Origin of the sequence: Streptomyces sp. NPDC053474 (genome assembly GCF_044544845.1) — a bacterium.
GTDB lineage: Bacteria > Actinomycetota > Actinomycetes > Streptomycetales > Streptomycetaceae > Streptomyces.
Genome location: NZ_JBITXV010000021.1, coordinates 1 through 55599, shown reverse-complemented (window position 1 = coordinate 55599; position 55599 = coordinate 1). Strand labels below are relative to the sequence as shown.

General features: G+C 72.2%; 52 protein-coding genes and 1 pseudogene (1 of these 53 only partly in view). 23 read left to right on the top strand and 30 right to left on the bottom strand.

Features of this window, described 5'->3' with window-relative positions; translation table 11 throughout:
- From ACIG3E_RS36060 to ACIG3E_RS36045, 4 genes are all read right to left on the bottom strand, one after another.
- Window positions 1–92 carry the 5' portion of a TIGR03086 family metal-binding protein gene (locus tag ACIG3E_RS36060; RefSeq protein WP_399624396.1) on the bottom strand. Its footprint begins 535 nt before the window's first position, so only the first 92 of its 627 coding nucleotides appear in the window; it begins with the start codon at window positions 90–92; its stop codon lies beyond the left edge, outside the window.
- Between the two features lie 156 nt (window positions 93–248).
- On the bottom strand, window positions 249–1637 hold the full coding sequence (locus tag ACIG3E_RS36055; protein WP_399624394.1) for a S28 family serine protease: 1389 nt from the start codon (window positions 1635–1637) through the stop codon (window positions 249–251).
- Window positions 1638–1696: 59 nt separating this feature from the next.
- Window positions 1697–2863 carry a hypothetical protein gene (locus ACIG3E_RS36050; protein WP_399624392.1) on the bottom strand — a complete coding sequence of 389 codons (1167 nt, stop codon included), beginning with the start codon at window positions 2861–2863 and terminating at the stop codon, window positions 1697–1699.
- Window positions 2860–3831, bottom strand: coding sequence for a 5-dehydro-4-deoxyglucarate dehydratase (locus ACIG3E_RS36045; protein WP_399624390.1), 972 nt, complete (start codon window positions 3829–3831; stop codon window positions 2860–2862). The genes ACIG3E_RS36050 and ACIG3E_RS36045 overlap by 4 nt, the downstream gene beginning before the upstream one ends.
- A 305-nt stretch (window positions 3832–4136) precedes the next feature.
- Here ACIG3E_RS36045 and ACIG3E_RS36040 point away from each other — a divergent pair, with 305 nt between their 5' ends.
- From ACIG3E_RS36040 to ACIG3E_RS36005, 8 genes are all read left to right on the top strand, one after another.
- Window positions 4137–4946 (top strand): NAD-dependent epimerase/dehydratase family protein, encoded by an 810-nt coding sequence (locus tag ACIG3E_RS36040; RefSeq protein WP_399624388.1) that lies wholly within the window; start codon window positions 4137–4139, stop codon window positions 4944–4946.
- A 101-nt stretch (window positions 4947–5047) separates the two neighbouring features.
- The gene (locus tag ACIG3E_RS36035; RefSeq protein WP_399624386.1) at window positions 5048–6235 is read left to right on the top strand and encodes an alpha/beta hydrolase family protein; all 1188 of its coding nucleotides are present in this window, start codon (window positions 5048–5050) and stop codon (window positions 6233–6235) included.
- 213 nt (window positions 6236–6448) lie between these two features.
- Window positions 6449–7210: a DeoR/GlpR family DNA-binding transcription regulator gene (locus tag ACIG3E_RS36030; protein WP_399624384.1), complete on the top strand. Its 762-nt coding sequence runs from the start codon at window positions 6449–6451 to the stop codon at window positions 7208–7210.
- 87 nt (window positions 7211–7297) lie between these two features.
- Window positions 7298–8668 (top strand): ABC transporter substrate-binding protein, encoded by a 1371-nt coding sequence (locus ACIG3E_RS36025; protein ID WP_399624382.1) that lies wholly within the window; start codon window positions 7298–7300, stop codon window positions 8666–8668.
- Entirely contained in the window at window positions 8665–9615 is a 951-nt protein-coding gene (locus ACIG3E_RS36020; protein WP_399624379.1) for a carbohydrate ABC transporter permease, read from the top strand. The genes ACIG3E_RS36025 and ACIG3E_RS36020 overlap by 4 nt, the downstream gene beginning before the upstream one ends.
- Complete coding sequence (locus tag ACIG3E_RS36015; RefSeq protein ID WP_399624377.1) at window positions 9612–10520, top strand: carbohydrate ABC transporter permease; 909 nt, start codon at window positions 9612–9614, stop codon at window positions 10518–10520. Before ACIG3E_RS36020 ends, ACIG3E_RS36015 begins: the two co-directional genes overlap by 4 nt.
- Complete coding sequence (locus ACIG3E_RS36010) at window positions 10517–11506, top strand: zinc-dependent alcohol dehydrogenase family protein (RefSeq protein ID WP_399624374.1); 990 nt, start codon at window positions 10517–10519, stop codon at window positions 11504–11506. The genes ACIG3E_RS36015 and ACIG3E_RS36010 overlap by 4 nt, the downstream gene beginning before the upstream one ends.
- 334 nt (window positions 11507–11840) lie before the next feature.
- A complete protein-coding gene (locus tag ACIG3E_RS36005) occupies window positions 11841–13064 on the top strand; it encodes a TerD family protein (RefSeq protein WP_399624582.1) in 1224 nt (407 codons plus the stop codon).
- 48 nt (window positions 13065–13112) lie between these two features.
- Here the strand turns inward: ACIG3E_RS36005 and ACIG3E_RS36000 are convergent, their stop codons facing one another.
- Window positions 13113–14693: a TROVE domain-containing protein gene (locus ACIG3E_RS36000; protein WP_399624371.1), complete on the bottom strand. Its 1581-nt coding sequence runs from the start codon at window positions 14691–14693 to the stop codon at window positions 13113–13115.
- A 324-nt stretch (window positions 14694–15017) separates the two neighbouring features.
- Window positions 15018–16472: an alkaline phosphatase PhoX gene (locus ACIG3E_RS35995; protein WP_399624369.1), complete on the bottom strand. Its 1455-nt coding sequence runs from the start codon at window positions 16470–16472 to the stop codon at window positions 15018–15020.
- Between the two features lie 195 nt (window positions 16473–16667).
- Between ACIG3E_RS35995 and ACIG3E_RS35990 the strand changes: the two genes are divergently transcribed.
- Window positions 16668–17435 carry an SDR family NAD(P)-dependent oxidoreductase gene (locus tag ACIG3E_RS35990; RefSeq protein ID WP_399624366.1) on the top strand — a complete coding sequence of 256 codons (768 nt, stop codon included), beginning with the start codon at window positions 16668–16670 and terminating at the stop codon, window positions 17433–17435.
- A 157-nt stretch (window positions 17436–17592) separates the two neighbouring features.
- Here ACIG3E_RS35990 and ACIG3E_RS35985 read toward each other — a convergent pair whose 3' ends face one another.
- Window positions 17593–19071 carry a hypothetical protein gene (locus tag ACIG3E_RS35985; RefSeq protein WP_399624364.1) on the bottom strand — a complete coding sequence of 493 codons (1479 nt, stop codon included), beginning with the start codon at window positions 19069–19071 and terminating at the stop codon, window positions 17593–17595.
- A gap of 607 nt (window positions 19072–19678) precedes the next feature.
- On the opposite strand from ACIG3E_RS35985, the gene ACIG3E_RS35980 reads away from it, so the two are divergent.
- Window positions 19679–21514: an endonuclease/exonuclease/phosphatase family protein gene (locus ACIG3E_RS35980; RefSeq protein WP_399624362.1), complete on the top strand. Its 1836-nt coding sequence runs from the start codon at window positions 19679–19681 to the stop codon at window positions 21512–21514.
- Here the strand turns inward: ACIG3E_RS35980 and ACIG3E_RS35975 are convergent.
- From ACIG3E_RS35975 to ACIG3E_RS35935, 9 genes are all read right to left on the bottom strand, one after another.
- Window positions 21504–22115 carry an antibiotic biosynthesis monooxygenase gene (locus ACIG3E_RS35975; protein ID WP_399624360.1) on the bottom strand — a complete coding sequence of 204 codons (612 nt, stop codon included), beginning with the start codon at window positions 22113–22115 and terminating at the stop codon, window positions 21504–21506. The two genes, ACIG3E_RS35980 and ACIG3E_RS35975, sit on opposite strands and share 11 nt — an antisense overlap.
- An 85-nt stretch (window positions 22116–22200) precedes the next feature.
- Entirely contained in the window at window positions 22201–22992 is a 792-nt protein-coding gene (locus ACIG3E_RS35970) for an SGNH/GDSL hydrolase family protein (protein ID WP_399624358.1), read from the bottom strand.
- Window positions 22993–23079: 87 nt separating this feature from the next.
- Window positions 23080–23775, bottom strand: a complete 696-nt coding sequence (locus ACIG3E_RS35965; protein WP_399624356.1) for a hypothetical protein — start codon at window positions 23773–23775, stop codon at window positions 23080–23082.
- Window positions 23772–23918 (bottom strand): hypothetical protein, encoded by a 147-nt coding sequence (locus ACIG3E_RS35960; RefSeq protein WP_399624355.1) that lies wholly within the window; start codon window positions 23916–23918, stop codon window positions 23772–23774. The genes ACIG3E_RS35965 and ACIG3E_RS35960 overlap by 4 nt, the downstream gene beginning before the upstream one ends.
- A 184-nt stretch (window positions 23919–24102) precedes the next feature.
- On the bottom strand, window positions 24103–25428 hold the full coding sequence (locus tag ACIG3E_RS35955; RefSeq protein ID WP_399624353.1) for a WD40 repeat domain-containing protein: 1326 nt from the start codon (window positions 25426–25428) through the stop codon (window positions 24103–24105).
- Window positions 25425–25979, bottom strand: coding sequence for a SigE family RNA polymerase sigma factor (locus ACIG3E_RS35950; protein ID WP_399624351.1), 555 nt, complete (start codon window positions 25977–25979; stop codon window positions 25425–25427). Before ACIG3E_RS35950 ends, ACIG3E_RS35955 begins: the two co-directional genes overlap by 4 nt.
- Window positions 25980–26095: 116 nt before the next feature.
- Window positions 26096–26665: a hypothetical protein gene (locus ACIG3E_RS35945; RefSeq protein ID WP_399624349.1), complete on the bottom strand. Its 570-nt coding sequence runs from the start codon at window positions 26663–26665 to the stop codon at window positions 26096–26098.
- 123 nt (window positions 26666–26788) lie between these two features.
- The gene (dapD, locus tag ACIG3E_RS35940; RefSeq protein ID WP_138959060.1) at window positions 26789–27778 is read right to left on the bottom strand and encodes a 2,3,4,5-tetrahydropyridine-2,6-dicarboxylate N-succinyltransferase; all 990 of its coding nucleotides are present in this window, start codon (window positions 27776–27778) and stop codon (window positions 26789–26791) included.
- Between the two features lie 34 nt (window positions 27779–27812).
- Complete coding sequence (locus ACIG3E_RS35935; RefSeq protein WP_399624347.1) at window positions 27813–29048, bottom strand: MFS transporter; 1236 nt, start codon at window positions 29046–29048, stop codon at window positions 27813–27815.
- A 122-nt stretch (window positions 29049–29170) separates the two neighbouring features.
- Between ACIG3E_RS35935 and ACIG3E_RS35930 the strand changes: the two genes are divergently transcribed.
- The gene (locus tag ACIG3E_RS35930; protein WP_399624346.1) at window positions 29171–30061 is read left to right on the top strand and encodes a winged helix-turn-helix transcriptional regulator; all 891 of its coding nucleotides are present in this window, start codon (window positions 29171–29173) and stop codon (window positions 30059–30061) included.
- Here the strand turns inward: ACIG3E_RS35930 and ACIG3E_RS35925 are convergent, their stop codons facing one another.
- Both ACIG3E_RS35925 and ACIG3E_RS35920 read right to left on the bottom strand, forming a co-directional pair.
- Window positions 30062–30610 (bottom strand): TetR/AcrR family transcriptional regulator, encoded by a 549-nt coding sequence (locus ACIG3E_RS35925; RefSeq protein ID WP_399624344.1) that lies wholly within the window; start codon window positions 30608–30610, stop codon window positions 30062–30064.
- Window positions 30610–30930, bottom strand: coding sequence for a DMT family transporter (locus ACIG3E_RS35920; RefSeq protein WP_399624342.1), 321 nt, complete (start codon window positions 30928–30930; stop codon window positions 30610–30612). Before ACIG3E_RS35920 ends, ACIG3E_RS35925 begins: the two co-directional genes overlap by 1 nt.
- A 99-nt stretch (window positions 30931–31029) precedes the next feature.
- Here ACIG3E_RS35920 and ACIG3E_RS35915 point away from each other — a divergent pair, with 99 nt between their 5' ends.
- Both ACIG3E_RS35915 and ACIG3E_RS35910 read left to right on the top strand, forming a co-directional pair.
- On the top strand, window positions 31030–33333 hold the full coding sequence (locus ACIG3E_RS35915; RefSeq protein WP_399624340.1) for a tetratricopeptide repeat protein: 2304 nt from the start codon (window positions 31030–31032) through the stop codon (window positions 33331–33333).
- A gap of 150 nt (window positions 33334–33483) precedes the next feature.
- Entirely contained in the window at window positions 33484–33642 is a 159-nt protein-coding gene (locus tag ACIG3E_RS35910; protein ID WP_399624338.1) for a hypothetical protein, read from the top strand.
- Between the two features lie 45 nt (window positions 33643–33687).
- Here the strand turns inward: ACIG3E_RS35910 and ACIG3E_RS35905 are convergent, their stop codons facing one another.
- From ACIG3E_RS35905 to ACIG3E_RS35870, 8 genes are all read right to left on the bottom strand, one after another.
- On the bottom strand, window positions 33688–34026 hold the full coding sequence (locus ACIG3E_RS35905; protein ID WP_030687191.1) for a metal-sulfur cluster assembly factor: 339 nt from the start codon (window positions 34024–34026) through the stop codon (window positions 33688–33690).
- The gene (gene sufU, locus ACIG3E_RS35900; protein ID WP_138959064.1) at window positions 34023–34493 is read right to left on the bottom strand and encodes a Fe-S cluster assembly sulfur transfer protein SufU; all 471 of its coding nucleotides are present in this window, start codon (window positions 34491–34493) and stop codon (window positions 34023–34025) included. Before sufU ends, ACIG3E_RS35905 begins: the two co-directional genes overlap by 4 nt.
- A 14-nt stretch (window positions 34494–34507) precedes the next feature.
- Window positions 34508–35764, bottom strand: a complete 1257-nt coding sequence (locus ACIG3E_RS35895; protein ID WP_399624335.1) for a cysteine desulfurase — start codon at window positions 35762–35764, stop codon at window positions 34508–34510.
- Window positions 35761–36525: a Fe-S cluster assembly ATPase SufC gene (gene sufC, locus ACIG3E_RS35890; protein ID WP_399624333.1), complete on the bottom strand. Its 765-nt coding sequence runs from the start codon at window positions 36523–36525 to the stop codon at window positions 35761–35763. Before sufC ends, ACIG3E_RS35895 begins: the two co-directional genes overlap by 4 nt.
- Before the next feature lie 7 nt (window positions 36526–36532).
- A complete protein-coding gene (locus tag ACIG3E_RS35885) occupies window positions 36533–36850 on the bottom strand; it encodes a bifunctional 3-phenylpropionate/cinnamic acid dioxygenase ferredoxin subunit (RefSeq protein ID WP_030687200.1) in 318 nt (105 codons plus the stop codon).
- Window positions 36847–38031 (bottom strand): Fe-S cluster assembly protein SufD, encoded by a 1185-nt coding sequence (gene sufD / locus ACIG3E_RS35880; protein WP_399624331.1) that lies wholly within the window; start codon window positions 38029–38031, stop codon window positions 36847–36849. The genes ACIG3E_RS35885 and sufD overlap by 4 nt, the downstream gene beginning before the upstream one ends.
- Window positions 38032–38093: 62 nt before the next feature.
- Window positions 38094–39515: a Fe-S cluster assembly protein SufB gene (gene sufB, locus ACIG3E_RS35875; protein ID WP_138959068.1), complete on the bottom strand. Its 1422-nt coding sequence runs from the start codon at window positions 39513–39515 to the stop codon at window positions 38094–38096.
- A complete protein-coding gene (locus ACIG3E_RS35870) occupies window positions 39512–40279 on the bottom strand; it encodes a helix-turn-helix transcriptional regulator (RefSeq protein WP_399624329.1) in 768 nt (255 codons plus the stop codon). The genes sufB and ACIG3E_RS35870 overlap by 4 nt, the downstream gene beginning before the upstream one ends.
- Window positions 40280–40440: 161 nt before the next feature.
- Between ACIG3E_RS35870 and ACIG3E_RS35865 the strand changes: the two genes are divergently transcribed.
- The 4 genes from ACIG3E_RS35865 to ACIG3E_RS35850 all read left to right on the top strand — a co-directional run bounded on the left by ACIG3E_RS35865 (window position 40441) and on the right by ACIG3E_RS35850 (window position 44143).
- Entirely contained in the window at window positions 40441–41244 is an 804-nt protein-coding gene (locus ACIG3E_RS35865) for an aminoglycoside N(3)-acetyltransferase (protein ID WP_399624327.1), read from the top strand.
- Window positions 41245–41313: 69 nt separating this feature from the next.
- Window positions 41314–42240 carry an ABC transporter ATP-binding protein gene (locus ACIG3E_RS35860; RefSeq protein ID WP_399624325.1) on the top strand — a complete coding sequence of 309 codons (927 nt, stop codon included), beginning with the start codon at window positions 41314–41316 and terminating at the stop codon, window positions 42238–42240.
- Window positions 42241–42320: 80 nt separating this feature from the next.
- Entirely contained in the window at window positions 42321–43037 is a 717-nt protein-coding gene (locus ACIG3E_RS35855; RefSeq protein WP_399624581.1) for an ABC transporter permease, read from the top strand.
- Between the two features lie 86 nt (window positions 43038–43123).
- Window positions 43124–44143: a heme A synthase gene (locus tag ACIG3E_RS35850; RefSeq protein WP_399624580.1), complete on the top strand. Its 1020-nt coding sequence runs from the start codon at window positions 43124–43126 to the stop codon at window positions 44141–44143.
- A gap of 46 nt (window positions 44144–44189) precedes the next feature.
- Here the strand turns inward: ACIG3E_RS35850 and ACIG3E_RS35845 are convergent, their stop codons facing one another.
- Together ACIG3E_RS35845 and ACIG3E_RS35840 are read right to left on the bottom strand one after the other, a co-directional pair.
- Entirely contained in the window at window positions 44190–45278 is a 1089-nt protein-coding gene (locus tag ACIG3E_RS35845; RefSeq protein ID WP_399624322.1) for an amidohydrolase family protein, read from the bottom strand.
- Between the two features lie 100 nt (window positions 45279–45378).
- Complete coding sequence (locus ACIG3E_RS35840; protein ID WP_399624320.1) at window positions 45379–45771, bottom strand: hypothetical protein; 393 nt, start codon at window positions 45769–45771, stop codon at window positions 45379–45381.
- 124 nt (window positions 45772–45895) lie between these two features.
- Between ACIG3E_RS35840 and ACIG3E_RS35835 the strand changes: the two genes are divergently transcribed.
- Window positions 45896–47224: an AMP-binding protein gene (locus ACIG3E_RS35835; protein ID WP_399624318.1), complete on the top strand. Its 1329-nt coding sequence runs from the start codon at window positions 45896–45898 to the stop codon at window positions 47222–47224.
- Between the two features lie 72 nt (window positions 47225–47296).
- On the opposite strand, the gene ACIG3E_RS35830 is transcribed toward ACIG3E_RS35835, so the two are convergent.
- Window positions 47297–48250: a heme o synthase gene (locus tag ACIG3E_RS35830; protein ID WP_399624316.1), complete on the bottom strand. Its 954-nt coding sequence runs from the start codon at window positions 48248–48250 to the stop codon at window positions 47297–47299.
- Between the two features lie 380 nt (window positions 48251–48630).
- Here ACIG3E_RS35830 and tkt point away from each other — a divergent pair, with 380 nt between their 5' ends.
- From tkt to pgl, 5 genes are read left to right on the top strand one after another with little or no spacing between them, the layout of a single operon-like run.
- Window positions 48631–50724 (top strand): transketolase, encoded by a 2094-nt coding sequence (gene tkt, locus ACIG3E_RS35825; protein ID WP_399624314.1) that lies wholly within the window; start codon window positions 48631–48633, stop codon window positions 50722–50724.
- A gap of 33 nt (window positions 50725–50757) precedes the next feature.
- Window positions 50758–51876 (top strand): transaldolase, encoded by a 1119-nt coding sequence (gene tal / locus ACIG3E_RS35820; protein ID WP_399624312.1) that lies wholly within the window; start codon window positions 50758–50760, stop codon window positions 51874–51876.
- A gap of 4 nt (window positions 51877–51880) precedes the next feature.
- Window positions 51881–53413 (top strand): glucose-6-phosphate dehydrogenase, encoded by a 1533-nt coding sequence (gene zwf / locus ACIG3E_RS35815; protein ID WP_138959078.1) that lies wholly within the window; start codon window positions 51881–51883, stop codon window positions 53411–53413.
- A complete protein-coding gene (gene opcA, locus ACIG3E_RS35810; protein ID WP_399624309.1) occupies window positions 53410–54486 on the top strand; it encodes a glucose-6-phosphate dehydrogenase assembly protein OpcA in 1077 nt (358 codons plus the stop codon). Before zwf ends, opcA begins: the two co-directional genes overlap by 4 nt.
- Window positions 54483–55283 carry a 6-phosphogluconolactonase gene (gene pgl / locus ACIG3E_RS35805; RefSeq protein ID WP_399624307.1) on the top strand — a complete coding sequence of 267 codons (801 nt, stop codon included), beginning with the start codon at window positions 54483–54485 and terminating at the stop codon, window positions 55281–55283. Before opcA ends, pgl begins: the two co-directional genes overlap by 4 nt.
- A 94-nt stretch (window positions 55284–55377) precedes the next feature.
- On the opposite strand, the pseudogene ACIG3E_RS35800 reads toward pgl, so the two are convergent.
- A pseudogene (locus tag ACIG3E_RS35800) lies at window positions 55378–55599 on the bottom strand (glucose-6-phosphate isomerase); the annotation flags it as partial.

Sequence of the window (55599 nt, the reverse complement as noted above, 5' to 3'; positions counted from 1 at the left end):
GCCAGGCTCGCCACCAGGCGGGCCTGTGGCCTGAGGTCCGGCAGCTCGTGCGGCTCCCCCGCGTCCGGCAGGGGGTTCGTGGTCTCCGGCATGGCCGTCTCCTTCAGGTCGTCGAGCGGGCCCCGGCGGGCCCGCTTTCTGACCTGACTGCCCCGGCCGCCGGGATTCATCGCTGCCGGACCGGGGCCGTCACCCCGACGCGCCCCCCGCGGGGGTGCGGCCGCGCCCGGCCGCACCCACACGAGCGGTCACTTCACGTTCGCCCAGCGCTTGATCACCGCGATGACCTGGGACTGCTGCGGCTCGGGCAGCTTCGCGATGGACGCGCCGTGGTTGGCGCCCGGCACCACGTAGCGGTAGGAGTCGCGGTGGCTCGGGGTGAACTTCTCCGCGCTCCACGGGTCGTTCTCGCCGTAGATGAACATCATCCGCTGGCCCCGGGTCTTCACCCAGCGGTCGACGTCGGCGATGGTCGCGTTGTCGTACGTGCCCCGCATGGCGGCGGGCAGGACGGAGTTCGGCTGGTAGATGTCCGGGTAGTGGCGCACGCCCTTGAGGTGCTTGAACTTCAGGTCGGCCCAGCCGAGCTGGGTGGCGGCCTGGCGGTAGTAGGGACCCGAGCTGTTCACGCCGAGGTCCTCGTCGTAGTAGACGCTCAGGCCGTGCCCCTTGGACCAGGAGTAGAGCTCGTCGTCGGTGGCCTTCTTCGCGTCGGGCACGGTGGCGCAGTTGTCGATGCTGCCGGACTGCCAGAAGTTCCACACCTGGTCGAGGACCGCGAACTCGTAGGCGCGGTCGGTGGTGCCGAGCGTCTCCTCGAAGGTCTGGCCGTTGGCCTTGGCGTCCGCCTCGAACTTGGGCAGGAGCGCGTCGCGGCGGACGAGCATCTCGCGCTGCACGGCGTTCAGGGCCGCGCGGCACTCCTTGGTGCCCACGGTCCTGAAGAAGCGCTCGTAGCCGGAGTCGTCCCGGTTGTTCTTGTCGTTGGGCGCGACGAACGCGACCACGGCGTCCAGGTCCTCGGGGTAGAAGCGCTCGTGGTACGTGGCCGTCATGCCGCCCTTGCTGGCGCCGGTGCCGATCCACTTGCCCTTCTCGATGCCGCGCAGGGCCTGGGTGACGCGGTGCTCGTCGGCCGCCTCCTGCTGGACGGTCATCTTCGTCCAGTCGTCGCCCGCCGCGCCCTGGGGGCGGGACTGGAGGAAGTAGCGGTGTTCGAGGCTGACCTGGTTGGCGTCCAGGAGCTTGGTGACGGCGGTGGTGCCGGACGCGATGCCGTAGCCGGTGGTGTACAGGACGGTCGGCCTGTCCGTCGACTTGTGCCACAGCGTCAGGCGCTGGGTGAAGGCGGCCTTGTCCGGGTGCTCGTGGTCCACCGGCTGACGGTACGTCAGGGTGTAGAAGGGGTAGCCCTCCTTGTCCGTCACGGAGACGACCGTCATCCCCGGTATCTGCTCCAGGCGTTCGCGGACGTCCTCCGCGGTGGCTCTCGCCGGGGCGTCGGCCCGCCCGGACCCGGCCCTGGTCTGCGCCTGCGCGGCCCCGTCCTGCGCGGCCGCCGTGCCCGCGGTGGCGAGCACCGCGGCGCCTGCCGTGAGTCCGGCACAGACCAGCGCGGATATCCCCTTGTTGCGCACGTTGTCTCCCCTGTTCCCCGCCCACGTGAGCGATGTTGGTGCGCGGATCGTAACGGCTGTCAGGGGAGCCGCGACAGGGCCTTCTCGACGTGCGCGAGGTCCTCGTCGGAGGCGAGACCCGCGTGGTAGAGGCGCAGTTCGGTGGCGCCGAGCGCCGCCGCGCGCCGGGCGTCGGCGGCGAGCGTCGCGGGGCTTTTGCCCAGGCCCGCCACCACCGTGAGGTTGGCGGCGACGACGGTGTGCTCGCGCGCGCGGGCGGCGAAGGGCGCGAGCGCCTCGGGCCCCCCGGTGCAGGGCACGACCACGCCGTCGGCCACGGACAGGGCGTGCTCGGGGTCGGCCCCGGCGTTGGCGCCGCAGTGGTACGTCACCGGGTCCGCGTGCAGCAGCACTTGGAAGCCGTCGGGCGCCTCGGCGCGTACGGCCCCGACCGCCGCCTCCTGGAAGGTACGGGCGGCGTGCTCGCGCCACGCGCGCGTGGCGGCCGCCGCTTCGGCGCCGAGCAGCCGCTCCACGCCCGCCCAGCCGGGCCCGGGCGCGGCGCCGCGCCACACCGGCTCGAGGCCCCGGCGCACGGCGGCGGCGAGCCGGTCGGCGTCCTGGCCGTGCTCGCCGTACCCGGCGCGGCAGGTGGCGCAGAAGCACAGGGACATCGCGTACTCGCCCGCCTCGCCGAGCCGCACGCCCGCGACCTTGTCGTGGGCGTGCAGATGCGCGAAGCCGTACCAGCCGCACGACTCCAGTTCGGCCCCGGCCGCGCCCGGCCGGACGGCGGCCTCGGCGGCGAGGTCGACGAGGTAGGCGCGGTTCTCGGGCCGCGCGACGCAGGGCGCCCAGGGGTAGCGGTCGCCGTAGGCGTTGACCACGCTGGTGTCCGGGTGTTCGGCGCCCAGGCGGGAGTTGTGCGCGAGCACCACCCAGGCGTGGACGTCGAGCCCGGCGGCGGCCAGGGCCTCGGCGGCCGCGCCGAAGGCGTCGCCCGGCGCCCAGTCCCCCGCGGGATAGGGCCGCGGCACCCGGCCCCGCCAGCGCCCGCCCGGCGGGTACAGGACGGCGGCGTGCCCGGCGGTGACGACGCGGTGGCGCGGGTGGCGCGGGGTGAGGGCCCGGGTGGAGTGGTAGGCCGCGGCGAGGGTCACCTGGCGCACGCCGAGGGCGGCGACGCGGTCGGCGGCCGCGGGGTCGCCGATGACGTCCCAGGGGTAGAGGAACGCGCCCGCCCTCATGCCCCGGCCTCCGCCGCCAGGGCCCGGCCCCGCTCGACGAGTTCGGCCAGGCGCTTGACGTGGTCGTCGGCCGGCTCGTGCAGCGGCGGGCGCACCCCGCCGACGTCGAGGCCGGTGAGCCGCACCCCCGCCTTGACCAGGGAGACCGCGTAGCCCTTGCCCTGGGCGCGCAGTTCCACGAAGGGCCGGTAGAAGCCGTCGATCAGCCGGGCCGCAGTCCTGTCGTCGCCGCTGTTCAGCGCCCGGTGGAAGGCGAGCGCGAGGTCGGGCAGGAAGCAGAACACGGCCGAGGAGTACAGGCTCACGCCGATGCCCCGGTAGGCGAGGCCGGTCAGCTCGGCGGTGGGCAGGCCGTTGAAGTACAGGAAGTCCCCGGGCCCCTCGGCGCGTACGGCGCTGACGATCCGCTGCATCAGGTCGAGGTCGCCGAGGCCGTCCTTGAGGCCGATGACGCCGTCGGTGCGGGCGAGCCCGAGGACCGTGGCGGGCGTGAACACGGCGTTGTCGCGCTGGTAGACGACGAGGTCCAGGGAGGTCGCCGCGGCCAGTTCGGCGTAGTGCCGCAGCAGGCCCTCCTGGGAGGCGACGACCAGATAGGGCGGCAGGGCGAGCAGTCCGTCGGCGCCCGCCTCCTCGGCGAGGCGCGCGTAGCGCACGGCGAGCGCGGTGCCGTAGCCGGTGCCCGCGACCACCGGGACACGGCCCGCGGTCTCCGCCACGGCGGCGGCGACGCACTCCTGGAACTCCTCGGGCGTCAGCGCGTGGAACTCGCCCGTGCCGCAGCACGCGAAGACCGCCGCCGCGCCCGCCTCCACACCGCGGCGCACATGGGTGCGCAGCGCGTCTACGTCGACGGGCCCGCCGGATCCGCCGGGCCCGAAGGGGGTGACGGGGAAGAACAGCGGTCCGCTGGGAACGCGGAGCCGGGAGGCGAGGGTTCCTGACCGACCTGACCTGCCTGACGTCACGGGCTCTCCCTAAGCGTGCACGTTTCTGATTCACGTCCATGTCCCTGAACGCGCCCACGCTAGGGCGGCTCTCCGTGCGGGTCAAGCGCGCCACCACGCGACGCAGGAGCGGATCCACCGGCTCCGCGCCCCCTTGACTCCACCCGTCACGACTCCCTAGCGTGTCCAAGGATGTGAATTCCGGACACAAGCACGCACAGCACGGCCCGGGTCCCCCGCCGCCGCACCACCCCTGGCCACCCCTGGCCACCCCGCGCCACGTCGCCCCCCGCCGCCCTCTCGCACCACCCCGAGGAGACCGCCGCATGCCCGCTCCCCGCACCGTCCTGCTGACCGGAGCCGCCGGTGGTGTCGGCACCCTGATGCGCGGCCTGCTGCCCGCGTACGGCTACGAGCTGCGCCTGCTCGACCTGCGCCCCGTCGAGGGCGAGCCCGGCGCACTCACCGTGGACCTCGCCGACCGGGCCGCGCTGCGCGAGGCCGTGCGGGGCGTGGACGCGGTGCTCCACCTCGCGGGCATCTCCCTGGAGTCCACCTTCGACAAGATCCTCAAGGCCAACGTCGAAGGCACGTACCACCTCTACGAGGCGGTGCGCGAGGAGGGCGTGCCGCGCGTCGTGTTCGCCTCCTCCAACCACGCGGTGGGCTTCACCCCGCGCCCCGTCGGCACCGACCCGCTGATCCCCGTCGACGCCCCGCGCCGCCCCGACACGTACTACGGCCTGTCGAAGTCCTTCGGCGAGGACCTGGCCCAGTACTACTGGGACAAGCACGGCGTGCAGACGGTGTCCGTGCGGATCGGCTCCTGCTTCGCCGAGCCCGCCGACGTCCGGATGCTGTCGGTGTGGATGTCGCCCGAGGACGGCGCGCGGCTCTTCCACGCGGCGCTCACCGCCCCGGACGTCGGGCACACCGTGGTGTACGGCTCGTCCGCCAACACCCGGCTGTGGTGGGACCTGGAGCCCGCGCGGGCGCTCGGGTACGCGCCCCGGGACGACTCCGAGCGGTTCGCGGCGAAGCTCATCGCCGAGCACGGGGAGCTCGACCCCGCCAACCCCGACCACGCGCACCTCGGCGGCCGCTTCTGCACGAACCCGCCAGTGTGGCCGTATTGAGCCTCATCCCTGGAGGGGACGGCGCCGTCAGACCGGGGTCGGGCCCGGGTCAGACCCCCGGCCGACGTGCCCGAACAGCCTCACCCCTAGCCTGACTTGACATGACAACCACCCGAAGGACCGCGCCCGGCCGTGCCGTCGCGACCGTGCTCGCACTGGCCCTCGCCCTGCCGCTCGCGGCGGCGACGGGCGCGCTCGCCGGGCCGCGCACCGCCGACCGCCCCACCACCGCCGACGCGCCCGCCACCCGGCCCGAACTCCCGCGCCCCACCGGCAAGTACGCCGTGGGCCGCGACACCCTGCACCTCGTCGACAAGAGCCGCAAGGACCTGTGGGCGCCCGAGGAGCCGCGCGAACTGATGGCCTCCCTGTACTACCCGGCGAGAGGGGAGGGCGGCCGCGCCACCGCGTACACGTCCCTCAAGGCCGCCCGCGCCCTGCTCACGTACTACAAACTCGACGCCCCGCCCGCCGCCTACAGCGCGACGCGCACCTACGCCCGCACCGGGGCGCCCGCCGCGCCGGGCCGGTTCCCGCTGGTGCTCCTGTCGCCCGGCTTCACCGCGCCGCGCTCGACCCTGACGCACCTCGCCGAGGACCTGGCGAGCCGCGGCTACGTCGTGGCCACCGTCGACCACGCCCACGAGGCCGCGGGCGGCGAGTTCGAGGGCGGCCGCATGCCGCCGTGCCTGGGCTGCGACCCGGACTCGACCGTTCCGGGGCCGCGCATCACCGCGAACCGGGCCCAGGACCTGTCGTACGTCCTGGACCGCCTGGTCGGCGGGGAGTCCGGCAAGGCGACCTGGCGGCACGCGAAGATGATCGACCGCAAGCGGATCGGCTCCGGCGGCCACTCCATCGGCGGCGCCGCCACCATGGCCCTGATGAACACCGACCGGCGCGTGCGGGCGGGCATGAACATGGACGGCGGCATCCAGATCAAGCCGGACGGCCTGCGCGGCCGCCCCTTCCTGCTGCTCGGCACCAAGCTGACCACGGAGCCCGGCGGGCCCCACCACTGGGACGACGCCTGGCCCCTCATGGACGGCTGGAAGCGCTGGCTCACGGTCGCCGGGTCCGGGCACTTCACGTTCACCGACGCCCCGGTCGTCCTTGAGCAGCTCGGCGTGGACGAGGACCCCGAGGCACCGATCTCCGGCCAGCGCGCCGAGCGGATCACCCGCGCCTATGTCGGCGCCTTCTTCGACCGGCATCTGCGCGGCATCGAGCAGCCGCTCCTGGACGGTCCGACGGCCGACCATCCGGAGGTGACGTTCCACCAGCCCTGATCCGTACGGGCGGTGCGGGCGGCAAACGGGCGCCGTCCGCACCGTGAACGGACCCGCGCGCCGTCGGCGCCGCAGGCCAGGGCCGCCCCGGGCGGGCACATCCGGGCATCATCGAGTCCGCTTTCCGCCTGTTCAGCCCAGTGATCGCCCTGTAGAAACGTCCCCACGGGCCCGAACGGCCACCCGGAACGAGCCAGGGGAAGAGGTGGCACCATGACGGCGGAGGAGCGCCAGCGGCAGATCGTGCGCGCGGCTCGCCGCTCGGGATCCGTCGACGTCAGCGCGCTCGCCGTCGAGCTGGGCGTCGCGAAGGAGACCGTACGCCGCGATCTGCGCGCCCTGGAGGACCACGGACTGGTCCGGCGCACCCACGGCGGCGCCTACCCGGTGGAGAGCTCGGGCTTCGAGACCACCCTCGCGTTCCGTACGACCATGCACGTGCCGGAGAAGCGGCGGGTGGCGGCGGCCGCGGCCGAGCTGCTCGGCGACGCCGAGACCGTGTTCATCGACGAGGGCTTCACCCCGCAGCTGATCGCCGAGGCCCTGCCGAAGAACCGCGAGCTGACCGTGGTCACCGCGTCGCTCGCCACGGCGGGCGCCCTGGCCACGGCCGACCACGTCACCGTGCTGCTGCTCGGCGGCCGGGTCCGCCCGGGCACCCTCGCGACCGTTGACCACTGGACCACCCGCATGCTGGCGGGCTTCGTCATCGACCTGGCCTTCATCGGTGCCAACGGCATCTCCCGCGAGCACGGGCTCACCACCCCCGACCCGGCGGTCAGCGAGGTGAAGGCGCAGGCGCTGCGGGCGTCGCGGCGCGTGGTGTTCACGGGCGTGCACACCAAGTTCGGGGCGGCGAGCTTCTGCCGGTTCGCCTCCGTCGGCGACCTGGAGACCATCGTCACCAGCACCCTCCTGTCCGCGTCCGAAGCCCACCGCTACGCGCTGCTCGGCCCGCAGGTCATCCGCGCCTGAGCGCCCCCGTCCCCACCCTTCCGGGCCCTTGCATGCCCTGCGACACCCCGAATGCCCCCTTTTTTCCCATTATCCCAGGAGCGATTCATGCGAACCCACAGCCGACGGAGGCGCGGGCCCCTGCTCGCCGCTGCCGCCGCAGGGACGCTGCTCGTCCCGTCGCTGTCCGGCTGCTGGGCCGGGGCGGGCGGGTCCGGGTCCGGCGGCGACGCCATCAACGTCCTGATGGTGAACAACCCGCAGATGGTCGAGTTGCAGAAGCTCACCGCCGCGCACTTCACCGAGGAGACGGGGATCGAGGTGAACTTCACCGTGCTGCCCGAGAACGACGTCCGCGACAAGATCAGCCAGGACTTCGCCAACCAGGCCGGTCAGTACGACGTGGCGACGCTCAGCAACTACGAGATACCCATCTACGCCAGGAACGGCTGGCTGCGCGAGCTCGGCACCTACGCGCGCGAGGACCGCGCCTTCGACCAGGACGACATCCTGCCGCCGATGCGCCAGTCCCTCACCGGCGCGGACGGCAAGCTCTATGGAGAGCCCTTCTACGGCGAGTCCTCGTTCCTGATGTACCGCAAGGACGTCTTCGACAAGGCCGGGCTCACCATGCCCGCGCGCCCCACCTGGCGCCAGGTCGCCCGCCTCGCCGCCCGGGTCGACGGCGCCGAGGAGGGCATGAAGGGCATCTGCCTGCGCGGCCTGCCCGGCTGGGGCGAGGTCATGGCGCCCCTGACGACCGTCGTGAACACCTTCGGCGGCACCTGGTTCGACAAGGACTGGAAGGCGCGCCTCGACTCCCCCGCCTTCGCACGCGCCACGCGCTTCTACGTCGACCTCGTACGCGAGCACGGGGAGTCCGGGGCGGCGCAGTCCGGGTACGCGGAGTGCCTCAACAACCTCACCCAGGGCAAGACGGCCATGTGGTACGACGCCACGGCCGCCGCAGGCTCCCTCGAATCCGCCACGTCGCCGGTCAAGGGGAAGATCGGCTACGTGGCCGCGCCCGTGGAGCGCACGCCGAGCTCCGGCTGGCTCTACACCTGGGCCTGGGGCCTGCAGAAGGCCTCCCGGAACCAGGACAAGGCCTGGAAGTTCATCTCCTGGGCATCCGGCAAGGAGTACGAGGAACTCGTCGGCGAGAAGATCGGCTGGTCCAACGTGCCCGCGGGAAAGCGCTCCTCGACCTACGCCGATCCCCGGTACCGCAAGGCGGCGGCCGCCTTCCAGGGCGTGACCCGCGCCGCCATCGCGGGCGCGCGGCCGCGCGACCCGGGCGTGCAGCCGCGGCCCGCGCCCGGCATCCAGTTCGTCGGCATCCCCGAGTTCACCGACCTCGGCACGAAGGTCTCGCAGGAGATCAGCGCGGCCATCGCCGGACGCACCTCCGTCGAGTCGGCCCTCGGCAGGGCCCAGGACCTCGCCGAGAAGATCTCCGAGGAGTACGAGGGCCGATGACCGCCACGCCGACAGCCACCCGCACGCCCCCGCGCGTGCCCGGCTCCGCGCCGCGCCCCTCGCCCCGGCTGCGCGCCTGGGTCACCCGGGCGCCGCTGCTCCCCGCCCTCGTCTTCATGATCGCCGTGACCCAGCTGCCGTTCGTGGCCACCCTGGTGATCTCGTTCTTCGACTGGAACGCGCTCTACCCGGACGCGCGCAGGTTCACCGGCCTCGCCAACTACCACGAGGTCCTCGCGGACGCCGACCTGCGCGAGTCCGTGCTGACGACGATCCTCCTGACCGCGACGGTCGTCCTCGTCAGCCTCGTCGTCGGGCTCGGCCTCGCGCTGCTCCTGGACCGCAGGTTCCGCGGCCGGGGCGTGGTGCGCACCCTGCTCATCGCGCCGTTCCTGCTGGTGCCGGTCGCGGCGGCCCTGCTGTGGAAGCACGTCCTCTACAACCCGGAGTACGGCCTGTTCAACGGCGTCCTGCACTGGGTGGGCGGGGACGGCGCGGCCCAGCCCGACTGGATCTCCGACACCCCGCTCATCGCCGTCGAGCTGGCCCTGATCTGGCAGTGGACGCCCTTCATGATGCTGATCCTGCTCGCCGGGCTGCAGAGCCGCGACCCCGAACTCATCGAGGCGGCCCGCATGGACGGCGCGGGCGCCTGGCAGGTGTTCCGCCATCTGACGCTGCCCCATCTGCGCCGCTACCTCGAACTGGGCGCCCTGCTCGGCTCGATCTACATCGTGCAGAACTTCGACGCCGTCTTCACCATCACCTCCGGCGGCCTGGGCACCGCGAACCTGCCCTACACCGTCTACCAGAGCTTCTACCAGGCCCACGAGAACGGCCTGGCGTCCGCCGCCGGGGTCCTCGTCGTCATCGGCTCGATCATCATCGCGACCTTCGCACTGCGCGTGGTGTCGTCGCTGTTCCGCGAGGAGGTGTTCCGCGCATGACCGGTACTCCGGGGTCGAGGGGTGGTCCGGGGTCGAGCGGTGGCCCGCGCACCACCACCCGACGCGCACGCGCCCCCCGCGGGGCCCGCGCCAGGCGGCTCGGGCTCGGTCTGGCCGCGTGGCTGGCCGGGATCGTGTTCTTCCTGCCGATCGCCTGGATGGCCCTGACGTCCTTCCACTCCGAGGAGGACGCGGCGACCAACCCGCCCGCGCTCGCCGCCTCGCTCACCCTGGACGGCTACCGCGAGTTCTTCGGCGCGGGCGGCGGCGCGAGCCCCTGGCCCTCGCTGATCAACTCCCTGGTGGCGTCGACGGCGTCCACCCTCCTCGTCCTGCTGCTCGCGCTGCCCGCGGCGTACGCGCTGTCCGTGCGCCGGGTCCGCAAGTGGACCGACGTCCTCTTCTTCTTCCTCTCCACGAAGATGCTGCCGGTGGTGGCGGGCCTGCTCCCCCTCTACCTCTTCGCCAAGAACACCGGCTTCCTCGACAACATCTGGCTCCTGGTCCTCCTCTACACCTCGATGAACCTGCCGATCGCCGTCTGGATGATGCAGTCGTTCCTGTCCGAGGTACCGGTGGCCGTCATCGAGGCCGCCCATGTCGACGGCGCGCGACTGCCCACCGTCCTGACCCGGATCGTCGCGCCCATCGCCCTGCCGGGCATCGCTGCGACCTCCCTGATCTGCTTCATCTTCAGCTGGAACGAACTGCTCTTCGCCCGGGTGCTCACCGGCGTCGTCGCCCAGACCGCACCCGTGTTCCTGACCGGCTTCATCACCAGCCAGGGCCTGTTCCTGGCGAAGGTGTGCGCCGCGTCGCTCGTCATCTCCCTGCCGGTGCTCGCCGCGGGGTTCGCCGCCCAGGACAAGCTGGTCCAGGGCCTGTCGTTGGGAGCCGTCAAGTGAAGGCCGCCATCATCGAGTCCGTCGGCACCGCGGTCGTCGGCGAGGTGCCCGACCCCACGCCGGGGCCGCGCGACGTCGTCGTCGAAGTCGCCGCGTGCGGCCTGTGCGGGACCGATCTGCACATCCTCCAGGGCGAGTTCGCCCCGACGCTGCCCGTCGTGCCGGGGCACGAGTTCGCCGGATCGGTGGTGGGCGTCGGCAGCGGCGTCACGGAGCTGCGGGTGGGCGACCGCGTCGCCGTCGACCCCTCCCTGTACTGCTACGAGTGCCGCTACTGCCGCACCGGCCACAACAACCTCTGCGAGCGGTGGGCGGCCATCGGCGTCACCCGGGCCGGGGGCGCCGCCCAGTACGCGGTGGCTCCCGTCGCCAACTGCGTACGCCTCCCCGACCACGTGCGCACCCAGGACGCGGCCCTCATCGAGCCCCTGTCCTGCGCGGTGCGCGGCTACGACGTGCTGCGCGCCCGGCTCGGGGCGCACGTGCTGATCTACGGCTCCGGGACCATGGGCCTGATGATGCTGGAGCTGGCCAAGCGGACGGGGGCGGCCAGCGTGGACGTCGTCGACGTCAACCCCGACCGGCTCGCCACGGCCAAGCAGCTCGGCGTCACGGGGGCGGCCACGTGCGCCGACGAGCTCGACCGGCCGCACAGGTGGGACGTCGTCGTCGACGCGACGGGCAACGCGGCGGCGATCCAGGACGGCCTGGGGCGGGTGGCCAAGGCGGGCACGTTCCTGCAGTTCGGCGTGGCGGACTACGACACCCGCGTGGCGATCGACCCCTACCGCATCTACAACCAGGAGATCACCATCACCGGCTCCATGGCGGTCCTGCACAGCTACGAGCGCGCCGCGGAACTCTTCGCGAACGGCGTGCTCGACCCCGACGTCTTCATCAGCGACCGCCTGCCGCTGACCGACTACCCGGAGGCGTTGGCGAGGTTCGCGGCGGGCGAGGGCCGCAAGATCGTGGTGCTTCCCTGAGCAGGGTCATCGGCGCTCCGCGCCTCGTCCTCAAACTCCCCCAAGCTCTTAAGGAGCAGGGGGTACCCCCTCGACGGGCTGAAAGTCTCCGGTGCGCGCCGGATGCATTCCGCGGGTCCGCAGACGAGATACGGTCCGCACCGGCACATCTAGCCCGTCCGGCGTTTGAGGACGAGGCGCGAAGCGCCGAAAGACGGGGGCACGGGGGCGGAGCCCCCGGATCGGGAAGGGGCGGGTCTGGGGCGCACCGCGGGGGTCAGCCAGGCGGGCGGAAGAAGCAACGAGGTAAGGGAACGGCAAAGTGCCTCCGCTCGTTACCTCAGGCATGACAGCTATGACCCCCGGCTCGAACATCCCGCTCGCCGCGACCCGCGTCGCCGTGGACGTCTCCGCCCCCGTGCGGCTCGACGTATCGGGCCTGCTGCTCACCGCCGACGGCAAGGTGCGCTCCGACGACGACTTCATCTTCTACAACCAGCCCACGGGCCCCGGCGTGACGTACCGCTCCGGCGGCGGCAGCGCGCCGGACGCGATCACGGTGGACACCGGCGCCGTCCCGCCCGGCATCGAGAAGATCGTCGTCACGGCGAGCCCGGACGCCGCGGGCCAGTCCTTCCAGGGCATCGAGCCCACCGCCACGATTCGCAACGCGGACGACGGCTCGGTCCTCGCCACCTTCACCCCGCCCCAGCTCGGCGCGGAGACGGCCCTGGTCATCGTGGAGATCTATCTGCGCAACGGCGCCTGGAAGGCCCGCGCGGTAGGCCAGGGCTATGCGAACGGCCTCGCGGGCATCGCCACGGACTTCGGCGTCTCGGTCGAGGAGCCCGCCCCGGCCGCCGCGCCCCCGGCGCCCGCCGCCCCCGCCATGGCGCCCCCGTCCGGCCCGCCGGTCCAGGGCCCGCCGCCGCCCGCCGCGGCCCCGCAGCACGCGGCCCCGCAGGCCCCCGCGGCCCCGGCCGCCCCCGCGCCCGGCGCCGGGAAGATCAATCTGGACAAGGGGCGCGTCAGCCTCCAGAAGAACCAGACGGTGTCCCTGGTGAAGGGCGGCCGCCCGCTGCTCTCCCAGGTCAAGATGGGCCTGGGCTGGGAGCCCGCGTTCCGCGGCAAGGACATCGACCTGGACGCCTCGGTCATCGCGTACGGCCCCCAGCGCAACCACATCGACAGCTGCTACTTCGGCAAGCTGTCGATCCTGCACGGCTCCATCAAGCACTCCGGTGACAATCTCACCGGCGAGGGCGGCGGTGACGACGAGGTGATCGTCGTGGACCTCGGCCGTCTCCCCCAGGAGGTCAGCGGCCTGGTCTTCACGGTGAACTCGTTCTCGGGCCAGAAGTTCACGGAGGTCGCCAAGGCGTACTGCCGCCTCATCGACGCGGCCACCGGCGAGGAGCTGGTCCGCTTCGACCTGACGAACGCGGAGGCGCAGACCGGCGTGATGATGGCGAAATTGATCAAGCAGTTCTCCGGCGAGTGGGAGATGACCGCCATGGGCGACTTCGTCAAGTCCCGCACGGTCCGCGGCATGGTAAAGCCCGCCGCCCAGGCGCTGTAGCCGCAGGCGGGGCGGGGGCCGAGTCACGTCTCGGCGCCCGCCCCCCTGTCAGTGCGCCCAGGGCCAGTCCGCCGAGCGGCCCGCCTCCAGGAGGTGCACCGTGCGGAAGGCGGCGTCGGTGAGGCCGCCGAAGACGTGGCGGCCCGCCGTGCCGGAGGCGCCGTGGCCCTCGCGGTAGCCCGCCAGGTTCCAGGTGTAGACCGGGACGTGCGCCGGGACCTGGTCGGTCGGGTCGCCGTGGTGGCTGTACGCGGCCTGCTCGTCGGTGACGATCAGGACGCGGTCGTGCCCGCGGTAGTGACGGCGCACGGCACCCGTGGTGTCGGTGCCGCCGAGGCTGTCGAAGCGCTCCAGGACCTTCAGGACGGACTCGCCCCGCCGGTACGCCACCGGCGCGCTGCGCGTGCCGAACTGCACGAGGTCGGCGTCGGCCGCCCGCAGCGCGAGGGCCGTACCGAACACGGCGGCGGCGTCCGCCCGGTTGAGCTGCGAGCGCTCCGACAGCGGCGACCACATCGACCCCGAGCGGTCCACCAGGATCAGCGAACGGCCCGGCAGCCCGGGCACGTTGGCCAGCGAGTGGCCGAGCGCCCGCTCCAGCGCGTACCCCCAGCGCAGCGACGGCGCGTGCTGGTACGCGGCGAGGTAGCGCAGCGGGAACTGCCGCGAGCGCGCCACCTCGTCGGGGTCGGCGAGCTTCGCCGCGGCCCGCGCCGCGACCTCGTCGCCGACACCAGCCTCGTCGAAGTTCCGCAGATTGCGCACCAGGGCCATCGTGCCCATGGACGGGATCACGGCCTCCCAGGCCGCCCGGTCCATCGGCCCCTGGAGCCAGCCCGCGAGCGCCTCCCAGGTCATGCCCGCGGCGGCGAGCCGCTCCGCGCCGCCCGCGCCCGTGACGACGCGGCGCCGCTTGGCGACGCGCAGCGCCATCAGGTCGCGGTGGGCCGCGAGCGTGCTGAGGGACCCGGGGACGACGGCGTCCTCCGGGTGGTGCCGCCGGTCGAGCGCGTACTGGAACAGGTCGCCCTGCCACGGCTTGGCCGGGTCGGGCGTGGGGTGCGTGAGGTTCAGGACGTCGCCGAAGCGGTAGCCCTTGGACGGCGTGTCGTACTTCAGGAGCGAGCGCTGCGAGTAGAGGCGGCGCACGGCGTCGGCGATGCCGCGCTTCACGGGCTTGGGCACGTTGCGCCCGTAACGGGACGTCCAGTAGCCGAGCAGCTCGCCGGGCTCGTCCGGGCGGCGCAGCACGGAGGCGACGACCTGGCGGTTGGCGGGGCCTTCGACGGCGCCCGCCGCGAGCCGTGCGTGGACGTACTCGGCCGCGCCGACCAGGGACGCCGTCCTCATGTTGCCGTCGCCGCGCAGCCAGCCGAGCAGGCCCGCGGTCCACTCCGGGTCCGCGACGGCCAGCTCGCGCACCAGGGCGGCGAACCGGTCGTCGCGGGCCTCGCCGCTCTCGTAGTACGTATCCTGCGTCACGAAGTTCGCGACCGCGAGCAGGAAGAGTTCGGAGCGTGCGTCCCGGACGTGGCCCCGGCCGCCCTCGTGGGTGCGGGTGACCACGCCGGTCGAGCGGACGGGCGAGGCGGGCGGCGCCTTGGCCGCCTTGGCGTTGAAACGCGCCATGGTGAATTCCCCCGAATTCGAAGCCTCCCGAGATCACCTCGGCGGCGGCGTCGTTTCGGAAGAGGAAGGAGCCGCAGCCATCGCACCGGGAGGCGCGAGCGTCTGTGCGTGTCCAGAGATCGAGGTCGGCGGAACTGACGTGTGGTGCTCTGGCCCCTGAGCTACACCGGCGTGCAGTGCCGGTGGCGGGACTCGAACCCGCGACCTCCCCGTTAGCAGCGGAAGTAAGTCCTGCCTGCGCACCTGGACATGACTCACTCTAGGAGCGCGGGCTCACCCGGCGCCAAGGGTTTTCCCGAGGACACGGCCCTGCCCCGGCCGGGGTCAGGGGCGCTGGCGGCGCCAGGGGCCGGTGATCGCGAACATGATGCCGGGGGTCTGGATGTTCGCGTACAGGGTCCTGCCGTCCGGCGAGAAGGTGACGCCGGTGAACTCGCTGTAGGCGGGCTTCTCGGGCGTGCCCTCGTTGAGTTCGTTGCGGGCGATCGGGTACGTGCGGCCGCGCTCGGTCGCGCCGAACAGGTGCTGGATCCCGTCGCCGTCCTCGGCGAGGACGAGCCCGCCGTAGGGCGAGACGGTGATGTTGTCCGGCCCGTCGAAGGCGCCGTCCTTGCCGGGGTCCTGGTTCACGCCGAGCAGCACCTTCAGGGTGAGGGTGCGACGGCCCGGGTGGTAGAACCACACCTGCCCGTCGTGCTGCGCGCCGGGGCTCTCGGCACGGGCGTACGAGGAGACGATGTACGCGCCGCCGTCGCCCCACCACATGCCTTCGAGCTTGCGGGCGCGCGTGACGGCACCGGTGGTGAACTGCTTGCGGACCGAGACGGTGCGGGCGTCGCGGTCGGGGACCTCCACCCAGTCGACGCCGTACACGGTGCCGATCTTCGTGGCCCGGGACAGGTCGTCGACGAACCGGCCGCCGGAGTCGAAGCACTTGGGCGCCTTCAGGACGCCCGCGTCGTCGGCGAGGGAGCGCAGCTTGCCGCGGCCGTGCTTGTAGCCGTGCGGCGGAGTCCAGCGGTAGAACAGGCCGTTGGGGCCCGCGGCGTCCTCGGTCAGATACAGGTGGCCGCGCTTGGGGTCGACGACGACGGCCTCGTGGGCGTAGCGGCCGAGGGCCTTGACGGGCCGGGGGTCGCGGTTGGCGCGCCGGTCGTAGGGGTCGACCTCGAAGACATAGCCGTGGTCCTTGGTCATGCCGTTCTGACCGGCCTTGTCCTCGGTCTCCTCGCAGGTCAGCCAGGTGCCCCAGGGGGTGGAGCCGCCCGCGCAGTTGGTGCTGGTGCCCGCGATGCCCACCCACTCGGCGACCTGACCCCCGCGCCGGTGCTCGACGACGGTGCAGCCGCCGGAGGCCGCCGGGTCGTAGACGAGTCCTTCGGTGAGCGGGACGGGGTACTTCCACTTGGCGCGGGCGCCGCTCAGTTCGTGGTTGTTGACGAGCAGCGTCACCCCGCGCGGCCCGTCGAAGGTGGCGGTGCCGTCGTGGTGGGAGGGCGTGAACTCGCCCGTCTCCAGCTTGGTCCTGCCGCTGTACGTGAGGACGCGGTACGAGAATCCGGCGGGCAGGGCGAGCAGGCCCGCGGGGTCGGGCACGAGCGGGCCGTAGCCGGGCCCGCCGTGGCCGCCGTGGCCGTGGCCGTCCGCGTCGCCCACGTCGAGGTCCTGGGCGGCGAGCGCGCCGGGCGCGGTGGCGAGCGCGCCGACGCTGCCGGCGAGCGCGACGCCCGCCCCGGTGAGCGCGGATCGTCTGGCGAAGTCCCTGCGGGTGAGCGACATGGTTTCTCCTCGGGCCTGAGGGAGCGGATGCGGGCGTTCGGCCTGTCCCACGGAGTGTGCGTACCGCCGGGCCGCTGCCGGCGCCAGATTCCCGCTCACGTATAAACGGCGGTTGAACACGGTCCGACTTCGGCGGTCGACTTCCGGAGTACGGCGTTCCAGCAGTGCCACCCCTTGGCGAACCAGGAGATCCGTATGACTGTGCAGAGCACCGGCCGCCGCGTTCTGGTCAGCGGCGCCTCACGAGGGCTCGGCCGGGCCCTCGCCCGGGCGTTCGCGGACAACGGCGACCGCGTGGCGGTGCACTTCGGGGCGCGCGAGGAGGAGGCGCGCGCGACGCTCGACTCGCTCACGGGCGCCGGGCACGCGCTGGTCGGCGGCGATCTGTCGGACCCGGCGGGGGCGAAGGACGTCGCGGACCGCGCGGCCGCGGCGCTCGGCGGCATCGACGTGCTCGTCAACAACGCCGCCGTGAACCTGCCGCACCCGCCCGCCACCACCTCGTACGAGGACTGGGCGGACCTGTGGCAGCGGCACACCGCCGTCAACCTGCTGGCCACGGCGAACCTCAGCCACCTCGCCGCGCACCGGATGATCGGCCAGGGCACGGGCGGGCGGATCGTCAACATCGGCTCGCGCGGCGCCTTCCGTGGCGAGCCCGAGCACCCGGCGTACGGCGCGACGAAGGCGGCCGTGCACGCGCTCGGCCAGTCCCTCGCGGTGGCCCTCGCGCCGCACGGCATCGCGGTGGCGTCGGTGGCGCCCGGCTTCTTCGCCACCGAGCGGGTCGCGCACCGCCTCGGCGGCGCGGAGGGCGAGGCCATCCGGGCGCAGAGCCCGTTCGGGCGCGCGGGCACCGCGGAGGAGATCGCGGCGGCGGTACTCTGGCTGGCCTCGCCCGCGGCGGAGTGGGCCTCAGGCACGGTCATGGACCTCAACGGCGCCTCGTACTTGCGGACTTGAGCGCGCCGATCAGAGGCCCGCACGCCGTCGCCCGGTGACGGACGGCGGCGTGTGACCGGCGGATTCAGCCCGTCCGGCGTTTGAGGACGAGCGCGCCAGCGCGATCAAGGGCGGGCGGGAGAGACCCAGGTGGGGGCGGGCCCCTGCCCGGGTGGGGCTAGGCCTGTTGCGACCTGGCCTTGAAGGCCGCCTTGCGGGCCTCCTTGGCCACCTGCTTGTCCGAGTGCAGCCGCCCCATCGCCTCCAGGACCTCCGCCGTGGCGGGGTGGTCGACCCGCCACGCCGCGGCGAAGAACCCGCTGTGCTGGGCGGCGAGCCCCTCGACGAGCGCGCGCAGCTCGTCGGAGTTCCCCTCGGCCGCCAGCTGTGCCGCGACCGTGTCGATGGTCAGCCAGAACACCATGCCCTCGGAGGGGGCGGGCACGTCAGCGGCCCCGTGCTCGGCGAGCCACACCCGGGCGAGCCCGCCGAGTTCGGCGTCGTCGAGGACCTCGCGCAGGGCGGGCTCGGCCGTGCCCCCGACGAGGGAGAGCGCCTGCTGGCAGTGGAGGCGCCGCAGCGGCGCGCCCTCGTCCGCCCCGCGCGCGGCGGCCAGCAGCTCCCGGGCCGCGGCCAGCGGCTCGCGCCCGGCGAGCCACCGCTCGATCTCGGCCTGCGCGGCGGCCCGCGGGAACGCGGCGGTGGCGTCGAGCAGCGAGTCGGCGCCCTTGTCCGCGAGGTCGCCGACGGCGGGCGCGTCGACCCCGGCCTCCAGCATCCGCGCCCGCACCCCGTACAGGCCGAGCGGCGTCAGCCTGACCATGCCGTAGCGCGTGACGTCCTCGTCGTCGACGGGCGGCAGCGGCTCCCCCGCGGACCCGGCGGCCTCGTCGACGTCAGCCATGAGGGCCTCGTCCACGGGCTGGTACTCGACGAGCCCGACGGGTTCGAACATCCGGAACTGGTCGTCGAGGCGCATCATCGCGTCGGAGACCTGCTCCAGGATGTCGTCGGTGGGCTCGCCCATGTCGTCCGGCACGATCATGGAGGCGGCGAGGGCGGGCAGCGGCACCGCGCCGTCCTCGGGGGCGCCCTCGCTGACGGTGAGCAGATACAGATTGCCGAGGACGCCCTCCAGGAACTCGGCCTCGGCCTGCGGGTCCCAGCCGAGCTCGGAGAAGTCGATCTCGCCGCCGCCCTGGATGACGTCGACGAGGTCCTCCAGGTCGGGCACCGTCGCGTCGGCGAAGACGGTGTCCAGGGCGCCGAGCCAGATGCCGAGGACGTCCTGCGGGCCGCCCGAGGTGATCAGGGCGAGGTCCTCGCCGGTGGCGACGGTGCCCTCGGCGTCGTCCTCGTCGGCGTCCTCGACCTCGACGAGGCCGGTGTCGACGGCGACCCGCCACGCCTCGCTCGCGTACGCCGCCGCGTCCCCGGCCTCCAGGCCGTCGGCCCCGTCGACGAGCCCGAGCTCGGCCGCCGCCGCGGGCAGCTGCTCGTCGACGAGCTCGCCGCCCGCGCCGACCCGCGTGTCGGGCCCGGCCCAGCGGGCGAGCCGCACGGCGCGGGCGAGCAGGGGGGTCGCGAGCGCGTCCCGCGCGAGCTCCGCTTCTGAGTGCAGCAGCACCGGCGGCAGGGTGGCGGGGCTTTGGGGCATCGGCTGGTTCTCCTGACGGGCCTGACGGGGTACGGGTCTGCTGCGTGAAGCCTAGACGGGTTTGCCCCGTCACCGCCCACCGCGCCGCCCGCGCCCACCTCCCCCGGGGCCACCCCGGGCCCCACTCCCCCGACACCTCCGCGCCCCACGCCCCCAGGCCTCCGCGCACCACGCCACCCGGGCCTCCGCCCGCGTCCCGCCCGGCCTCCGCCCGTCCGTCGCCTGCGGGTCCGTCGTGGCCGATCGCGCAGTTCCCCGCGCCCCTAAAGGGCACCTCCACCCAGGCCTCCGCGCCGCCCGGGCCTCCACCCTCCCGTCCCCTGCGAGTTCGTCGTGGCCGATCGCGCAGTTCCCCGCGCCCCTAAAGGGCGCTCCGCCCAAGCCTCCGCCCACGGCGCCCGCGGCGTCCCCCGCTTGGGGCTCTTTGTGTTGGTTCATGCACCTGTCAGGAAACGTACAGGCGCGGGACACCGGTCCGACCTTGACAACTCCCCTGGTCGCACCGGAGATTGACGCGCGTAGAGCGCCACCTGCCCGGACCGCGTGAGCCTCTGCCCCTCAATCCCGAACCCCGGAGTCCTCGATGTCCCACATATCCCGATCCCGCATGCCCAGATCCGCCGCCGTGAGCGCGGTCGTCGCCACCGCTCTCGCCGCCGGTCTGCTCGCCGCCACCAGCTCGTCGGCCGCCTCCACCGGCTCCTCGGACGCCGACGAGGTGCGCGTGCACGACATCCAGGGCGGCACGCGCCTGTCCCCGCTCGCGGGTCAGCAGGTCGCCGACGTGCCGGGCGTCGTCACCGGAGTGCGGACGTACGGCTCGAAGGGCTTCTGGATCCAGGACGCGCAGGCGGACGGCGACCCCGCCACCAGCGAGGGCGTCTTCGTCTACACCGGCACCGCGCCGACGGTGAAGGCGGGCGACGCGGTCCGCGTATCCGGCACGGTCACCGAGTACGTCCCCGGCGGCGGCGCCTCCGGCAACCAGTCCCTCACGCAGCTCACCAAGCCGACCGTGACCGTCGAGTCCTCGGGCAACGAGCTGCCCGCCCCCGTCACGATCAGCGCCAAGTCGGTGCCGTCCGCGTACGCGCCCGCCGGTGACCCGGCCGACGGCAACAGCGTCAACAAGCTGCCGCTGCGGCCCCGCGCGTACGCCCTGGACCTGTACGAGTCCCTGGAGGGCATGAACGTACGCGTCGGCTCCTCGCGCGTGGTCGGCGCGAGCGACCCGTACAACGAGCTCTGGGTGACCGTGAAGCCGCACGAGAACACCACGCGGCGCGGGGGCGCGCGCTACGGCTCGTACGAGGCGCAGAACACCGGGCGGCTCCAGATCCAGCAGCTGGCCCCGGTCTCCGAGCGGCCGTTCCCGAAGGCGGACGTCGGGGACGCCCTGACCGGGACCACCGAAGGGCCGCTGGACTTCAACCAGTTCGGCGGGTACACGCTCGCCGCGCGCTCCCTCGGCGGGGTCGTGAGCAAGGGCCTGGAGCGGGAGCGGACCCGGCCGCAGCGCGAGCGCGAGCTCGCCGTGGCGACGTACAACGTGGAGAACCTGGACCCGGGCGACCCGCAGGCCAAGTTCGACGCCCTCGCGCAGGCCGTCGTCACGAACCTCGCCTCGCCGGACATCGTGGCCCTGGAGGAGATCCAGGACAACAACGGCGCGAAGAACGACGGCACGGTGGCCGCCGACCAGACCCTGAGGAAGTTCACGGACGCCATCGCCGCGGCGGGCGGCCCGCGCTACGCGTGGCGCTCGGTCGACCCGGAGAACAACAAGGACGGCGGCGAGCCCGGCGGCAACATCCGCCAGGTCTTCCTCTACAACCCCGAGCGGGTGTCCTTCACCGACCGCCCGGGCGGCGGCGCGACCACGCCGACGGACGTCGTGCGCGAGGGCAAGCGCGCCGCGCTCACCCGCTCGCCCGGCCGGATCGACCCGGCGAACGAGGCGTGGACCAACAGCCGCAAGCCGCTCGCGGGCGAGTTCGCCTTCCGCGGCAAGCCCGTCATCGTGATCGCCAACCACTTCGCGTCCAAGGGCGGCGACGAGTCCCTGACCTCCCACCACCAGCCGCCGACCCGCTCCTCCGAGGTCCAGCGCGTCAAGCAGGCCACGGCGGTCAACGCCTTCGTGCGCAAGGTCCGCGCGGCCGAGCGGAACGCGGACGTCGTGGTCGTCGGCGACATCAACGACTTCGAGTTCTCCCCGGCCACCCAGGCCCTGGAGGCGGGCGGCGCGCTGCGCGCGGGCATCAAGTCCCTGCCCCGCGCCGAGCGCTACTCCTACGTCTACCAGGGCAACTCCCAGGTCCTCGACCAGATCCTGGTCAGCCCGGGCGTCGGCCGCTTCGCCTACGACAGCGTCCACGTGAACGCCGAGTTCGCCACCCAGAACAGCGACCACGACCCCCAGATCGTCCGCTTCAAGCCGTAGGTCCCACGCCGAAGGCGAACCGGTACCGCTTGGCGGTGCCGTCCGCCACCGCGCCCCCGGCCTCTCGCGTCCACTGCGCGTACGTGAGGCCCCGCGTCCCGTCCGTGCTCAGATGCGCGTGGGCGGCGACCAGCCCGGGAACCCCGGCGTGCGCGGCCAGCGAGGCGTCCGCCCACTCCCGGCGACGGTCGAGGTCCGCCCCTGCGAGGTCGGCCTCGACCGTCGTGAAGCCCGTGGGCACGCCCGCCCCCGGGCCCACGCTGCGGTAGCGGCTCGTCTTCGTCAGGCCGACCCGCTCGATCCCCGGCACCGCCGCGTCGATCTCCGCGTTCCGCTCGTCGCGCCCCCGCGCGAAGAAGTCCTGGTAGGCCTGCTCGTCGCGCCACTGCGAGTGGTGCATCAGGGTCTGGCCGTCGAGTCCCTCGTACACGCTGTACGACAACAGCCCCTCGTGCGGCCACTCCCGGCTCTCCCAGGCGCGGGCGATCGCGGCGACCGTGGCGCGCTGCCGCTCGGGCGTGCCGAGGCGCCAGGTGCTGAAGAAGGTCAGGCCCGCGTCCCCGGCGAGCGGGGCGGGGGGCGTGGTCAGGCGCTGCGTCATCGGGGTCCTCCGAGGTCAGTAGGGGTGCGGGACCGCCGTTCGGCTGCCCGTACCGCCTACGTTCCAAGGTCAACCAAGGTTGAGGTCAAGCCCGTTCCGGCAGCGTCACCACGGCGAGGCCCGGCCGCTTCGCGGTGTGCCCGTCGTTGCGCGGCACGCGCCACCGCCAGGCCCGCCGCCGCACCCACGGCCCCGCCGCCCCCGCGAGCCACCGCACCTCCTGCGCCGCGCCGCCGAGCGCGGAGACCGGCGCGAGCGGCGGCAGCGGCCGCGCCCAGTCCGCGTACCCGGGGACGCCGAGCGCGTCGGCGACGCCCGCGGCGATCCGGGCGTGGCCGAGCGGGCTCGCGTGCATCCGGTCGCGGCTCCACAGCCGCGGGTCGGCCGTGATCCGCTGCGGGAACAGGTCGAGCACGATGACGCCGTGCCGGTCGGCGGCCGCGCGGATGCGGGCGTTGAGGTCCATCACGCGGGGCTGCGCGCGGCGCGCGAGCGGGGCGATGCGGCCGATGTCGGGGATGGTCACCGTGGCCACGCAGGCGCCCGCCCCGGTGAGCTCGGCGAACATCTCCTCCATGGCGCGGGCCGTGCGCGCCGCGTCGTAGCCAGGGCCGACCAGGTCGTCGACCCCGGCCACCACGGTCGCGAGGTCCGGCTTCAGGGCCAGGGCGGGCCCGAGCTGGTCGTCCTTCACCCGCTCCGTGACGCGGCCGCGCACCGCGAGGTTGGCGTACGAGAAGTCCGGGTGGCCGAGGGCGAGGATCTCCGCGAGCCGGTCCGCCCAGCCACGGTAGCCGCGGTGTTCGTCACCGTCGCCGAGCCCTTCGGTACGGCTGTCTCCGACGGCGACGTACCGCGCGTACGGATGCGAGGTCATGGCCCGAGGGTCCTGCGGAGTCGAGCGCTCCGTCAACGAGGCGTCGGCTCCCCCGGCGCACTCCGGCCACCGCCCGCCCCTCCCCGCTCAGGCGCCCCCCGCGCGGGGCGGCCCCGGCCCCTGGTCCGGCTCGCGCAGCCGCGCCAACTCGCTCTGGAACCAGTCGAGCCGGGCCTGGAGCAGCGCCGCCTCCGCGGTCAGCTCGGGCAGGCCGAGGCCCGTCGGGGCCGCCCCGGGCACCCCGGGCGCCGCGGTCACCCGCAGCCCCTCGCCCGCCGCGGCCGCGAACCCGGCCAGGGACACCGCCGCCCGGCCGCCGCCGCGCCCGCACCGGCCGCACACCCCTTCGAGGGCCCGCCAGCCGGGTCTGCCCCAGCCCGCGTCGGCGAGGCCCGTGGCGGCCGCGCCGCAGTCGCAGGGCCGCACGGTCACCGAGCGGACCCGCTGGCGCGCGGAGCGGAAGCCCCGCTCGAAGCGGATGTACGCGCCGAGCACCGCGACCTCGAGGAGGGCGGCCGTGCGGTGCTCCGCGGTGCACAGCAGCCCCTCGGCCTCGGCGCGGGCGTGCACGCAGTGGAAGCCGCAGTCGCAGCGGCGGTGCGGCGCGCGGTGCCGTCTGCCGTAGGCGCAGCGGGCCTCGTCGAGCACGCCGTAGGGCAGGCTGCCGCCCAGGGAGATGCCGGTGAAGGCGGCCCGGGTGCCGTCGTGGGACAGCATCGGGTGGGCGATCTTGTATCCGGTCGGCGGCTCCTTCGGGCGTTCCTCGGGAAGCCGGAGACTCATCGTCCGACGGTCACCTCACGCGCGGCGGCCGCCTGCCGCTCCTCGGCGTCCAGGACGAGCTCGGGGGTCTCTTCGTCGGCCGCCGCGCTCCCGCGGGGCTCTTCCTCGGCGATTCCGGTGGCGAGTGCCTTGCCCAGCCTCATGCTGCCTCCTGTACGCGCGGTACGCGACGGACGTGTTCGCCTGGCTCCCGCCATGGTGACGCATTCCGGGGCGGATTGGCACCGCGCGTGCCGCCCGTGCGGCCCGCCGACCGGGGCGTGGTCGGCGGGCCGCTCTCCCCTCCCGCGACAGGGCAGGCGCGGGAGGCGTGCGGGACGGGCGGGCTCAGCGCGCGGTGAGCAGCGGCGTCCAGCGCCCGGGGTCGTCGTCCGAGGGCTTGCGGAAGTCGCTGAGCGGCACGACCTTCCCCTTGCCGACGGTGACCATGACGAGCCGGGTGCGGTACTCGTTCTTGCCCGCGCACCGCTCGGTGGCGCAGGCCCAGGCGATGAGGCGCTTGTTGTCGGCCCAGGCGAGCTGCTGCATGCCGGGGACGCTGCCCACCTTCCGGCCGGTCTTCGGGTCGAGGAGCGGCGAGCCCTTGTCGTCGCCGTCGCCGGCGAGGAGCTTGCCGTCGGGCGAGAGGCCCGCCCGCGGCCAGCCCGCGTACTTCTCGCCCGCGGGCGCCTTGGTCTTCTCGCCGTCGAGGGTGTACCAGTGGCGGCTCGGGTTCTCGGGGGCCGAGGCGTCCCGGGTGTCCCCTATGTCGCCCTCCGGGACCTCCTTGCCGTCCGTGAACTCGACGTCATCGCCGTCCGTGATCTCGGCCGGGGACTCCGCGACCTCCTGTGTGTAGAGCTTCGTACCGTCGTGGGACCACTCCAGGTCCTCGCGCGGATTGCCCTCGTAGGTGCCCCACTTGTCCGGCTTCGGCTGCCGCAGCGCGTGGAAGGGGCCGACCTCGCCGGTGCCCGCGTCGATCACGTAGAAGCCGGTGCGGCTGCCGTGGCGGCGCGGCTCGTCGTGGGGGAACTGCTTCGGCGGCGCCAGGAGGCGGTCCGGGTTCTTGCTGTACGAGGTCGCGACGAGCCGCTTGCCGTCGGGCGACCACTCGACGCCCGCGACGGGCCGGTCCGGGGTGATCCAGCGCTCCACCTCGCCGGTTGCGAGGTCGAGCAGGCCGATGCGCCGGGCGGGCAGTTCGCCCTCCAGGACGGCGGCGGTGCGCATGCCGGGGGCGACGTCGGCCCAGGCCCACTTCTCGTCGGCCTTCTCGTACGTCCCGGTCTTCCGGTTCAGCAGCGTGTAGCGGCGCTTGAACAGCTCGTCGCCGTTGGACTGCTTGACCGTGCTGGTCGTGTAGTACCCGGACACCGCGGTGTTCCCCGCGGCGATCAGGTCGCGCGGCGGCGACTGGTCCGGGTGCCCGATGACGTCGCTGTTCAGCGACCCGCTGGCCGGGCCCGCCTCGTCACGCCCGGGGCCGTCGCCGGGCAGGCTCGTCACGGCCACGGCGATCGCGGCCGCCGTCACGGCGGCGGCCCCCACGACGCCGCGCCGGTTGCGCCGCCGCCGGGCGGTCAGGACCCGGTCGGTGAGGTCGCCCCGCGGCGTGCCGCCCGCCGCGGCCTCCTCCTGGAGCGCCTCGCGCACCAGCTGCTCTACGTTCACGGACGTACCTCCACAGGTGAGATGTCACGGGGCGGCGCGGCCGCGGCGGGCGCCGGGCCGAGCGCCGCCAGCTCGGGCGCGAGGGCGCGCAGCCGGGCCAGCGAGCGGTGCGCGGTGCTGCGGACCGTGCCGACGGAACAGCCGAGGATCCGGGCCACCTCGGCCTCCGGCAGGTCCTCGAAGTACCGCAGGACGAGCACGGAGCGCTGGCGCGGGGTGAGCCGAGCGAGCGCGCCGCGCATCACGACGCGCAGTTCGGCGGCGCCCTCCCCGCCGTCGCCCGCCCGTTCGGGGAGCTCGGCGACGGCCACTTCGCGGCGCGGCCACTTCAGCCGCCACCGGCTGACCTGCTGCCGGTAGAGGACCTGGCGGACGTACGCCTCGGGCTCGTCGAGCCTGCTCCACCGGTCGGCGACCTTCACCAGGGCGTTCTGCAGCAGGTCCTCCGCGGCGTGCCGGTCGCCGCCGCTGAGCAGGACGGCGGTCCTCAGCAGGGCGCCGGACCTGCTCTCCACGAACTCGCGGAAGCGTTCCTGGCTTTCGGCATCCATCGTCACCTTCTCTTCTCCGGCGGCCTCACTGCCCCCTCTGCTGTGGATGACGTGCGAGGACCCGCGTCGCTATGCCTGGGGCGCGACGCGGGTCCTGGGAAAGGCGGGGCGTGGGGTCAGTGCTTCGGACCGAAGCCCTTCCCCTTGGTCCATGTGAGCCGGTCCGCGTGGTACTTGAACGTGACCTGCTTGCCGTTCTTGGTGATGTCGGCCCTGGCCCAGCCGTCGAAGCCCTTCGTGATGTGGTGCTCCCACTTCGTCAGGCGCCCGGTGGCGACCGCGGCGAGCGACTCCTGGGGCGGCTCGCCGTCGTAGCAGTAGGTCCCCCAGTCGGCGATCGCCGCGACGGTACCGGCGCGGTGCTTGAGCGTGATGCCCTGGCAGACGTCGGTCTTGGTGCGGTACACGGCCTTGGGCTTGGACCAGCCGCGCGCCTTGGGGCTGTAGTCCTGGACGTACAGCCCCTTCTTCTTCAGGTAGTGCATGGCGACGCGGCGGCCGTCCGGCAGCTTCACCTGGGACTCGTACGGCGTCGGGGAGCCGCTCCAGTGGATGTCGGAGTGCTGGAGCTTGTAGCTGTGCCCGCTGGTCGTCGCACGGGCCTCGGCACCCCCGACCCCGAGCCCCACGACGAGCACGACGGCCGCCCCACCCGAGACCGCCGCTCGCATTGCTGTCCTACGCATGTTGTTCCCCTCCCTTGGAGCGCCCCGAAGGGGCGCGGTGCGGTGACATCTGCGGCTCCGCCGCGTGGGCGCGCCCAGCCACAACCGGCCCGCAGAATCACACCGCACCCCGGGCACCCGAACTCAGTTGTGGCTGTGCAGTACGTCGTTCAGGCCACCCCACACCGCATTATTGGGCCGCGCCTCAACGGCCCCGGTGACGGAGTTCCGTCGGAAGAGGATGTTCGAGGCCCCGGACAGCTCACGGGCCTTGACGATCTGCCCGTCGGGCATGGTCACGCGCGTACCGGCCGTGACGTACAGACCCGCCTCGACGACGCACTCGTCACCGAGGGCGATGCCGACCCCGGCCTCGGCGCCGATGAGGCAGCGCTCGCCGATGACGATGCGGACGTTGCCGCCGCCGGACAGGGTGCCCATGGTGGAGGCGCCGCCGCCGATGTCGGACCCGTCGCCGACGACGACACCGGCGGAGATCCGGCCCTCGACCATCGAGGTGCCCAGCGTGCCCGCGTTGAAGTTCACGAAGCCCTCGTGCATCACGGTGGTGCCCTCGGCGAGGTGCGCGCCGAGCCGGACGCGGTCGGCGTCGCCGATGCGGACGCCCTTGGGGGCGACGTAGTCCGTCATGCGCGGGAACTTGTCGACGCTCGTCACCGCCAGGTGCAGGCCCTCGGCGCGGGCGTTCAGGCGGACCTTCTCCAGGTCGTCGACGGCGACCGGGCCCAGCGAGGTCCAGGCGACGTTGGCGAGGAAGCCGAACATGCCGTCCAGGCTGGCGCCGTGCGGCTTGATCAGGCGGTGGCTGAGCAGGTGCAGCCGCAGATAGACGTCGTGCGCGTCCAGCGGCTTCTCGTCGAGCGAGGCGATGACCGTACGGACGGCGACGACCTCCACGCCGCGGCGGGCGTCCGGGCCGATCGCCTTCGCGGCGCCCTCGCCGAGCAGCTCCACGGCACGCTCGGCGCTCAGCCGCTCGCTCCCGGCGGGGCCCGGCTCGTCGACGAGCTCGGGGGCGGGGAACCAGGTGTCGAGCACGGTGCCGTCGGCGGCGATGGTGGCGAGCCCGGCGCCCACGGCGCCGGTGGTGCGGGAAGCAGTCGTATCGGTCATGGGTGAAAACCTAACCGGGGCGGGGGCGCGGAGGCTAACCGGTGGGGGTGGGCGTCTCGTGGGCCGAGCGCCGGACCGCCGCCCCGGCACCGGGCGCCCCTGGTCGGGACGCCCGCCCCGCCCCCAGGAGCAGCACCCCGGCCGCGCCCGCGAGCACCGCGCACACCGGCCACAGCGCCCCCGGCGCAACGGTGTACAGCGCACCGCCCAGCGGGGCGGACAGCACGACGCCGCTCACCGAGACGCCCGCATACAGGCTCTGGAACCGCCCCTGGGCATGGGCGGGTGCGCTGTCGGCCACGTACGCCGTTGCGGGCGTCTTGTACAGCACCTCCCCGGCGGTGAGCAGCAGCATCATGGCGACGGCGGTGCCGAGGCCCGTCCCGAGGGCGAGCACCCCGTAGCCCGCCCCGACGAGCAGCACGCCCCCGCCGATGATCCGCAGCGGCGTCCGCCCCCGCAGCGCCACGGTCACCGGCAGTTCGAGCAGCAGGATGAGCCCGCCGTTGATCGCGAGCAGCCATCCGTAGACGCCGGTGCCGAGCCCGTGCCGGTCGAGGTCCGCGGGCAGCGTCGAGTACTGCTGCCGGTAGACGAGGTCGGTGACGAGGATCACGGCGAGCAGCAGCACGACGGCGGGCCGCTGCCGCAGGCACGCGAGCACCCCGGGCCCGTCCGGGGCGCCGCCCTCGGTGGTGCGTCCGGCCGCGCGCGCGGGCAGCACGCGCGCGGCGTACGCGGCGAAGACGAGCGTGCCGACCCCGTCGACGACGAACAGGACGCCGTACGAGAAGCGGGCGATGAGCAGCGCGCCCAGGGGCGGGCCCACGGTGAAGCCCGCGTTGGCCGCGAACCGCATCACCGCGAAGCCCTGGCGCCGGGCCCCGTCCGGCACCATCACCGCGACGAGCGCACCGTTGGCGGCGCGCACGCAGCCGCCCGCGTACTGGCTCAGGACCGGCACGACGTACAGCAGCGCGACCGGCAGGAACGGCAGGGCCAGCACCCCGACCCCGCTGATCAGGGAGCCGAGCAGCAGGACGCGCCGGTGTCCGTACCGGTCGCCGAACCAGCCGCCGGTGAAGTTCCCCGCGACCTGCCCGGCGCCGCCGATGCCGCTGATCAGCCCCGCCTGTGCGACGGACAGACCGCGCTCGTCCGTCAGGTACACGAAGAAGTACACGAAGGTGAAGGCCACCACCATGTTGAAGAACTGACCGACGGCGAGCAGCCGCACGGTCCTCGGTACGTCGCGCAGCCCGCGCAGCATGCCACCCCCGCTAGACCCGGTGAGTTTCCGAGTTTCCGAGTGAGTTCCTTTTGGGAACGGACTATGGCAGCATGCGAAGCTCCGGGTCAACGCCCCATCGGCCCGGGGAGAGTGTGAGGGACATGCCACGGCGGACGAGCCTCGGCGACGCCCACTGCGCCATCGCGCAGGCCCTGGACGTCGTCGGCGACTGGTGGACCCTGCTGATCGTGCGCGACACGGCCCGCGGGGTGCACCGCTTCGACGCGCTCCAGAGCGAACTCGGCCTGTCCCGGAAGGTGTTGGCGGAGCGCCTGCGCCTCCTCGTGGACGCGGACGTGCTGGCCAGGGTGCCGTACCAGGACCGCCCGCCGCGCCACGAGTACCGGCTCACGCCGCGCGGCCGCGCCCTGCTGCCGGTCCTGATCGCTCTCCAGGACTGGGGGGACACCTGGGTGTTGGGAGACGGAGAGATGACGGCGACGGCGACGACGGAGTCCTCGCGGGAGGCACGGCGGGTCCATGAGCTCCTGGGCACGCGCGTGCCGGAGCTGCGGCTCCTCGCGGACGACGGCACGCCGAGCGACCCGGTGGCGGACGCGGCGTACACGGTCCTGTACTGCTTCCCGGGCGCGTACGCCCGCAAGGACGCCTATCCGCCCGGCTGGGCGATGATCCCGGGCGCGCGGGGCTGCACGCTTGAGTCGTGCACGTACCGCGACCGGCTCGCCGAGTTCGCGGCGGCGGGCGCGGCCGTGCGCGGCGTGTCCACCCAACGCCCGGACGAGCAAAGGGCGTTCGCCACCAAGGAGGGGCTGCGCTTCCCGCTCCTCTCGGACGCGGACCTGGCCCTGGCGGCGGCCCTTCGCCTGCCGACGTTCCGCGCGGCGGGCGTGAGCCGCCTCAAACGGCTGACGCTGGTCGTGGACGCCGAGCGCATGGTGCGGCACGTGCAGTACCCCGTCACCGACATCACCGCATCCGTCGACGAGGCCCTGGAGGTGGTCGACCGCCTGTCGCGGGAGCGGAGTTGATCAGCCGCGCGGGGCGTCGATGAGCCGCGCGAACATCTCCCGCGCGTAGACCGGGTCGTACGCGTCCCCGTGGAGCAGCACCTGCAGGCAGATGCCGTCCATCAGCGCGCTGATCCCGCGCGCGGTGGCGGCGTCGGTGTGCTGACGGAGCAGCGCCATAAGGCCCTCGCACCACTCGGCCGCGACCGGCCGCAGCGCGGGTCTGCGCAGGGCGGCCAGATACAGCTCGTACTCCAGCTCCACGCTCTGGCGCCGCCCGACGAGCCACTCCCCGAGCAGCGCGGCGAGTTCCTCGGCGAGGTCAGCGTCGGGGTCCCGCAGCAGGCCGCGGTCGTCGGCCGACTTCGCGTACGCCTCGTTGGCCTGCCGCAGGGCGGCGATCATCAGCTCGTCGAGGGTCTTGAAGTGGTACGTCATGGACCCGAGCGGCACATCGGCCTCGGCGGCGACGGACCGGTGGCTGAGCCCCGCGATGCCCTTCGCGCCCACCACTCGGATCGCCGCGGCGATGATCCGCTGCCGCCGCTCGGGGTCGTAGCGCCGCACCATCAGTGGGCCCCGCCCAGATTCAGCACGACGACGCCCGCGATGACGAGCACGATCCCCGAGACCTTGACCAGGTTCGCCGACTCCCCCAGGAACACCATCCCGATGGCGGCCACGGCGGCCGTCCCGATGCCCGCCCAGATCGCGTACGCGGTCCCCACGGACAAGGTCTTGAGCGTCTGCGCGAGCAGCGCGAAGGCCAGCAGATACCCAGTAACGGTGATCAGCGAAGGCCACAGCTTGCTGAACCCGTCGCTGTACTTCATGGCCGTCGTCCCGGCCACCTCCGCCGCGATGGCCGCGGCCAGCAGTCCGTATCCCATGCGTACGAGAGTACATATCGTTGCGTACGGCTGTACACAATGAGCGGCAGCAGAGGTATCACCCGCTCCGCTGTCGGTAGCGTCAGGCATCATCGCGGCATGGAGCACTCCGCACGTGATTCGGACGTCAGGGCAGCATTCACTCGGGCCATTCAGGCAGCCATGACCGAAGCGGCTCGCGAGGGCAGCACAAGGCCCACCTTGAAGAAGATCGCCCACGCCAGTCAGGGGAGTGAGCGCCCGAGCGTCAGCGCGTCGGCGGTCAGCGCATGGAAGACAGGACAACGCATTCCCTCCTCGTGGTCCGTCCTGGAATCTTTTCTCAGCGCCTTGGAGAAGGCGGCTTCGCTGCCAAGAGGAAGGTTCGATCGGCGCTCCTGGGAGCGGCTCTACAAGAGCGCACAGAGAGATCCCGTCGCCGCTGAGCACCCAGGCGTAGCGACGTTTCTCGTGCGGGAGGCCGACCCGCTCGAACTCAAGGTGCACCGAGCACGCACCACAGAGGATGGAAACGCCCCCCCTGCGTACATTCCACGTGATATCGACCCTGCCGTACGCAATGCCTTGTCCCGGTTCGGCGAAGACGGCGGCGTCCTCCTCCTCACCGGCCCCTCTACGGCCGGTAAGACGCGATGCGCCTATGAGGCGATGACCGCAACGCTGCCGGATCACCGACTGATCGTGCCTCACCATGTAACCGACCTTCCGCATGCGGTCAGCGAAGCGGTTCGTGCGGCCAGGTCCGGGACACGCTGCGTCCTCTGGCTCAACGACATGGAGCAGCACCTGGGGCCGGAGGGCCTGGCACTCAACGACATACGCGCGCTGCGCGCGGCGCGAACCGTAGTGCTCGGCACGATGCGTTCTCGCATCCGCGTTGATCTCCCTTCCCACGAACTGGTGCGACTTGCCGAAGAGTTTGAAGTCGAGCGGCTGTGGTCCCCGAAGGAACTCGAACGCGCTCGCGAGAAGCTTCGGTCCCACCGCGACGAGCGGCTGCGGCTGGCCCTCGACCAGGCAGATGACTTCGGCATCGCGGAGACACTGGCCACAGGCCCCCAGCTCTGGCGGGAGCTGCGCAGCGCATCGGTCGTGAACGGCAACCCTAGGGGAGCCGCGCTGGTCTGGACCGCGATCGATCTAGCGCTGGCGGGACTCACCGATCCGTTGTCCGTCGAACTGCTCAAGGAACTACACGAGCGGTATCTGCCAGGGCGTAACAAGCAGCTGATCGCCCCGGAGCCCTTCGGCACCGCGCTGTCCTGGGCGACGAGCCCCCGGGACGCCGTGACAAGGCTGCTGATTCCTGAAGGGGACGGCCTCAGGCCGTTCGACTACCTCCTGGACGCGCATCTGAGAGATCGAGGCCCCTCACCAGAGCTCATCCCTGACGAGATCTGGGAAGTTGCCCTCAAACAGGGTTCCCGCAAGCATCAGCGCTTTGGCATCGCTCTGGCCGCTCACGCCAACGACCGAATGGACATCGGCAGACGCGCCTTGCTGCCCCTCGCTGACGCGGGAGATGTGGACACCCTCCGCACGTTGGGACTCCTCTACGAACGGGGCGACGCGCGGGAAGCAATCGGGTGGCTTCAGCGGGCCATCGACGCCGGAGATGTCCTGTCCCTCCGCCTCATGGGCAATCTCCATTTCCGGAAGCGCGACCGGCAGACCGCGAGCGAGTGGTACAGGCAGGCAGCAGAGGCAGGGGACGAGGTTTCGCAGTCGTACTACAACTATCCGGGCGTGGACCGCAGATCCATACCGGACGAGTTGGCTCCGCCACCGGCGCCCGAGGATGAGGCGGACGGAGAAGAGGACTGGGACGAAGACCAGGAGTACGGTCCGACTGCTCGCACGCTGAAGGTACTGAAAGCCGCTTGCGACATCGTGGCCGATCTTTCGTACGACACACTCGAAGAGATCGGCGACCGCCCGGTCGACCTCGGCGACAACTACGCCTTCACCTTCAGCGACCTCCCGGTCCTGACCTGGCGCCAGGACAGTCATTGGCGTCGACAAATGGTGCGCTGTTTCGACGACTTGGCCAGTGACATCAGGGCCGGAAAGTGGCCGCAGCCCACCTGTACAGGCGAGGAGATGGCCTTGCACATAGCCGTCGATCACGCATCGAGCATGGTGATCGACGACCCCGAGCTGGTCACCTCGTTCGTAGAGGGACTGCCGGCGCACCACGACGACTGGGACTGGGGCCTGTGCCTGGACGTCCTTCTGGAAGACACCGATGTGCTGTTCCTGTACGAGCCCTGGTCCCAGGGCATCGAGGACTCCGACCACCACCTCAACCAGTTCATGGGCATCGCGAACCTTGAAGCGGAGGACTGGTTCAGGCCCTTCTACGAAGAGACCGCACGTGACCCGGAGCGGGGATTCCGCCGCTGAGCCGCCGTCCCGCCGGGAAAACCCGCTCATGCGCCCTGACCTGGGGAATCGTGCGTTGGCCCCGCAAGCGTGGTGGCCGCGTCGGCAGGGGATTCGGTTACGTGGTGCCACGCGATCGCGGCAACCGCCCTACGACGGAAGGCTCTCTTCATGCCCTTCACCTACGAGCTACTGCTCCTCGCAGGCATCCCACTGATCCTGAGCCTCGTACTGCTCATCGGGCATCTCGCGACCCTGCGAGGCTTGCGGGGTGGTCAACGCGTGGCCGCCTTCCAGGTCTTCACCGACGCGGTGAAGCGCCGCCGGTAATGCGAAGGGCCCGGCGCGCACCGCCGGGCCCTTCGTTTAGAACTGTCAGACGTTGAACCCGAGCGCCCGCAGCTGTTCGCGGCCGTCGTCGGTGATCTTGTCCGGGCCCCACGGCGGCATCCAGACCCAGTTGATCCGGAGCTCGTTGACGATGCCGTCCGTGGCGGACTTCGCCTGGTCCTCGATGACGTCGGTCAGCGGGCAGGCCGCCGAGGTGAGCGTCATGTCGATGGTGGCGATGTTGGCGTCGTCGACGTGGATGCCGTAGATCAGGCCCAGGTTGACGACGTCGATGCCCAGCTCGGGGTCGACGACGTCGTAGAGCGCCTCGCGGACCTCTTCCTCCGAGGCGGGCTTCGTCGTCAGGGTCTCGTTCTCGCTCATGCCGTCTTCCTTTCGGCGTCGGCGTCGGCCCCCAGGGCCTGTGCCGTCGCGTCCTTCCACGCCATCCAGCTCAGCAGAGCACACTTGACGCGCGCGGGGTACTTGGAGACCCCGGCGAACGCGACCGCGTCCTCCAGGACCTCCTCCATCGCGTCGTCCGGCTCCAGCTTGCCCTTGGACTGCATCAGCTCCAGGAACACGGCCTGGATCTTCTGCGCCTCGGCGAGCTCCTTGCCGACGAGCAGCTCGTTCAGGACGGACGCGCTGGCCTGGCTGATGGAGCAGCCCTGGCCCTCGTACGACACGTCGCTGATGCGCGAGCCCTCGTACTTGACGCGCAGCGTGATCTCGTCGCCGCACGTCGGGTTGACGTGGTGCACCTCGGCGTCGCCGTCGCGCAGACCACGCCCGTGCGGGTGCTTGTAGTGGTCCAGGATCACGTCCTGGTACATCGAATCCAGCTTCACTCCGAGCCAGCCCCTCAGCCGAAGAAGTTCCGTACGTGCTCCAGGCCGTCGACCAGGGCGTCGATCTCGCCGGGCGTGGAGTACAGATAGAACGACGCTCGCGTGGTCGCGGGAATTCCGTAGCGCAGGCACACGGGGCGGGCGCAGTGGTGGCCGACCCGGACCGCGATGCCCTGCTCGTCGAGGACCTGGCCCACGTCGTGCGGGTGGATGTCGCCGAGCGTGAAGGAGATCGCGGCGCCCCGGTCCTCGGCCGTGGACGGGCCGATGATCTTCAGGTCCGGGACCTCGAGCAGGCGCTTCACCGCGTACTCGGTGATCGCGTGCTCGTGCCGCTCGATCTTGTCCATGCCGATGGCCGTGAGGTAGTCCACGGCCGCGCCGAGGCCGACGGCCTGCGCGATCGGGGGCGTACCCGCCTCGAACTTGTGCGGCGCGGGGGCGTAGGTCGAGGAGTGCATGGACACCGTCTCGATCATCTCGCCGCCGCCGAGGAACGGAGGCAGGTCCTCCAGGAGCTCCTGGCGGCCCCAGAGCACGCCGATGCCCGTCGGACCGCACATCTTGTGGCCGGTGAAGGCCACGAAGTCGGCCTGGAGGGCCTGTACGTCCAGCGGCATGTGCGGCGCGGCCTGGGAGGCGTCGATCAGGACGAGCGCGCCGACCTCCTGGGCGCGGCGCACGATCGCCTCGACCGGGTTGACCGTGCCCAGGATGTTGGAGACCAGGACGAAGGAGACGATCTTCGTCTTCTCCGTGATGACCTCGTCGATGGTGGAGAGGTCAAGACGGCCGTCGTCCGTCAGACCGAACCACTTCAGCTTCGCGCCCGTGCGCTGCGAGAGCAGCTGCCACGGCACGATGTTGGAGTGGTGCTCCATCTCCGTGATGACGATCTCGGTCTCGTGGTCCACGCGGTAGGGCTCGTCGGCCCAGCCGAGCATGTTGGCCACGAGGTTGAGCGATTCCGAGGCGTTCTTGGTGAAGATCACCTCGTCGCGGCTCGGCGCGTTGATGAACGCCGCGACCTTGTCACGGGCGCCCTCGTACAGCGCCGTGGCCTCCTCGGCGAGGACGTGCACGCCACGGTGGACGTTGGCGTTGTGCTGCTCGTAGTACTCGCTGACCGCGTCGATGACCTGGCGCGGGGTCTGGGACGTGGCCGCGTTGTCCAGATAGACGAGCTTCTTGCCGTCGTGGAGAGTGCGGTCCAGGATCGGGAAGTCCTTGCGGAGCGCCTCGGCGTCGAGGAGGCCCGGCAGCTGTGTCACGAAGATGCGCCACCCTTCACGTACGCCTCGTAGCCCTCGTTCTCCAGCTTGTCGGCGAGCTCGGGGCCGCCGGACTCGGCGATGCGCCCGTTCGCGAAGACGTGGACGAAGTCGGGCTTGATGTAGCGCAGGATGCGCGTGTAGTGCGTGATGAGCAGGGTGCCCACCTCGCCCGTGTCACGGACGCGGTTGACGCCCTCGGAGACGACGCGCAGGGCGTCGACGTCCAGGCCGGAGTCGGTCTCGTCGAGGATCGCGATCTTCGGCTTGAGGAGCTCCATCTGGAGGATCTCGTGGCGCTTCTTCTCACCGCCGGAGAAGCCCTCGTTCACGTTGCGCTCGGCGAAGGACGGGTCCATCTGGAGCCCGGCCATCGACTCCTTGACCTCCTTCACCCAGGTGCGCAGCTTGGGGGCCTCGCCGCGGATCGCCGTCGCCGACGTGCGCAGGAAGTTGGAGACGGAGACGCCGGGGACCTCGACGGGGTACTGCATGGCGAGGAACATGCCCGCGCGGGCACGCTCGTCGACCTCCATCGCCAGGACGTCCTCGCCGTCGAGGGTGACGGTGCCCTGCGTGATCGTGTACTTGGGGTGGCCCGCGATGGAGTAGGCGAGGGTCGACTTGCCGGAGCCGTTCGGGCCCATGATGGCGTGCGTCTCGCCCTGCTTCACGGTCAGGTCGACACCCTTGAGGATTTCCTTGGTGCCGTTCTCGACCTCGACGGTCACGTGCAGGTCGCGGATTTCAAGCGTTGCCATGGGTGCCTCAGGACTCCTGGGAGAGGGAGACGAGCACGTCGTCCCCTTCGATCTTTACGGGGTAAACGGGGACGGGGCGCGTCGCGGGAAGGCCGGACGGCTTGCCGGTGCGGAGGTCGAACGCGGAGCCGTGCAGCCAGCACTCGATCTGGCAGTCCTCCACCTCGCCCTCGGAGAGCGAGACGTTCGCGTGCGAGCAGATGTCGTGGATCGCGAACACCTCACCCTCGGTGTGGACGACCGAGACCGGCGTGCCGTCGAGTTCCACCCGCTTCGGGGTGTCCTCCTCCAGCTCGCTCAGTCCACAGGCGCGTACGAACGTCATGCGACGGACGCCTCCAGCTCCTCTTCGATCTTCGCGATGAGCCGCTCCTCGATGTCGGCGACACCGATCTGCTGGACGAGCTCGGCGAAGAAGCCGCGGACGACGAGGCGGCGCGCCTCGTGCTGCGGGATGCCGCGTGCCATCAGGTAGAACAGCTGCTCGTCGTCGAAGCGGCCGGTCGCCGACGCGTGGCCCGCGCCGACGATCTCGCCGGTCTCGATCTCCAGGTTCGGCACCGAGTCGACCCGGGCGCCGTCCGTCAGGACGAGGTTGCGGTTCATCTCGTAGGTGTCGGTGCCCTCGGCCGAGGCCTCGATGAGGACGTCGCCGATCCACACGGCGTGCGCGGCGTCGCCCTGGAGGGCGCCCTTGTAGACGACGTTGGACTTGCAGTGCGGGACGTTGTGGTCGACCAGGAGGCGGTGCTCCTGGTGCTGGCCCGCGTCCGTGAAGTACAGGCCGAACAGCTCGGCCTCGCCGCCCGTGCCCGCGTACGCCACGCGCGGGTGGATGCGGACGACGTCACCGCCGAAGGTGACGACCACGGACTTGAAGGAGGCGTCACGGCCCACGAGCGCGTTGTGCTGCGCGACGTGCACCGCCTTGTCGTCCCAGTCCTGTACGGAGACGACGGTGAGCTTCGCGCCGTCGCCGAGGACGTAGTCCACGTTGGCGGCGAGGACCGCGTCGCCGGAGTGGTCGATCACGACGACGGCCTCGGCGAACGCGCCAAGCTCGATGACCTGGTGGCCGAAGGCGGTGCCGCCCTCGCCGCGCACGGCGATGCGGATCGGCTCGCTGAGCACCGTCTCCTTGGGGACGGTCACGACCGAGGCCTTCTCGAAGGCCGAGTACGCCTGGGCGGCGACGCGGTCCACCGGGGTACCCGCCTTGCCGAGCCGGGCGTCGTCGCGCCCCACGGTCTCCACGGTGACGCCCTCGGGGGCCTCGACCTCGACCTTGACGCCCTCGCCGGTCGCGGCGGCGGTGCCGTCGTGCAGCCCGCGCAGGCGCTCCAGCGGGGTGAACCGCCACTCCTCCTCGCGGCCGTGCGGCACCGGGAAGTCCGCCACGTCGAAGGACGGGGGCGCGCTCATGCGGGTGGCGACGGTGGACTCGGCGGCCACCGCGATGGTGCCGGCGGTCGTGGACCCGACCGGGATGTTCTGAGCCTCAGCCATGGCTGTCGTCGTGCTCTCTCTCTGCGTGTAAGTCAGTCGCTGCTTCGATGGCGGGGCCGGTGCTAGCCGACCGAGCCTTCCATCTGCAGCTCGATCAGCCGGTTGAGCTCCAGGGCGTACTCCATGGGGAGCTCCTTGGCGATCGGCTCGACGAAGCCGCGCACGATCATCGCCATGGCCTCGAACTCGGTGAGGCCGCGGCTCATCAGGTAGAAGAGCTGGTCCTCGGAGACCTTGGAGACGGTCGCCTCGTGGCCCATGGACACGTCGTCCTCGCGGACGTCCACGTAGGGGTAGGTGTCCGAGCGGGAGATCGTGTCGACGAGCAGCGCGTCACAGAGCACGTTCGACTTCGATCCGGCGGCGCCCTCACCGATCTCGACGAGGCCGCGGTACGACGTGCGGCCGCCGCCGCGCGCCACCGACTTGGAGACGATGTTGGACGACGTGTTCGGCGCCATGTGGACCATCTTGGAACCGGCGTCCTGGTGCTGGCCCTCGCCCGCGAAGGCGATGGACAGGGTCTCGCCCTTGGCGTGCTCGCCCATCAGGTAGACGGCCGGGTACTTCATGGTGACCTTGGAGCCGATGTTGCCGTCGATCCACTCCATGGTCGCGCCCTCGTAGGCCACGGCGCGCTTGGTGACCAGGTTGTAGACGTTGTTCGACCAGTTCTGGATCGTCGTGTAGCGGCAGCGGCCGCCCTTCTTCACGATGATCTCGACGACCGCGGAGTGCAGCGAGTCCGACTTGTAGATCGGCGCCGTACAACCCTCGACGTAGTGGACGTAGGCGTCCTCGTCGACGATGATCAGCGTCCGCTCGAACTGGCCCATGTTCTCCGTGTTGATGCGGAAGTAGGCCTGGAGCGGGATCTCGACGTGCACGCCCTTGGGGACGTAGATGAACGATCCGCCGGACCACACGGCCGTGTTCAGCGCGGCGAACTTGTTGTCACCTGCGGGGATGACGGTCCCGAAGTACTCCTTGAAGAGCTCCGGGTGCTCCTTGAGCGCCGTGTCGGTGTCCAGGAAGATGACGCCCTGCTCCTCCAGGTCCTCGCGGATCTGGTGGTAGACGACCTCGGACTCGTACTGCGCGGCGACGCCGGCGACCAGGCGCTGCTTCTCCGCCTCGGGGATGCCGAGCTTGTCGTACGTGTTCTTGATGTCCTCGGGCAGGTCCTCCCAGGACTCCGCCTGCTTCTCCGTGGAGCGCACGAAGTACTTGATGTTGTCGAAGTCGATGCCCGACAGGTCGGAGCCCCAGTTCGGCATGGGCTTCTTCTCGAAGAGCTTCAGGCCCTTGAGGCGCAGCTTCGTCATCCACTCGGGCTCGGACTTCTTGCCCGAGATGTCGCGGACGACGTCCTCGCTCAGACCGCGCTTGGCGGCGGCACCGGCCGCGTCGGAGTCGGCCCAGCCGTACTCGTAATTGCCCAGGCCCTCGAGCTCAGGGTGGGCAGTCTCCGTGGGGAGAGTCATGCGGGGTTCCTCCCGGCCGTGCTTGCTGATGCGTGGTTGGTGGTCTGTGGGGTGCTGTGCGGGACCTCGCCGCGCGGGATGAACGTCGTACAGACGCCGTCGCCGTGGGCGATGGTGGCGAGTCGCTGGACGTGCGTCCCGAGCAGCTGGGAGAAGATCTCCGTCTCCGCCTCGCACAGCTGGGGATACTGCTCGGCGACGTGGGCGACCGGGCAGTGGTGCTGGCAGAGCTGCTCGCCGCTGTGCGGATGGGGTGCGCTACGCGCCGTAGCAGCGTACCCGTCCGAGGTCAATGCCTTCGCCAGGGCCTGGGTGCGGTCGGCCGCGGGGACCGCGTCCATCGCCGCCCGGTACGCCTTCGCCTGCTCGGCGACGCGGGCCCGGGCGAACGCGACGATCGCCGCCTCGCCATGCGTCTCCCCGATCCAGCGCAGGGCGTCGGCGGCCAGCTTGTCGTAGGACTGGTCGAAGGCGTCCCGGCCGCAGTCGGTGAGCGCGAAGACCTTGGCGGGGCGGCCGCGCGTGCGCGCGCCGTAGACCCGCTTCTCGCGGCCCTCGACCACGTTCTCCTGGACGAGGGCGTCGAGGTGGCGGCGGACGGCGGCCTGGGTCAGACCGAGGCGGCCCGCGAGGTCGGCCACGGTGGACGGGCCGTGGTCCAGGATGGAGCGCGCGACGCGGTTGCGCGTGGACCGCTCACCGGTCGCGAGCTCTTCCTGGGGAGCCCCCGGAGGGGTCTCCTGAGCCTCGCCAACGTTTTTCACAACGCCATTGTTGCGTAATTCCTCAGAGCCTGACAACCCATGCTCCGATCACCGAGCGGTGCGGTGCATCACTTAGGTTCACCTAAGCTGACCTGCGGAAACGATCATCGATCGATCAAATCAGTGGCGTCGGCGAAAGCTTTCCACAACACTTCTTGAGCATGTCGACACCCCCTGTGACCGGCCCTTTGTGCACGCGCGCCACGCTCGCCGACGAGCTGCGCGCGCTCGGCGTGCGGCGCGGCGACACGCTCTTCACGCACACCTCGCTCAGCTCGCTCGGCTGGGTCTGCGGGGGCGCCGAAACAGTCGTCCACGCCCTCCTCGACGCCCTCGGCGACGAAGGCACCCTGGTGGTGCCCACCCACTCCTCGGACAACTCCGACCCGGCCGAGTGGCAGCACCCGCCCGTGCCCGAGGAGTGGTGGCCCGTGATCCGCGCCTCCATGCCCGCGTACGACCCGCGCACCGCCCGCGTCCGCGGCGTCGGCATCGTCCCCGAGACCGTGCGCACCTGGCCCGGCGCCGTCCGCAGCGCCCACCCGCAGACCTCCTTCGCGGCCGTCGGGGCCCGCGCGAAGGAGCTGATGGCCGAGCACGCCCTCGACTGCCGCCTCGGCGAGCGCAGCCCGCTGGCCGCCCTGGAGGCGGCGGGCGCGCGCGTCCTGCTCCTGGGCGCGGGCTTCGACACCTGCACGGCCTTCCACCTGGCCGAGTACCGCCTGCCCGCACCCGAGGTGGAGAACTCCTTCGCGGTCATGACGGACGAGGGCCGCCGCTGGCTCACCGTGCGCGAGCCCGCCATCTCCGAAGAGCGCTTCGCCGAGCTGGGCGCCGCCTTCGAGAAGGAGCGCCCGGTGACACGCGGCCTGGTCGGCGCCGCCACGGCCCGCCTCTTCCCGCTGCCCGACGCCGTCGCCTACGCGCAAGGATGGCTGGCCGAGCACCGGCCGTACACCGCCTGACCCGGCCGCGCACGGGGCCGGGTCAGCCCCCTGCCCACGGCCCCCGCGCCCCTCTCTAGACTTCCCGTCATGGGAAATGAGTCCGTCGTCCAGGTCCACGGCCTGGTCAAGCGGTACGGGGCGAAGACCGCGGTGGACGGCCTCGACCTGGACGTCCGCGCAGGCACCGTGACCGCCGTGCTCGGCCCGAACGGCGCCGGGAAGACCACCACCATCGAGACCTGCGAGGGCTACCGCGTCCCCGACGCCGGGACCGTCCGCGTCCTCGGCCTCGACCCGGTCACCGAGGCCGCCCGGCTGCGCCCGCGCATCGGCGTGATGCTCCAGTCCGGCGGCGTCTACTCCGGCGCCCGCGCCGACGAGATGCTGCGGCACGTCGCCGCGCTGCACGCCCACCCGCTCGACGTGGACGCCCTCATCGCCCGCCTCGGCCTGGAGTCCTGCGGCCGCACCGGCTACCGCCGCCTCTCCGGCGGCCAGCAGCAGCGGCTCGCCCTCGCCCTCGCCGTCGTCGGCCGCCCCGAGCTCGTCTTCCTCGACGAGCCCACCGCCGGACTCGACCCGCAGGCCCGCCGCGCCACCTGGGACCTCGTCCGCGACCTGCGCCGCGACGGCGTCTCCGTGATCCTCACGACCCACTACATGGACGAGGCCGAGGAACTCGCCGACGACGTCGCCATCATCGACGCCGGCAAGGTCATCGCCCAGGGCAGCCCTGAGGAGCTGTGCCGCGGCGGCGCCGAGAACACCCTGCGCTTCACCGGCCGCCCCGGCCTCGACGTCGGCTCGCTCCTCAAGGCCCTGCCGCCCGACTCCGCCGCCGCCGAACTCACCCCCGGCGCGTACCGCGTGAGCGGCACCGTCGACCCCCAGCTGCTCGCCACCGTCACCTCCTGGTGCGCGCAGCACGGCGTCATGCCGGACCGGATCTCCGTAGAACGGCACACCCTGGAGGACGTCTTCTTGGAGCTCACGGGTAAGGAGCTGCGGTCGTGACAAGCGCCCCCGACACCACTGCCACCGCCGGTACGCCGGGGACGTACGCCCCCAGGCCGGGCGCGGCCCCCCTGTCCCGGATGATCCGCGCGCAGGCGGTCCTGGAGACGAAGATGCTGCTGCGCAACGGCGAACAGCTGCTGCTCACCATCGTCATCCCCACCCTGCTGCTCGTCCTCTTCAGCGCCGTCGACGTCGTCGACACCGGCGACGGGAAGCCCGTGGACTTCCTCGCCCCGGGCGTCCTCGCGCTCGCCGTCCTGTCCACGGCGTTCACCGGACAGGCCATCGCCACCGGCTTCGAGCGGCGCTACGGCGTGCTCAAGCGGCTCGGCGCCTCGCCGCTGCCGCGCTGGGGCCTGATGACCGCGAAGACCCTGTCGGTCCTGGTCACCGAGGTGCTCCAGATCGCGCTCCTCACCGTCATCGCCTTCGCGCTCGGCTGGTCGCCGCACGGCAACCCGCTGGCCGTCCTGCTGCTCCTCGTTCTCGGTACGGCGGCCTTCTCCGGGCTCGGCCTGCTGATGGCGGGCACGCTCAGGGCCGAGGCGACGCTGGCCGCCGCGAACCTCGTGTTCCTGCTGCTCCTCGTCGGCGGCGGCGTCATCGTGCCGCTCGACCGGTTCCCCGGAGCCGTCGAGTCCGCGCTCGCCCTGCTGCCCATCTCGGCCCTCTCGGACGGCCTGCGCGACGTGCTCCAGGACGGCGCCGCGATGCCGTGGGGCGACCTCGGGATCCTCGCGGTGTGGGCGGTCCTCGGGCTCGGCGCGGCGGCCCGCTTCTTCCGCTGGGAGTAGCCCACGAGCCCCACAGGGCGTAACCGGCATCACAGTTGGAGCGGATACGTCCCCCTCGTGAAGCCGTGCACAAGCGGCCCCCTACGATGGGGGCCGTGCCCAAAGTGACCCGAGCCGAAGCCGCCCAGTTCGCGCGCAACCCGCTCGCCTTCATCGCCGAGCGCTGGACCCCGACCCCACGGACGGTCCAGCGCGCGGCCCTCGCCGCCCTCGTGATGACGGTCGTCATCGTGGTCACCGGCGGCGCCGTACGCCTGACGGGATCGGGCCTCGGCTGCCCGACCTGGCCCAAGTGCACCGACGACTCGCTCACCGCGACCAGCGAGATGGGCTTCCACGGCGTCGTCGAGTTCGGCAACCGCATGCTGACGTACGCCCTGTGCGCGGTCGTCGGGTTCGCGATCATCGCGGCCCGCTCGCAGAAGCCGTGGCGGCGCAGCCTGACCCGGTACGGCTGGGCGCAGTTCTGGATCGTCATGGGCAACGCCGTCCTCGGCGGCATCGTCGTGCTCGTCGGCCTCAACCCGTACACGGTCGCGGCGCACTTCCTGCTCTCCACCGCCCTGATCGCGGTCGCCGCGGCGACCTGGCAGCGCACCCGTGAGGGCGACGCCCCCACGCGCCCGCTGGTCGGCAAGGCCGTCGCGCAGCTCGTCTGGGTCCTGACCGGGGTGACGGTCCTCCTGATCGCGGTCGGCACGGTCGTGACGGGCGCGGGCCCGCACGCGGGCGACTCCAGCGACGTGCCCCGCATGAAGGTGGACGCGATCGGCCTGGACTGGGAGTCCGTCACCAAGCTGCACGCCGTCCTGGCGTGGATCGTGGTCACGCTGGCCTTCGCCCTGTGGTTCGTCCTCAAGGCCGTCGACGCCCCGGCGGGGCCGCTGGCCCGCACCCGCGACCTGTTCCTGGTGCTGCTCGCGCAGGGCGCGATCGGCTACGTCCAGTACTTCACGGACCTGCCGGAGGTCCTGGTCGCGGCCCACATGCTGGGCTCGTGCCTGGTGTGGATCGCGGTGCTGCGGGTGCTGCTCTCGCTGCGCGAGCGGCCCGTGGCGGCGCCCGAGGTCCCGGCGCAGGCCGACGCGGAGCTGTCCGCGGTCTGAGCGCCGCGCCCGCTCCCTGCCGACGCCCCGCCCCTGTGGCGGGGCGTCACTCGTCCGTGAGGCCGTAGACCCGGCGCGCGTTGTCCGCCGCGATCATGGCCGCCACCCGCTGCGCGTCCGCGAGCGACCACGCGCCGTCGGCCACCCAGGTGCCGAGCACCCGGCTGAGCGCCTCGCGGAACAGGGTCGCCCCCACCACGTGCAGCTCGGGCAGGCCGTGGGCGCCGCTGGAGAACAGCAGCTTGCCGAAGGGGGCCAGCTCCAGGATCTCGGCGAGCACGGCCGCCGCGCGGGCCCCGGTGCGCACCAGGGCAGGGCCCAGATCCGCGTACACGTGCGGGAAGACGCCCGCGAGGTGGGCCGCCGCGCGGTGGTGCGGATAGCCGTGCAGCAGCACCAGGTCGGTGCCGAGCCCCGCGGTGGCGCGGGCGAACGCGCCGAAGGACCGCTGGGGGTCGGCGGCGCCGGTGTGCAGCTGGAGCGGCAGGCCGGAGGCCACGGCGATCCACAGCAGGTGCCGCAGCAGCACGGGGTCGGCGAGCTCCCCGCCCACCTGGCGCCCGGCGAGCCAGCGGCCCGCCGCGCCGCGCACCTCGCCGGGGCCCGGCGGCTCGGGCGGCAGCGGCCGGTCCCCGCGCGCCCCCGCGACCGAGGTGAAGGCGACGGCTCCGGCCGCGGCCCCGTGCACGGACTCGGCCAGGTTGGCGAGGAAGGAGTCGACGGTTCCGGAGGTGTCGGCGACCTGCTCGGCGAGCAGTTCGAGGCGCACGATCTCGTGGGCGTCCGCGGCCCCGGTGGTCGCGAGCTCCCCCGGACCTGTGAGGTCCCCGGGCAGGCCGGTGTCGACGAGGTACGTGGTGATGCCGCTGCCGCGCAGCAGGCGCCGCCCGGCCTCCAGGACGCCCAGTTCCCGGCGCCGGGCCAGATAGCGGGCGGGCGGACAGTGCGGTTCGAGCCCGAGGAGCGGCGGGCACCAGCGGCGTACCGCGAAGCCGGTCTGGGTGTCGAAGAAGGTGGTGCCCGGGGCGGGCGGGCCCTCGCCGCGGCCGAGGTGCGCCTCGAACGTGCCGAGCCCGAGCTCCGTGCGCAGGACGCCGTGGCAGTGCTGGTCCACCAGGGACGGCGTTTCGATCATCCTGGCTCCCCTGGGTGGACCGTACTCCTACGGTCCTAACGGGTGACCGTGGCGACAGGTGTTGCTCGCCTTGTCACTCCGTGCCCGCCCCGGGCGTGTCTCATCCGCCCGAGGGGCCACCGATCTGGATGCCCGCCATGCGCGTCCATTCGTACGGACCCGTCCGCACCTTGGCGGCGAAGTCGCCGTCGAAGTCGTCGTGGACGGTGATCCCGGCCTTCTCCACGGCGCTCAGGGCGATCGCGTGGGTCGGCGCGACGAGGTCGCCCCAGCCGCCGTCCGCGCCGACGAGGACGATCCGGGAGCCTCGCTGCCCGATGTACGCGATCTGCCCCTCGGCGCCGCCGTGGGCCCGCGCGAACGTGGTGATCTGCCGGGCCAGCTTGGCGGCCTTGCGGTCGGCGCGCGCGGCCTCCTTGTCGACCGGGGCCGCCGCGGCCGTCTGCTCGCCCTGCTCTGCCGTCCCGGCGGTGCCCTGCTCCGTGTCTGCCATGGCACAGGATGCTACCGACGGGTAGATCGTTCGGCGACGCCCGGGTGGCGTGGTCTCGGCCACGGTCGCCGCGCCCGCGCGCGCGGCCGTTCCCCCTTGCGGCGGGCCGTGGTAGGACGAGGGCATGTCCGGTCTGCTGGTCGGCGAGGTCGTCCGGTCCGCCGCCGGGGCCACCCCGCACCGCCCCGCCGTGGTGTGCGGCGGGCGCGTGCTCACCTTCGCCGCCCTCGACGCGGCCGCCGACCGGGTCGCCGGGCACCTGGCGGCCTGCGGGGTGCGCCGCGGCGACCGCGTGGTGTGGCCGTCGGCCGGGGCTCCCGTCGAGGCGCTCCAGGTGTACGCGGGGGCCGCGCGCGCCGGGGCGGTCCTCGTGCCGCTCGGCCCGGACGCGTGGTCGGCCCGGGTCGTGCGGGCGGCGGCTCCGCGCCTGGTCCTGACGGACGCCGGGCGGGCGGCGGAGGGCACGCGGTTCGCGGCGGCGGCACAGACGCGGCACGCCGTCCTCGGGGCGGGCGTACTCGCGGACTCCATGCGCGCGGACGACGTGCGTGTGAACGAGATACGTGTGAACGACATGCGTGTGGACGCCGTACGCCCGGAAGCCGTACGCCCGGGTGTCGCACTCCCGGACGCCGCGCTGCCGGACGCCACGCTCCCGGGCACCGCACTCCCGGACGCCACGCCTGAGGACGGCGGCGCGCCCGCCCAGCGTGCCGCGTCACCCGACAAGCCCCCGAAGCCCCAGAAGCCCGGCGAGGAACCCGCGGAGAGGGACCCGCACCTGGTGCTCTTCGCCGGGCCCTGCCGCCCGCACGGCGTCGTCCTGTCGCACCGCGCGAGCGTCCTGCGCGCGCACTGCGGCGGTCGGCCCGAGGCGCCGGGCGCCCTGGTGTGCGGCTTCCCCGCGGGGCACTGGGGCGTGTGGACCGCCGTGCTGCGGCAGTGGCAGGCCCGGGGCACCGTCGTGCTGCCGGAGGCGCCGGGGCCCGGGGCGATCTGCGCGGCCGTGCGCGAGCACCGCGCCACGCGTCTGGTGTGCCCGCCCGAGGTGTGGTGGCAGGTCCTGGACACGGCCCCGCACCACCTGGCCACGCTGCGCTGCGCCGACACGGAGACGGCGGCGGGCGCGGCTCCCCCGCGGCTGCTGGAGGCCATCCGCACCGCGACGCCCGCGGCCCGGGTCCGGGCCTTCCTCAGCACGCCCGAGGCGGGGGACGTCGCCGCCCTCGACCACGCCGACGTACGGTCCAGGCCCGGCAGCTGCGGGGTGCCCGCGCCGGGGGTGGCGGTCCGGGTCGCGGGCGGCGAGCTGTGGGTGCGCGGCCCGCTGCTCTTCGAGGGGTACCTCAGGGACAAGGCGGCCACGGACGCGGCGCTGCGGGACGGCTGGTTCCGCACCGGCCGCGCGGCCCGCCTCGACGGGGACGGCCATCTGCACCTCACCGACCGCTGAGCACCGCGCCCGGAACGCGCGGCGGCCCCGCCACCCGGAGGGCGACGGGGCCGAGGAGCCCGAGCGGAGTCGCTAGCGCAGGAAGGGGTCCACCGCGACGGCCACGAACAGCAGCGACACATAGGTGATGGACCAGTGGAACAGGCGCATCTCCTTGAGCTTGGCGCCGGTCTCCTCCGCCTTGGCGCGGTTCTGGAGCGCGTGCGCCTCCCAGAGCCACCAGCCGCCCGTGGCGAGGGCGACGGCCGTGTAGAACCAGCCGGTGTAGCCCAGCGGCTGGAGCAGCAGCGAGACCAGGACCATGACCCAGCTGTAGAGGACGATCTGCCGGGCGACCACCTTGTTGGAGGCGATGACCGGGAGCATCGGCACGCCCACGCGCGCGTAGTCCTCCTTGACCCGCATGGACAGCGGCCAGTAGTGCGGCGGCGTCCAGAAGAACATCACGAGGAAGAGGATGACGGGCGCCCACGACATCGAGTTGGTCACGGACGACCAGCCGATGAGCACCGGCAGACAGCCCGCGATGCCGCCCCAGACGATGTTCTGGGAGGTGCGCCGCTTGAGGATCATCGTGTAGACGACCACGTAGAAGAGCAGCGCGCCGAGGGACAGCCAGGCGGACAGCCAGTTGACGGCGAGGCCGAAGAGCAGCGTGGAGACGACCGCCAGCGTGATGCCGAAGGCCAGGCACTCACGCGGGCTGACCATGCCGGTGACCAGCGGCCGCTGCGACGTGCGCTCCATGAGGGCGTCGATGTCGCGGTCGTACCACATGTTCAGCGCGTTGGCCCCGCCTGCGGACAGGTAGCCGCCGAGGCAGGTGAGGAACACCAGCTTCAGGTCGGGCACGCCCTGCTCGGCGAGGAACATCACCGGAACGGTGGTGATCAGCAGCAGCTCGATGATCCGTGGCTTCGTCAGCGCCACGAACGCCTTGACTCGGGCCCCGAACGGCCGGTGGCTCGGGCTCTGGCTCGTCCCGAGCGTCCCCACTGGACGGGATTCAACGGCCGTCACGCACACCCCTGACAGAGACTCCCAGCAAGCCTCGCGGCGGACCTTCAGACATGAAGATCCGGTAAAGGCTCGCGCGTACCACGCCACTGTAGACGTTGCCCATACCTGGCCCTTCGCGGGGGTGGGTTCGTGTTGAGCGGCCAGACGAGCGGTCTTCGGGGCCAGGCGCGCGAACGGACACCCCGGGCGGAATCGGAACCCAGATGAGCGGTCCCGACTTCACATGGTGAGAGCGCCTTCGCCCGTTCAGGAGGCGGATCGGAGCGGGCCCCGGCAGTCTGGAATGACTCGAAAAAGCGCACGTTCTTACAGGGGTAGGCTCGACAGCGGCCGGTGCGGTTCCTGCCACCGGCATTCGACATTGTGGAGAGGAGCCCTGACCCAGGGTGAGCATCAAGCCGACCACCACAGACCTCGAGTGGACCGATCTGGACCAGCGGGCCGTCGACACCGGCCGGGTCCTGGCCATGGACTCCGTACAGAAGGTCGGCAACGGCCATCCGGGTACGGCCATGAGCCTCGCGCCTGCCGCGTACACCCTTTTCCAGAAGGTGATGCGGCACGACCCGGCGGACGCCGACTGGACCGGCCGGGACCGATTCGTGCTCTCCGCGGGGCACTCCTCGCTGACCTTGTACATCCAGCTCTACCTGGCCGGTTTCGGTCTTGAGCTGGACGATCTGAAGGCGTTCCGCACCTGGGGCTCGAAGACCCCGGGCCACCCGGAGTACGGCCACACGGTCGGCGTCGAGACCACCACGGGGCCGCTCGGCCAGGGTGTCGCGAACGCCGTGGGCATGGCGATGGCCGCGCGCTACGAGCGCGGTCTCTTCGACCCGGAGGCGGCCCCCGGCACCTCCCCGTTCGACCACTTCGTCTACGCCATCGCCGGTGACGGCTGCCTCCAGGAGGGCATCTCCGCCGAGGCGTCGTCGATGGCCGGGCACCAGAAGCTCGGCAATCTGATCCTGCTGTGGGACGACAACCACATCTCGATCGAGGGCGACACGGAGACCGCGGTCTCCGAGGACACCGAGAAGCGCTACGAGGCCTACGGCTGGCACGTCCAGCGCGTGGAGCCGAAGGAGAACGGCGACCTCGACCCGCAGGCGCTGTACGCGGCGATCCAGCGGGCCAAGGCCGTCACGGACAAGCCGTCGTTCATCGCGATGCGCTCGATCATCGCCTGGCCCGCGCCGAACGCGCAGAACACCGAGGCCGCGCACGGCTCGGCGCTCGGCGACGAGGAGGTCGCGGCCACCAAGCGCGTCCTGGGCTTCGACCCCGAGCAGACCTTCGAGGTCGCCGACGAGGTCCTGGCCCACACCCGTCAGGCCCTCGACCGGGGCCGCCAGGCCAAGGCCGAGTGGGAGAAGTCGTTCCAGGAGTGGCGCGGCGCCAACGCCGAGCGCGCCGCCGAGTTCGACCGGATCGCCGCGGGCGAGCTGCCCACCGGCTGGGAGGAGAAGCTCCCGGTCTTCGAGGCGGGCAAGGGCGTCGCGACGCGCGCCGCCTCCGGCAAGGTCCTCCAGGCGCTCGGCGCGGTCATCCCCGAGCTGTGGGGCGGCTCCGCCGACCTCGCGGGGTCGAACAACACCACGATCGACAAGACCTCGTCGTTCCTGCCCGCGGACAACCCGCTGCCGGAGGCGGACCCGTACGGCCGCACGATCCACTACGGCATCCGCGAGCACTCCATGGCCGCGGAGATGAACGGCATCGCGCTGCACGGCAACACCCGCATCTACGGCGGCACCTTCCTGGTGTTCTCCGACTACATGCGCAACGCCGTGCGCCTGTCGGCCCTGATGCACCTGCCGGTGACGTACGTGTGGACGCACGACTCCATCGGCCTCGGTGAGGACGGCCCGACGCACCAGCCGGTCGAGCACCTCGCGACGCTGCGCGCCATCCCGGGTCTGAACGTGGTCCGCCCGGCGGACGCCAACGAGACCGCGATCGCGTGGCGCGAGATCCTCAAGCGCTACACGAAGGAGTTCGGCAAGGGTGCCCCGCACGGCCTCGCGCTGACCCGTCAGGGCGTGCCGACGTACGACCGCGAGGTCACCGAGGGCGCGGCCAAGGGCGGCTACGTGCTGTTCGAGGCCGAGGGCGGCACCCCCCAGGTCGTTCTCATCGGCACCGGCTCCGAGGTGCAGCTCGCCGTCGAGGCGCGCGAGCAGCTCCAGGCGGCGGGCGTTCCCACGCGGGTCGTCTCGATGCCGTCGGTCGAGTGGTTCGAAGAGCAGGACCAGGGGTACCGCGACAGCGTGCTGCCGCCGTCCGTCAAGGCGCGCGTGGCCGTCGAGGCGGGCATCGGTCTCACCTGGCACAAGTACGTCGGTGACGCGGGCCGCATCGTCTCGCTCGAACACTTCGGCGCTTCGGCGGACGGAAAGGTCCTCTTCCGCGAGTTCGGATTCACGGCCGACGCGGTCGCCGCGGCGGCACGGGAATCGATCGCGGCAGCCCAGCGCTGACGCCCTCATACGACCAGTAGGAGATGTAATTCCATGACAGACGCACTCAAGCGCCTCTCTGACGAAGGCGTCGCGATCTGGCTGGACGACCTGTCGCGCAAGCGGATCACGTCCGGCAACCTCGCCGAACTGATCGACCAGCAGCACGTCGTGGGCGTCACGACCAACCCGTCGATCTTCCAGAAGGCCATCTCGTCCGGCGACGGCTACGAGCAGCAGCTCGCCGACCTCGCCGCGCGCAAGGTGACCGTCGAGGAAGCGATCCGCATGATCACGACGGCGGACGTCCGTGACGCCGCCGACATCCTGCGCCCGGTCTTCGACGCCACGGGCGGCCAGGACGGCCGCGTGTCGATCGAGGTCGACCCGCGGCTCGCCCACCACACGGCGCCGACGATCGCCGAGGCCAAGCAGCTGGCGTGGCTGGTGGACCGGCCGAACACGCTGATCAAGATCCCCGCGACCAAGGCGGGCCTCCCGGCGATCACCGAGGTCATCGGCCTCGGCATCAGCGTCAACGTGACGCTGATCTTCTCGCTCGAGCGCTACCGCGAGGTCATGGACGCGTATCTGGCGGGCCTGGAGAAGGCCAAGGAGCGCGGCCTGGACCTGGAGAAGATCCACTCGGTGGCGTCCTTCTTCGTGTCCCGCGTGGACACCGAGATCGACAAGCGCATCGACGCCCTCGGCACCGACGAGGCCAAGGCGCAGCGCGGCAAGGCCGCCCTCGCCAACGCCCGGCTCGCGTACGAGGCGTACGAGGAGGTCTTCTCCTCTGACCGCTGGGTCGCGCTCGACAAGGCGCACGCCAACAAGCAGCGTCCGCTGTGGGCGTCGACGGGCGTGAAGGACAAGGCGTACAAGGACACCCTGTACGTCGACGACCTGGTCGCGCCGGGCACGGTGAACACCATGCCGGAGGCCACGCTCGAGGCCACCGCCGATCACGGCCAGATCACCGGCAACACCATCGCCGGGACGTACGAGCAGGCGCGCGCGGACATCGAGGCCGTCGAGAAGCTCGGGATCTCGTACGACGAGGTCGTGCAGCTCCTGGAGGACGAGGGCGTCGACAAGTTCGAGGCGTCCTGGAACGACCTGCTCAAGTCGACCGAGGCCGAGCTGAAGCGCCTCACCCCCTCGGAGGGCTGACACCTTGACCGCAGTTCATGGAGCCAATCCGCTTCGTGACGCCGCGGACCGACGGCTCCCGCGCATCGCGGGGCCGTCGGGCCTGGTCATCTTCGGCGTGACGGGCGATTTGTCCCGAAAGAAACTCATGCCCGCGGTGTACGACCTGGCCAACCGCGGTCTGCTGCCGCCGGGCTTCTCCCTGATCGGCTTCGCCCGTCGTGAGTGGCAGGACGAGGACTTCGCGCAGGAGGTGCACGACGCGGTCAAGGAGCACGCGCGCACGCCCTTCCGCGAGGAGGTCTGGCAGCAGCTCATCCAGGGCATGCGCTTCGTCCAGGGCAACTTCGACGACGACGACGCCTTCGAGCAGCTCAAGGCCACCATCGAGGACCTGGACAAGAAGCAGGGCACGGGCGGCAACTTCGCCTTCTACCTGTCGGTCCCGCCGAAGTTCTTCCCCCAGGTCGTCCAGCAGCTCAAGAAGCACGGCCTCGCGGACGCGCCCGAGGGCTCGTGGCGCCGGGCCGTCATCGAGAAGCCCTTCGGCCACGACCTGAAGTCGGCCCAGGAGCTGAACGCGATCGTCCACGAGGTGTTCGCCCCGGACCAGGTGTTCCGGATCGACCACTACCTGGGCAAGGAGACCGTCCAGAACATCCTGGCGCTCCGCTTCGCCAACCAGATGTTCGAGCCGATCTGGAACCGGAGTTACGTCGACCACGTGCAGATCACCATGGCCGAGGACATCGGCATCGGCGGCCGCGCGGGCTACTACGACGGCATCGGCGCCGCCCGTGACGTCATCCAGAACCACCTGCTCCAGCTCATGGCCCTGACCGCCATGGAGGAGCCCGCCTCCTTCGACGCGGACGCGCTGGTCGCCGAGAAGGCCAAGGTGCTCGGCGCCGTGCGCCTGCCGAAGGACCTGGGCCGCGACACCGTGCGCGGGCAGTACTCCGCCGGGTGGCAGGGCGGCGAGAAGGCCGTCGGCTACCTCCAGGAAGACGGCATCGACGCGAAGTCGAAGACCGACACGTACGCCGCCGTCAAGCTGTCGGTGGACAACCGCCGCTGGGCGGGCGTGCCGTTCTACCTGCGCACCGGCAAGCGCCTCGGCCGCCGTGTCACGGAGATCGCGGTCGTCTTCCAGCGCGCCCCGCACTCCCCCTTCGACCACACGGCGACGGAGGAGCTCGGCCAGAACGCCATCGTCATCCGCGTCCAGCCGGACGAGGGCATCACGGTCCGCTTCGGCTCCAAGGTGCCCGGCACCTCCATGGAGATCCGGGACGTGTCGATGGACTTCGCGTACGGCGAGTCCTTCACCGAGTCCAGCCCGGAGGCCTACGAACGGCTGATCCTGGACGTCCTGCTCGGCGACGCCAACCTGTTCCCGCGCACGGAGGAGGTCGAGCTGTCCTGGAAGATCCTCGACCCGATCGAGGAGTACTGGGACACCCACGGCAAGCCCGCACAGTACCCGTCCGGTACGTGGGGTCCGGTCGAGGCGGACGAGATGCTCGCACGAGACGGACGGAGCTGGCGCAGGCCATGAAGATCGACCTTACGGACACCACGGCCAGCAAGATCAACAAGGCGCTCGTACAGGGGCGCCGGGCGATCGGCACCCCGGCCGTGGGCATGGTCCTCACCCTCGTCATCGTCACCGACGAGGAGAACGCGTACGACGCCCTGAAGGCCGCGAGCGAGGCCTCGCGCGAGCACCCCTCGCGCACGCTCGTCGTCATCAAGCGCGTCTCGCGTTCGCCCAGGGACCGCACGTCCTCGCGCCTGGACGCCGAGGTCCGCGTCGGCGCCGACGCGGGCACCGGCGAAACGGTGGTCCTGCGGCTCTACGGCGACGTCGTCAACCACGCCCAGTCGGTGGTCCTGCCGCTGCTCCTGCCCGACGCCCCGACCGTCGTGTGGTGGCCGGTGAACGCCCCGATCGACCCCGCCCAGGACCCCCTGGGCGCGCTCGCCCAGCGCCGGGTCACCGACACCTACGCCGCCGAGCAGCCCATCCGGGAGCTGACCGCGCGCGCCGAGGCGTACCACCCCGGCGACACCGACCTGTCCTGGACCCGGATCACGCCGTGGCGCTCCATGCTCGCGGCCGCCCTGGACCAGGTCACCTGCGAGGTCACCGCCGCCGAGGTGGAGGGCGAGGAGTTCAACCCGAGCGTCGAGCTGCTCGCGATGTGGCTCGCCGACCGGCTCTCCGTGCCGGTCAGGCGCAGCCTGTCCACGGGCCCGGGCCTGACCGGCGTGCGCATGGAGACCAACTGCGGCCCGATCGTCCTCGACCGCGCGGACGGCGCGCTCGCCACGCTCTCCATCCAGGGCCAGCCGGACCGCGCGGTGGCGCTCAAGCGCCGCGAGACCTCCGAGCTGATCGCCGAGGAGCTGCGCCGCCTCGACCCGGACGACACGTACGCGTCGGCGCTGAGGTTCGGCGTGGACCGGCTCGACGAGACGGCGCGGTCGACCGTGGCGGCGACGGCCCCGCAGGAGCCGGACGCGTCCGGCTCCGCCCCGGCCGAGCAGGCCCCGGAGGTCCGCGGCCGTGCGTCGAAGAAGGCGGCCTCCGCGAAGAAGGCCCCGGCCAAGAAGGCGGCCGCGAAGTGACCACCGCACCGCAGCTCGTCGTCCACCGCGACAAGGAGCTGATGGCTCAGGCCGCCGCGGCGCGCCTGATCACGAAGATCGTCGACGCGCAGGCGGCCCGTGGCTACGCCTCCGTGGTCCTCACCGGCGGCCGCAACGGCAACGGACTGCTCGCGGCGCTGAGTTCGGCCCCCGCGCGCGACGCCGTGGACTGGTCCCGGCTCGACCTGTGGTGGGGCGACGAGCGCTTCCTGCCGGAGGGCGACCCCGAGCGCAACTACACGCAGGCCCGCGCCGCCCTGCTCGACTCGGTGCCGCTCGACCCGGCGCGGGTGCACCCGATGCCCGCGTCGGACGGTCCGTACGGGGTGGGCGCCGACGCGGACGGCGCGGACGCCGCCGCCGAGGCGTACGCGGCCGAGCTGGCCGCGGCGGCCGGTCCCGAGGACCATGGCCCGGTGCCGACCTTCGACGTCCTCATGCTGGGCGTCGGCCCGGACACCCACGTGGCGTCGCTCTTCCCCGAGCTGCCCGCGGTCCGCGAGACGGAGCGGATGGTGGTCGGCGTGCACGGCGCGCCGAAGCCGCCGCCCACCCGGGTCTCGCTGACGCTGCCCGCGATCCGCTCCGCCCGCGAGGTCTGGCTGCTCGCGGCGGGCGAGGACAAGGCGAAGGCGGCGGCGATCGCCCTGTCCGGGGCGGGCGAGGTCCAGGCCCCCGCGGCGGGCGCCTACGGCCGCTCCCGCACCCTGTGGCTCCTGGACGCGGCGGCGGCCTCCCAGCTGCCCCGGGATCTGTATCCCCCGGCGTCACCCTGACCGCCCGCGCGGTTCGGTACGGGGACGGCGTCGGGCCCCGGTCCACTTGTGGACCGGGGCCCGACGGGCAGGGTGCCGGGCCTGGTCGTCGGGCTCAACGCCCGCGCAGTTCGCGGTACTTCGTGACCAGGGCCTTCGTGGACGCATCGAGGCCGGGGACGTCCGCGCCCTCGGTCAGGGCGGGCTCGACGCGCTTGGCCAGGACCTTGCCCAGCTCCACGCCCCACTGGTCGAAGGAGTCGATGTTCCAGATCGCCCCCTGGACGAACACCTTGTGCTCATACAGCGCGATGAGCTGACCAAGCACCGAGGGCGT

Coding starts and splice junctions, on each gene's coding strand:
- ACIG3E_RS35840 (WP_399624320.1), bottom strand. CDS start 45,771: ATGGCAGACACGGAGCAGGGCACCGCCGGGACGGCAGAGCAGGGCGAG.
- ACIG3E_RS35985 (WP_399624364.1), bottom strand. CDS start 19,071: ATGCCCCAAAGCCCCGCCACCCTGCCGCCGGTGCTGCTGCACTCAGAA.
- ACIG3E_RS35965 (WP_399624356.1), bottom strand. CDS start 23,775: ATGAGTCTCCGGCTTCCCGAGGAACGCCCGAAGGAGCCGCCGACCGGA.
- dapD (WP_138959060.1), bottom strand. CDS start 27,778: ATGACCGATACGACTGCTTCCCGCACCACCGGCGCCGTGGGCGCCGGG.
- ACIG3E_RS36030 (WP_399624384.1), top strand. CDS start 6,449: ATGACGGCGGAGGAGCGCCAGCGGCAGATCGTGCGCGCGGCTCGCCGC.
- ACIG3E_RS36050 (WP_399624392.1), bottom strand. CDS start 2,863: ATGAGGGCGGGCGCGTTCCTCTACCCCTGGGACGTCATCGGCGACCCC.
- ACIG3E_RS35925 (WP_399624344.1), bottom strand. CDS start 30,610: ATGGTGCGGCGCTACGACCCCGAGCGGCGGCAGCGGATCATCGCCGCG.
- ACIG3E_RS35915 (WP_399624340.1), top strand. CDS start 31,030: ATGGAGCACTCCGCACGTGATTCGGACGTCAGGGCAGCATTCACTCGG.
- opcA (WP_399624309.1), top strand. CDS start 53,410: ATGAAGATCGACCTTACGGACACCACGGCCAGCAAGATCAACAAGGCG.
- ACIG3E_RS35975 (WP_399624360.1), bottom strand. CDS start 22,115: ATGACGCAGCGCCTGACCACGCCCCCCGCCCCGCTCGCCGGGGACGCG.
- ACIG3E_RS36020 (WP_399624379.1), top strand. CDS start 8,665: ATGACCGCCACGCCGACAGCCACCCGCACGCCCCCGCGCGTGCCCGGC.
- ACIG3E_RS36005 (WP_399624582.1), top strand. CDS start 11,841: ATGACCCCCGGCTCGAACATCCCGCTCGCCGCGACCCGCGTCGCCGTG.
- ACIG3E_RS35850 (WP_399624580.1), top strand. CDS start 43,124: ATGGGGGCCGTGCCCAAAGTGACCCGAGCCGAAGCCGCCCAGTTCGCG.
- ACIG3E_RS36040 (WP_399624388.1), top strand. CDS start 4,137: ATGCCCGCTCCCCGCACCGTCCTGCTGACCGGAGCCGCCGGTGGTGTC.
- ACIG3E_RS35970 (WP_399624358.1), bottom strand. CDS start 22,992: ATGACCTCGCATCCGTACGCGCGGTACGTCGCCGTCGGAGACAGCCGT.
- ACIG3E_RS35920 (WP_399624342.1), bottom strand. CDS start 30,930: ATGGGATACGGACTGCTGGCCGCGGCCATCGCGGCGGAGGTGGCCGGG.
- ACIG3E_RS35845 (WP_399624322.1), bottom strand. CDS start 45,278: ATGATCGAAACGCCGTCCCTGGTGGACCAGCACTGCCACGGCGTCCTG.
- ACIG3E_RS35960 (WP_399624355.1), bottom strand. CDS start 23,918: ATGAGGCTGGGCAAGGCACTCGCCACCGGAATCGCCGAGGAAGAGCCC.
- ACIG3E_RS35865 (WP_399624327.1), top strand. CDS start 40,441: ATGTCGACACCCCCTGTGACCGGCCCTTTGTGCACGCGCGCCACGCTC.
- ACIG3E_RS36035 (WP_399624386.1), top strand. CDS start 5,048: ATGACAACCACCCGAAGGACCGCGCCCGGCCGTGCCGTCGCGACCGTG.
- ACIG3E_RS35860 (WP_399624325.1), top strand. CDS start 41,314: ATGGGAAATGAGTCCGTCGTCCAGGTCCACGGCCTGGTCAAGCGGTAC.
- ACIG3E_RS35935 (WP_399624347.1), bottom strand. CDS start 29,048: ATGCTGCGCGGGCTGCGCGACGTACCGAGGACCGTGCGGCTGCTCGCC.
- sufB (WP_138959068.1), bottom strand. CDS start 39,515: ATGACTCTCCCCACGGAGACTGCCCACCCTGAGCTCGAGGGCCTGGGC.
- ACIG3E_RS36025 (WP_399624382.1), top strand. CDS start 7,298: ATGCGAACCCACAGCCGACGGAGGCGCGGGCCCCTGCTCGCCGCTGCC.
- sufC (WP_399624333.1), bottom strand. CDS start 36,525: ATGGCAACGCTTGAAATCCGCGACCTGCACGTGACCGTCGAGGTCGAG.
- ACIG3E_RS35980 (WP_399624362.1), top strand. CDS start 19,679: ATGCCCAGATCCGCCGCCGTGAGCGCGGTCGTCGCCACCGCTCTCGCC.
- ACIG3E_RS35950 (WP_399624351.1), bottom strand. CDS start 25,979: ATGGATGCCGAAAGCCAGGAACGCTTCCGCGAGTTCGTGGAGAGCAGG.
- ACIG3E_RS35945 (WP_399624349.1), bottom strand. CDS start 26,665: ATGCGTAGGACAGCAATGCGAGCGGCGGTCTCGGGTGGGGCGGCCGTC.
- ACIG3E_RS35835 (WP_399624318.1), top strand. CDS start 45,896: ATGTCCGGTCTGCTGGTCGGCGAGGTCGTCCGGTCCGCCGCCGGGGCC.
- sufD (WP_399624331.1), bottom strand. CDS start 38,031: ATGGCTGAGGCTCAGAACATCCCGGTCGGGTCCACGACCGCCGGCACC.
- ACIG3E_RS35905 (WP_030687191.1), bottom strand. CDS start 34,026: ATGAGCGAGAACGAGACCCTGACGACGAAGCCCGCCTCGGAGGAAGAG.
- ACIG3E_RS35930 (WP_399624346.1), top strand. CDS start 29,171: ATGCCACGGCGGACGAGCCTCGGCGACGCCCACTGCGCCATCGCGCAG.
- ACIG3E_RS35990 (WP_399624366.1), top strand. CDS start 16,668: ATGACTGTGCAGAGCACCGGCCGCCGCGTTCTGGTCAGCGGCGCCTCA.
- ACIG3E_RS36015 (WP_399624377.1), top strand. CDS start 9,612: ATGACCGGTACTCCGGGGTCGAGGGGTGGTCCGGGGTCGAGCGGTGGC.
- tal (WP_399624312.1), top strand. CDS start 50,758: ATGACAGACGCACTCAAGCGCCTCTCTGACGAAGGCGTCGCGATCTGG.
- ACIG3E_RS36000 (WP_399624371.1), bottom strand. CDS start 14,693: ATGGCGCGTTTCAACGCCAAGGCGGCCAAGGCGCCGCCCGCCTCGCCC.
- ACIG3E_RS35910 (WP_399624338.1), top strand. CDS start 33,484: ATGCCCTTCACCTACGAGCTACTGCTCCTCGCAGGCATCCCACTGATC.
- ACIG3E_RS35855 (WP_399624581.1), top strand. CDS start 42,321: ATGATCCGCGCGCAGGCGGTCCTGGAGACGAAGATGCTGCTGCGCAAC.
- ACIG3E_RS35995 (WP_399624369.1), bottom strand. CDS start 16,472: ATGTCGCTCACCCGCAGGGACTTCGCCAGACGATCCGCGCTCACCGGG.
- ACIG3E_RS35885 (WP_030687200.1), bottom strand. CDS start 36,850: ATGACGTTCGTACGCGCCTGTGGACTGAGCGAGCTGGAGGAGGACACC.